At 69.6% G+C, this 56,286-nt stretch carries 54 protein-coding genes and 3 tRNA genes (1 of these 57 cut by a window edge); 24 read left to right on the forward strand and 33 right to left on the reverse strand.

What is annotated here, in order from left to right; all coding sequences use genetic code 11:
* Nucleotides 1-93: 93 nt before the first annotated feature.
* Nucleotides 94-1,230 carry an acyl-CoA dehydrogenase family protein gene (locus ASF68_RS05040; protein WP_369796476.1) on the forward strand — a complete coding sequence of 379 codons (1,137 nt, stop codon included), beginning with the start codon at nt 94-96 and terminating at the stop codon, nt 1,228-1,230.
* A gap of 15 nt (nt 1,231-1,245) precedes the next feature.
* On the opposite strand, the gene ASF68_RS05045 is transcribed toward ASF68_RS05040, so the two are convergent.
* Entirely contained in the window at nt 1,246-1,524 is a 279-nt protein-coding gene (locus ASF68_RS05045) for a metal-sensitive transcriptional regulator (RefSeq protein ID WP_056007632.1), read from the reverse strand.
* 82 nt (nt 1,525-1,606) lie between these two features.
* Here ASF68_RS05045 and ASF68_RS05050 point away from each other — a divergent pair, with 82 nt between their 5' ends.
* Nucleotides 1,607-2,884: a DUF445 domain-containing protein gene (locus ASF68_RS05050; RefSeq protein WP_056007635.1), complete on the forward strand. Its 1,278-nt coding sequence runs from the start codon at nt 1,607-1,609 to the stop codon at nt 2,882-2,884.
* A gap of 12 nt (nt 2,885-2,896) precedes the next feature.
* Here the strand turns inward: ASF68_RS05050 and ASF68_RS18655 are convergent, their stop codons facing one another.
* Nucleotides 2,897-3,973 carry a hypothetical protein gene (locus ASF68_RS18655; RefSeq protein WP_056007638.1) on the reverse strand — a complete coding sequence of 359 codons (1,077 nt, stop codon included), beginning with the start codon at nt 3,971-3,973 and terminating at the stop codon, nt 2,897-2,899.
* A 130-nt stretch (nt 3,974-4,103) separates the two neighbouring features.
* On the opposite strand from ASF68_RS18655, the gene ASF68_RS05060 reads away from it, so the two are divergent.
* From ASF68_RS05060 to ASF68_RS05070, 3 genes are read left to right on the forward strand one after another with little or no spacing between them, the layout of a single operon-like run.
* Nucleotides 4,104-5,450 carry an MFS transporter gene (locus tag ASF68_RS05060; RefSeq protein WP_235526757.1) on the forward strand — a complete coding sequence of 449 codons (1,347 nt, stop codon included), beginning with the start codon at nt 4,104-4,106 and terminating at the stop codon, nt 5,448-5,450.
* 49 nt (nt 5,451-5,499) lie between these two features.
* On the forward strand, nt 5,500-6,468 hold the full coding sequence (locus ASF68_RS05065; protein WP_056007641.1) for an aldose 1-epimerase family protein: 969 nt from the start codon (nt 5,500-5,502) through the stop codon (nt 6,466-6,468).
* Between the two features lie 25 nt (nt 6,469-6,493).
* Nucleotides 6,494-6,745, forward strand: coding sequence for a hypothetical protein (locus ASF68_RS05070; protein WP_056007644.1), 252 nt, complete (start codon nt 6,494-6,496; stop codon nt 6,743-6,745).
* 35 nt (nt 6,746-6,780) lie between these two features.
* Here the strand turns inward: ASF68_RS05070 and ASF68_RS05075 are convergent, their stop codons facing one another.
* Complete coding sequence (locus ASF68_RS05075; protein WP_162239340.1) at nt 6,781-8,277, reverse strand: serine hydrolase; 1,497 nt, start codon at nt 8,275-8,277, stop codon at nt 6,781-6,783.
* A gap of 229 nt (nt 8,278-8,506) precedes the next feature.
* Between ASF68_RS05075 and ASF68_RS05080 the strand changes: the two genes are divergently transcribed.
* Nucleotides 8,507-9,970: an MFS transporter gene (locus ASF68_RS05080; RefSeq protein WP_056007650.1), complete on the forward strand. Its 1,464-nt coding sequence runs from the start codon at nt 8,507-8,509 to the stop codon at nt 9,968-9,970.
* Between the two features lie 13 nt (nt 9,971-9,983).
* Here the strand turns inward: ASF68_RS05080 and ASF68_RS05085 are convergent, their stop codons facing one another.
* From ASF68_RS05085 to galU, 8 genes are all read right to left on the reverse strand, one after another.
* Entirely contained in the window at nt 9,984-10,646 is a 663-nt protein-coding gene (locus ASF68_RS05085) for a MurR/RpiR family transcriptional regulator (protein WP_200921026.1), read from the reverse strand.
* Between the two features lie 185 nt (nt 10,647-10,831).
* Complete coding sequence (locus ASF68_RS05090; protein WP_056007653.1) at nt 10,832-12,007, reverse strand: mechanosensitive ion channel family protein; 1,176 nt, start codon at nt 12,005-12,007, stop codon at nt 10,832-10,834.
* Between the two features lie 123 nt (nt 12,008-12,130).
* A complete protein-coding gene (locus ASF68_RS05095; protein WP_056007655.1) occupies nt 12,131-13,306 on the reverse strand; it encodes a N(5)-(carboxyethyl)ornithine synthase in 1,176 nt (391 codons plus the stop codon).
* Between the two features lie 162 nt (nt 13,307-13,468).
* Nucleotides 13,469-13,545, reverse strand: a tRNA-Ala gene (locus ASF68_RS05100).
* A 51-nt stretch (nt 13,546-13,596) separates the two neighbouring features.
* A complete protein-coding gene (locus ASF68_RS05105) occupies nt 13,597-14,211 on the reverse strand; it encodes a hypothetical protein (protein WP_056007658.1) in 615 nt (204 codons plus the stop codon).
* 146 nt (nt 14,212-14,357) lie between these two features.
* The gene (locus tag ASF68_RS05110) at nt 14,358-15,383 is read right to left on the reverse strand and encodes a hypothetical protein (protein ID WP_056007661.1); all 1,026 of its coding nucleotides are present in this window, start codon (nt 15,381-15,383) and stop codon (nt 14,358-14,360) included.
* Between the two features lie 97 nt (nt 15,384-15,480).
* Nucleotides 15,481-16,134 (reverse strand): GNAT family N-acetyltransferase, encoded by a 654-nt coding sequence (locus tag ASF68_RS05115; protein ID WP_157579817.1) that lies wholly within the window; start codon nt 16,132-16,134, stop codon nt 15,481-15,483.
* A gap of 121 nt (nt 16,135-16,255) precedes the next feature.
* Entirely contained in the window at nt 16,256-17,149 is an 894-nt protein-coding gene (gene galU / locus ASF68_RS05120; protein WP_056007664.1) for a UTP--glucose-1-phosphate uridylyltransferase GalU, read from the reverse strand.
* A 153-nt stretch (nt 17,150-17,302) separates the two neighbouring features.
* On the opposite strand from galU, the gene ASF68_RS05125 reads away from it, so the two are divergent.
* From ASF68_RS05125 to mscL, 3 genes are read left to right on the forward strand one after another with little or no spacing between them, the layout of a single operon-like run.
* A complete protein-coding gene (locus tag ASF68_RS05125; RefSeq protein ID WP_056011416.1) occupies nt 17,303-17,902 on the forward strand; it encodes a 5-formyltetrahydrofolate cyclo-ligase in 600 nt (199 codons plus the stop codon).
* Between the two features lie 32 nt (nt 17,903-17,934).
* Nucleotides 17,935-18,261: an FmdB family zinc ribbon protein gene (locus ASF68_RS05130; protein ID WP_056007667.1), complete on the forward strand. Its 327-nt coding sequence runs from the start codon at nt 17,935-17,937 to the stop codon at nt 18,259-18,261.
* A 51-nt stretch (nt 18,262-18,312) separates the two neighbouring features.
* Entirely contained in the window at nt 18,313-18,759 is a 447-nt protein-coding gene (gene mscL, locus ASF68_RS05135) for a large conductance mechanosensitive channel protein MscL (RefSeq protein ID WP_056007670.1), read from the forward strand.
* A gap of 37 nt (nt 18,760-18,796) precedes the next feature.
* Here mscL and ASF68_RS05140 read toward each other — a convergent pair whose 3' ends face one another.
* The 3 genes from ASF68_RS05140 to ASF68_RS05150 form a co-directional block, all read right to left on the reverse strand.
* Nucleotides 18,797-19,012, reverse strand: a complete 216-nt coding sequence (locus tag ASF68_RS05140; RefSeq protein ID WP_056007672.1) for a hypothetical protein — start codon at nt 19,010-19,012, stop codon at nt 18,797-18,799.
* Nucleotides 19,013-19,028: 16 nt separating this feature from the next.
* Nucleotides 19,029-22,730: an AAA family ATPase gene (locus ASF68_RS05145; protein WP_235522565.1), complete on the reverse strand. Its 3,702-nt coding sequence runs from the start codon at nt 22,728-22,730 to the stop codon at nt 19,029-19,031.
* A gap of 135 nt (nt 22,731-22,865) precedes the next feature.
* Nucleotides 22,866-24,080, reverse strand: a complete 1,215-nt coding sequence (locus ASF68_RS05150) for an ROK family transcriptional regulator (RefSeq protein ID WP_082498492.1) — start codon at nt 24,078-24,080, stop codon at nt 22,866-22,868.
* 116 nt (nt 24,081-24,196) lie between these two features.
* Here ASF68_RS05150 and ASF68_RS05155 point away from each other — a divergent pair, with 116 nt between their 5' ends.
* Complete coding sequence (locus ASF68_RS05155; protein ID WP_082498493.1) at nt 24,197-25,399, forward strand: glycosyltransferase family 1 protein; 1,203 nt, start codon at nt 24,197-24,199, stop codon at nt 25,397-25,399.
* On the opposite strand, the gene ASF68_RS05160 is transcribed toward ASF68_RS05155, so the two are convergent.
* On the reverse strand, nt 25,362-26,396 hold the full coding sequence (locus ASF68_RS05160; protein WP_056007678.1) for a Gfo/Idh/MocA family protein: 1,035 nt from the start codon (nt 26,394-26,396) through the stop codon (nt 25,362-25,364). The genes ASF68_RS05155 and ASF68_RS05160 overlap by 38 nt on opposite strands.
* 165 nt (nt 26,397-26,561) lie before the next feature.
* Here ASF68_RS05160 and ASF68_RS05165 point away from each other — a divergent pair, with 165 nt between their 5' ends.
* Nucleotides 26,562-27,059 carry a LysM domain-containing protein gene (locus ASF68_RS05165; protein ID WP_056007681.1) on the forward strand — a complete coding sequence of 166 codons (498 nt, stop codon included), beginning with the start codon at nt 26,562-26,564 and terminating at the stop codon, nt 27,057-27,059.
* 36 nt (nt 27,060-27,095) lie between these two features.
* On the opposite strand, the gene ASF68_RS05170 is transcribed toward ASF68_RS05165, so the two are convergent.
* Nucleotides 27,096-28,520: a CitMHS family transporter gene (locus ASF68_RS05170; RefSeq protein WP_056011421.1), complete on the reverse strand. Its 1,425-nt coding sequence runs from the start codon at nt 28,518-28,520 to the stop codon at nt 27,096-27,098.
* Nucleotides 28,521-28,748: 228 nt separating this feature from the next.
* On the opposite strand from ASF68_RS05170, the gene ASF68_RS05175 reads away from it, so the two are divergent.
* Together ASF68_RS05175 and ASF68_RS05180 are read left to right on the forward strand one after the other, a co-directional pair.
* Entirely contained in the window at nt 28,749-30,488 is a 1,740-nt protein-coding gene (locus ASF68_RS05175; protein ID WP_056007683.1) for an ATP-binding protein, read from the forward strand.
* Nucleotides 30,488-31,159 (forward strand): response regulator, encoded by a 672-nt coding sequence (locus tag ASF68_RS05180; RefSeq protein WP_056007686.1) that lies wholly within the window; start codon nt 30,488-30,490, stop codon nt 31,157-31,159. The genes ASF68_RS05175 and ASF68_RS05180 overlap by 1 nt, the downstream gene beginning before the upstream one ends.
* A gap of 208 nt (nt 31,160-31,367) precedes the next feature.
* Here the strand turns inward: ASF68_RS05180 and ASF68_RS05185 are convergent, their stop codons facing one another.
* From ASF68_RS05185 to ASF68_RS05210, 6 genes are all read right to left on the reverse strand, one after another.
* Entirely contained in the window at nt 31,368-32,027 is a 660-nt protein-coding gene (locus tag ASF68_RS05185; protein WP_056007689.1) for a ScbR family autoregulator-binding transcription factor, read from the reverse strand.
* A gap of 219 nt (nt 32,028-32,246) precedes the next feature.
* Nucleotides 32,247-33,089, reverse strand: a complete 843-nt coding sequence (locus tag ASF68_RS05190) for a LysR family transcriptional regulator (protein WP_056007693.1) — start codon at nt 33,087-33,089, stop codon at nt 32,247-32,249.
* 115 nt (nt 33,090-33,204) lie between these two features.
* Nucleotides 33,205-33,279, reverse strand: a tRNA-Arg gene (locus ASF68_RS05195).
* A 26-nt stretch (nt 33,280-33,305) separates the two neighbouring features.
* Complete coding sequence (locus ASF68_RS05200) at nt 33,306-33,803, reverse strand: HNH endonuclease (RefSeq protein WP_056007696.1); 498 nt, start codon at nt 33,801-33,803, stop codon at nt 33,306-33,308.
* A gap of 429 nt (nt 33,804-34,232) precedes the next feature.
* Nucleotides 34,233-35,396 (reverse strand): CHAP domain-containing protein, encoded by a 1,164-nt coding sequence (locus tag ASF68_RS05205; RefSeq protein ID WP_157580204.1) that lies wholly within the window; start codon nt 35,394-35,396, stop codon nt 34,233-34,235.
* Nucleotides 35,397-35,646: 250 nt separating this feature from the next.
* Nucleotides 35,647-36,348, reverse strand: a complete 702-nt coding sequence (locus ASF68_RS05210) for a metal-dependent transcriptional regulator (protein ID WP_056007700.1) — start codon at nt 36,346-36,348, stop codon at nt 35,647-35,649.
* A gap of 144 nt (nt 36,349-36,492) precedes the next feature.
* Between ASF68_RS05210 and serC the strand changes: the two genes are divergently transcribed.
* Nucleotides 36,493-37,605, forward strand: coding sequence for a phosphoserine transaminase (serC, locus tag ASF68_RS05215; protein ID WP_056007703.1), 1,113 nt, complete (start codon nt 36,493-36,495; stop codon nt 37,603-37,605).
* 81 nt (nt 37,606-37,686) lie between these two features.
* Here serC and ASF68_RS05220 read toward each other — a convergent pair whose 3' ends face one another.
* Both ASF68_RS05220 and ASF68_RS05225 read right to left on the reverse strand, forming a co-directional pair.
* Nucleotides 37,687-38,430, reverse strand: a complete 744-nt coding sequence (locus ASF68_RS05220) for a DUF3027 domain-containing protein (protein WP_082498495.1) — start codon at nt 38,428-38,430, stop codon at nt 37,687-37,689.
* The gene (locus tag ASF68_RS05225; RefSeq protein ID WP_056007705.1) at nt 38,423-38,806 is read right to left on the reverse strand and encodes a cold-shock protein; all 384 of its coding nucleotides are present in this window, start codon (nt 38,804-38,806) and stop codon (nt 38,423-38,425) included. The genes ASF68_RS05220 and ASF68_RS05225 overlap by 8 nt, the downstream gene beginning before the upstream one ends.
* Before the next feature lie 135 nt (nt 38,807-38,941).
* Here ASF68_RS05225 and ASF68_RS05230 point away from each other — a divergent pair, with 135 nt between their 5' ends.
* The 6 genes from ASF68_RS05230 (at nt 38,942) to ASF68_RS05255 (ending at nt 45,601) form a co-directional block, all read left to right on the forward strand.
* Nucleotides 38,942-39,217, forward strand: a complete 276-nt coding sequence (locus ASF68_RS05230) for a hypothetical protein (protein WP_056007708.1) — start codon at nt 38,942-38,944, stop codon at nt 39,215-39,217.
* 5 nt (nt 39,218-39,222) lie between these two features.
* On the forward strand, nt 39,223-41,058 hold the full coding sequence (locus tag ASF68_RS05235; protein WP_056007710.1) for a helicase-associated domain-containing protein: 1,836 nt from the start codon (nt 39,223-39,225) through the stop codon (nt 41,056-41,058).
* Nucleotides 41,059-41,108: 50 nt separating this feature from the next.
* Nucleotides 41,109-42,752, forward strand: a complete 1,644-nt coding sequence (locus ASF68_RS05240; protein WP_056007713.1) for a DNA repair helicase XPB — start codon at nt 41,109-41,111, stop codon at nt 42,750-42,752.
* Between the two features lie 46 nt (nt 42,753-42,798).
* Nucleotides 42,799-43,488 (forward strand): response regulator transcription factor, encoded by a 690-nt coding sequence (locus ASF68_RS05245; protein WP_056007716.1) that lies wholly within the window; start codon nt 42,799-42,801, stop codon nt 43,486-43,488.
* A gap of 10 nt (nt 43,489-43,498) precedes the next feature.
* Nucleotides 43,499-45,160 carry a HAMP domain-containing sensor histidine kinase gene (locus ASF68_RS05250; RefSeq protein WP_056007719.1) on the forward strand — a complete coding sequence of 554 codons (1,662 nt, stop codon included), beginning with the start codon at nt 43,499-43,501 and terminating at the stop codon, nt 45,158-45,160.
* Between the two features lie 150 nt (nt 45,161-45,310).
* A complete protein-coding gene (locus ASF68_RS05255; protein ID WP_056007722.1) occupies nt 45,311-45,601 on the forward strand; it encodes a WXG100 family type VII secretion target in 291 nt (96 codons plus the stop codon).
* 112 nt (nt 45,602-45,713) lie between these two features.
* Here the strand turns inward: ASF68_RS05255 and groL are convergent, their stop codons facing one another.
* The 4 genes from groL to ASF68_RS05275 all read right to left on the reverse strand — a co-directional run bounded on the left by groL (nt 45,714) and on the right by ASF68_RS05275 (nt 48,925).
* Nucleotides 45,714-47,333 carry a chaperonin GroEL gene (groL, locus tag ASF68_RS05260; protein WP_056007724.1) on the reverse strand — a complete coding sequence of 540 codons (1,620 nt, stop codon included), beginning with the start codon at nt 47,331-47,333 and terminating at the stop codon, nt 45,714-45,716.
* Between the two features lie 204 nt (nt 47,334-47,537).
* Entirely contained in the window at nt 47,538-47,741 is a 204-nt protein-coding gene (locus ASF68_RS05265) for a cold-shock protein (RefSeq protein ID WP_056007727.1), read from the reverse strand.
* Between the two features lie 287 nt (nt 47,742-48,028).
* A complete protein-coding gene (locus ASF68_RS05270; RefSeq protein ID WP_056007730.1) occupies nt 48,029-48,601 on the reverse strand; it encodes a LytR C-terminal domain-containing protein in 573 nt (190 codons plus the stop codon).
* Between the two features lie 21 nt (nt 48,602-48,622).
* Nucleotides 48,623-48,925 (reverse strand): DUF3263 domain-containing protein, encoded by a 303-nt coding sequence (locus ASF68_RS05275; RefSeq protein ID WP_056007733.1) that lies wholly within the window; start codon nt 48,923-48,925, stop codon nt 48,623-48,625.
* Nucleotides 48,926-49,147: 222 nt separating this feature from the next.
* On the opposite strand from ASF68_RS05275, the gene msrB reads away from it, so the two are divergent.
* Both msrB and ASF68_RS05285 read left to right on the forward strand, forming a co-directional pair.
* A complete protein-coding gene (gene msrB, locus ASF68_RS05280) occupies nt 49,148-49,567 on the forward strand; it encodes a peptide-methionine (R)-S-oxide reductase MsrB (protein WP_056011427.1) in 420 nt (139 codons plus the stop codon).
* Nucleotides 49,564-50,112: a nitroreductase family protein gene (locus tag ASF68_RS05285; RefSeq protein ID WP_056007736.1), complete on the forward strand. Its 549-nt coding sequence runs from the start codon at nt 49,564-49,566 to the stop codon at nt 50,110-50,112. The genes msrB and ASF68_RS05285 overlap by 4 nt, the downstream gene beginning before the upstream one ends.
* Before the next feature lie 10 nt (nt 50,113-50,122).
* Here the strand turns inward: ASF68_RS05285 and ASF68_RS05290 are convergent, their stop codons facing one another.
* The 3 genes from ASF68_RS05290 to ASF68_RS05300 all read right to left on the reverse strand — a co-directional run bounded on the left by ASF68_RS05290 (nt 50,123) and on the right by ASF68_RS05300 (nt 52,215).
* Entirely contained in the window at nt 50,123-51,076 is a 954-nt protein-coding gene (locus ASF68_RS05290) for a DMT family transporter (RefSeq protein WP_056011429.1), read from the reverse strand.
* 57 nt (nt 51,077-51,133) lie between these two features.
* Nucleotides 51,134-51,209 (reverse strand) — tRNA-Thr (locus ASF68_RS05295).
* Between the two features lie 46 nt (nt 51,210-51,255).
* A complete protein-coding gene (locus ASF68_RS05300) occupies nt 51,256-52,215 on the reverse strand; it encodes a thioredoxin domain-containing protein (protein WP_056007739.1) in 960 nt (319 codons plus the stop codon).
* A 256-nt stretch (nt 52,216-52,471) separates the two neighbouring features.
* Between ASF68_RS05300 and ASF68_RS05305 the strand changes: the two genes are divergently transcribed.
* Together ASF68_RS05305 and ASF68_RS05310 are read left to right on the forward strand one after the other, a co-directional pair.
* Complete coding sequence (locus ASF68_RS05305; RefSeq protein ID WP_056007742.1) at nt 52,472-53,581, forward strand: ABC transporter ATP-binding protein; 1,110 nt, start codon at nt 52,472-52,474, stop codon at nt 53,579-53,581.
* A 105-nt stretch (nt 53,582-53,686) separates the two neighbouring features.
* The gene (locus ASF68_RS05310; RefSeq protein WP_056007745.1) at nt 53,687-54,967 is read left to right on the forward strand and encodes a DUF4032 domain-containing protein; all 1,281 of its coding nucleotides are present in this window, start codon (nt 53,687-53,689) and stop codon (nt 54,965-54,967) included.
* Nucleotides 54,968-55,058: 91 nt separating this feature from the next.
* Here ASF68_RS05310 and rlmB read toward each other — a convergent pair whose 3' ends face one another.
* Both rlmB and cysS read right to left on the reverse strand, forming a co-directional pair.
* A complete protein-coding gene (rlmB, locus tag ASF68_RS05315; RefSeq protein ID WP_056007749.1) occupies nt 55,059-56,069 on the reverse strand; it encodes a 23S rRNA (guanosine(2251)-2'-O)-methyltransferase RlmB in 1,011 nt (336 codons plus the stop codon).
* On the reverse strand, nt 56,059-56,286 hold the end of the coding sequence (gene cysS, locus ASF68_RS05320) for a cysteine--tRNA ligase (protein WP_056007753.1). 1,227 nt of this gene lie beyond the right edge of the window; only the last 228 of its 1,455 coding nucleotides appear in the window; its start codon lies off the right edge, out of view; its stop codon occupies nt 56,059-56,061. Before cysS ends, rlmB begins: the two co-directional genes overlap by 11 nt.

The raw sequence follows: 56,286 nt of genomic DNA on the forward strand, positions 1-56,286 counted from the left end.
ACCCGTGTCATCGTCGGACCCCGGTGCGACAATGGTCCCGTGACCGTTCCCACGCAGTCAGACCCCACCGCTCGCGCGTTCGATCCCAGCTCCGTGCTCGGCGACCAATTCATCGAGCGCATCCGTGAACGCGCGGCCGTGGCCGACCGCGAGAACGCCTTCTTCGACGAGGACCTCGTCGAACTGCGGGCGTGCGGGTACCTGCGCGCGCTCGTCCCCGTGGATCTCGGTGGTCTGGGCCTCGGGCTGAGCGAGGTCACGCAGCTGCAATCGCGGCTCGCCACCGCAGCCCCCGCGACCGCGCTCGCGGTCAACATGCACCTGGTGTGGACGGGTGTCGCGCGGCTGCTGCACGAACGGGGCGACGACTCGCTCCGGTTCGTCCTCGACGGCGCGGCGGGCGACGAACTCTACGCGTTCGGGGTGAGCGAGGCCGGGAACGACCTCGTGCTGTTCGGGTCCGACACCGAGGCCCGGCCGGGTCCCGACGGTTCGTACCGATTCCACGGTCGCAAGATCTTCACCTCCCTGTCCCCGGCCTGGACCTGGCTCGGGACGACCGGCCTCGACTCGACCTCGGCCGACGGCCCGAAGGTGGTCTACGGGTTCGTCGAGCGCTCTCGGGGCGGCTTCGAGATCCTCGACGACTGGGACACCGTCGGGATGCGCGCCAGCCAGAGCCGGACGACCCTGCTCCAGGGCGCCGAGGCGAGCGCCGAACACGTCGTCCGCCGTCTCGACCCCGGGCCGAACCCGGATCCCATCGTGTTCGGCATCTTCGCCTGTTTCGAGACCCTGATCGCCGCGGTCTACACGGGTGTCGCGGAGCGTGCGCTCCGGCTCGCCGTCGAGACCGCGCACCGCAAGACCTCGAAGAAGGCCGGTGGCGCGAGCTACGCCTCGGACCCGGACATCCGTCGCCGGATCGCCGCTGCCGCCATCGCCTACGACGGCATGCTGCCGCAGCTGGCGAGCGTGGCTCGAGACCTCGACGACGGCGTCGACCACGGGTCCCTCTGGTTCCCGAAGCTCGTCGGGCTCAAGGTGCGCGCGACGGAGACCGCCCGCGAGGTCGTCGACCAGGCGATCAGGGTGGCCGGCGGCGGGAGCTACTTCGCTGCCAGCGAGCTCGGCCGTCTCTACCGCGATGTCCTCGCCGGGATGTTCCACCCCTCCGACGACGAGTCAGCGCACGCGACCGTCGCGAACGCCTGGCTCGGCCCCGCCTGACGTCCTGCGCCGGGGTCAGCCCCGGTTGTTGCTGAGCTCGAAGACACGCAGGAGCTCGGCGACCGCAGCGTCCTTGCTGTCGCCACCCTCCTCGAACATCTGCGTGACGTGCGTCAGCAGGTGGTTCTCGACGAGGAGCTTGTTGAGCGAGCCGAGCGACTTCTGGATGGCGAGCGACTGCGTGATGATGTCCATGCAGTAGTCCTCGTTCTCGATCATCTTCTCGAGCCCGCGCATCTGTCCTTCGAGGATCTTCGTGCGGTGGAGGGCGCGCTTCTTGATGTCTTCGATCACCGGCTCAGGGTACCACCAGGGGGTACATCAGCGGCCTCGCGAGGGGACGCTCTCCCACACCGCGCGAGCCTAGGATGGGCGGATGACGAGCTCCCCCGCCCTCGAACTCACCGCCGCCGACGCGGACCGCGCCAGAGCCCTGCGCTCGATGAAGCGCCTGGCCACCGGGCTGCTCCTCGTCATGGCGGTCATCTTCGCCGTCGCGTTCGCGCTCGAGGGTCGCTACCCGTGGCTGGCGTACGTCCGGGCCGCTTCGGAGGGCGGCATGGTCGGCGCCCTCGCCGACTGGTTCGCGGTCACCGCCCTCTTCCGCCACCCCCTCGGCATCCCCATCCCGCACACCGCGATCATCCCGAAGCGCAAGGACGAGATCGGGGTCAGCCTCGGTGAATTCGTCGAGGACAACTTCCTCTCCGAGGAGGTCGTGCGACAGAAGCTCGCCACCGTCAGCCTCTCGGAGAAGCTCGGTGGGTGGCTGTCCGAGCCGGCCAACGCCGAACGCGTCACCGCCGAGGCGTCGGTCGCGGTCCGTGGGCTCCTCGAGACCCTGTCCGACGACGACGTCCGCGAGGTCATCGAGGCGCTCGCATCGAAGCACCTCATCGACCCGCAGTGGGCGCCGAACATCGGCCGGTGGGTCGAACACATCGTCGGTGCCGGAGCGCACCACGACGCGGTCGACCTCCTGCTCGACCGGACGGGCGAGTGGTTGGGCAGCAACCCGAAGGCGTTCGAGCGCCTGGTGTCGAGCCGGCTGCCCACGTGGGTGCCGTCGTTCGTCGACCGGCTGGTCGACGACAAGCTCTACCGCGAGGCCGTGTCGTTCGTGCACGCGGTCCGGGCCGATCCCGACCACCAGCTCCGTCACGCGCTCGACGGCTACCTGGCCGAGCTCGCCGAGCAGCTGCAGACCGACGAATCGACGATCGCGCGCTTCGAGAACGCGAAGCACGAGGTCATCGACAGTCCGCGGGTCCGCGAGGTCGCCGGGAAGACGTGGACCGCCGCGAAGACGGCCTTCCTCGAGGCGCTGGACGCCCCCGACAGCGAGCTGCGCAAGCGTGTCGCCGGCACCATCGCGGACGTCGGTCGACGACTCTCCACCGACGAGGCGTTCGCGACCCGGGTCGACACGCGCGTCGCCGACGCCCTGTCCTATGTGGTCACCCGGTACCGGCACGACATCGCCAGCATCATCACCGAGACGGTCGAACGCTGGGACGCCCGCGAGACGACGCAGAAGATCGAACTGCTCGTCGGACGCGACCTGCAGTTCATCCGCCTGAACGGGACGATCGTCGGCGCCCTGGCCGGCCTCGCCATCTTCACGATCGCGCAGGCCGTCCTCCGGGCGTTCTGACGGCCCGTCCCGTCAGCGCTTCGGGAGGAGCTCGACGGAGATGAGGTTGACGACGTCGCTCGCGAGCTGGTCGAGTGCGGCCTGATCACGGCAGGTGAAGGTGAAGACCACGAGCGTCCCCATCTTCGTGAGTGAACGGACACCCCAGTAGGTGCGCTCCCCCGACGCCTGCGTCCACGACAGCACGCGGAACTCGATGAGCCCACCGCCGCTGTTGTAGTTGAGCTGTTCCGTCGTGCCGTCGGCCTTCACGTAGTCGGCGCCGACGTACTTCGCCAGGTAGGCGTCGCTCGAGCGCTCGTCGTCTCCGACGGCGATCTCGTCCTGCGTCAGCGCGATGTTGCCGAGCCGGACCTCGCACGAGGTCGAGGCGTTGGTGTAGATGTCGATGCCGTTCTTGTCCTTGCCACCGGCCGCCCACGACGAGTCGAAGTCGTTCGTCAGGTACGCCGTCCACTCGGTGGGGACCTCCTGTCCCGCAGCGAAGTCGAGATCCGGCGGGATGGAGACGTAGGTCTTCGACGGCTCGGGCGTGGCGTCGGTCTCCGACGGCGTCGGCGACGCGGTCTTCGTCGGCGTCGCCGAGCGGGTCGGGCTCGGGTCAGCCACCGGCGCGCCGCCCTGCGCGAGCACGAGGGAGACGACGGTGATGATGGCGGCGATCACCACGACGGGGACGCCGACGGCGAGCGCGATGATGAGGCCGGTGCGCTTGCGCTTCGGCGGTCCGTAGGGCGGCTGTTGCGGCGGCTGCTGGCCGTACGGGTTCTGCTGCTGCGGCTGCTGGCCATACGGGTTCTGCTGCTGCCAAGGCTGCTGCGGCTGCTGTTGGCCGGCCGGATTCTGCGGCTGCCAAGGCTGCTGCGGCTGCTGCTGCGGGGTCGGCTGCTGCTGCCAGGTGGGCTGCTGGCCGTTCGGCTGCTGCTGCCAGTTCTGCTGCGGGTTCGGGTTCGGCTGCTGCTGCCAGGTGGGCTGCTGGCCGTTCGGCTGCTGTCCCCAGTTCTGCTGCGGCGGCTGCCGGGGCGGGTTCGGCTGCTGCGGCGGCCGGCCGTCGGGGTACTGCGGGTCGGGCGGCGGGACATCGGTCACGGCAGTGGCCTTTCGACGGAACGGCGGGCGGAGCGGCTGAACTGCCCGGCCGCACGCCTGCAGTTCGTTGCCGTCAGCCTATCTGCGACAGAGCGGCCCCGGTGGGTGCATCCTGCACCAGAATGGTGACGTGTCCACCGCGCCCACCACCCCTCGCAGCCGCAGCGAGCGCCTCGATGCGCTCCCGTTCACGAAGGCGCACGGACGACTCCTCGTCGGTTCCGGTGTCGGATGGGCGCTCGACGCCATGGACGTCGGACTCGTCTCCTTCGTCCTCGCCCAGCTCGCCGTCCAATGGCAGCTCGGGAAGACCGAGCTGTCCTGGATCGCCTCGGCCGGGTTCCTCGGGATGGCCATCGGAGCGACCCTCGGCGGGCTCCTCGCCGACCGCGTCGGCCGCCGCCACGTCTTCGCCATCACGCTGCTCGTCTTCGGCATCGCGACGGGCGCCTCGGCGCTGGCGTGGGGGCTCGGGGTCCTGATCGTGCTGCGCTTCGTCGTCGGCCTCGGGCTCGGCGCGGAACTCCCCGTCGCCTCGACCCTCATGAGCGAGTTCGCCCCGCCACGGATCCGCGGTCGGATCATCGTCTTCCTCGAGGCGTTCTGGGCCGTCGGGTGGATCGCCGCCGCGCTCATCGGCTACCTCGTCGTGCCGACGAGCGACGACGGCTGGCGGTGGGCGCTCGCCATCGGCGCGCTCCCCGCGGTCTACGCCGCCATCGTGAGGACGCGCCTGCCGGAGTCGGTGCGCTTCCTCGAATCGCGCGGCCGCCACCGCGAGGCGGAAGTCGTCGTCCGCGAGTTCGAGGCCTCCGCCGGTGTCGACCACGTCGAGGTTCCCGGCGGCACCGGGGGCGACACCGCCGCGAGCGCCGGCCTCTCCGCGGGGCAGCGGCTGCGCGGCCTCTGGGTGCGGGAGCACCGCCGAGACACCGCATCGCTCTGGATCGTGTGGTTCTGCGTGAACTTCTCCTACTACGGAGCGTTCATCTGGATCCCGACGATCCTCGTCGACTCGGGCTTCTCGCTCGTCCGATCCTTCGGCTTCACGCTCATCATCACGCTGGCCCAGCTCCCCGGTTACGCGGTGTCGGCCTGGCTCATCGAGGCATGGGGTCGGAAGCAGACCCTCGCCACCTTCCTCGCCGGTTCGGCCGTGTCCGCGGTCCTCTTCGGCACGGCGACGACCGAGCCGATGATCATCGCGTTCGGCATGTGTCTCTCCTTCTGCAACCTGGGTGCCTGGGGCGCGCTGTACGCGACGACGCCGGAACTGTATCCGACCCAGCTGCGCGCGACCGGCGCCGGGTGGGCGGCCGGGATCGGGCGCATCGCGTCGATCATCGCCCCGCTCTCGGTCCCCGTCCTGCTCGTGGCCGGCCACGCGCTGCTCTTCTCGGTGTTCGCGGCGTTCTTCGTCGTCGCCGCGGTGGCCGCGCTGTTCCTCTCCGACCGGCGCGGGCGCTCCCTCGACTGAGCCGCCGGACGACGCGCTCGGAGCGGCCGCCATACGACAGAATGGGGCCGTGATCGAATCCACCCCCGCCGCGTCCCCCTCCGCCACCGTCGACCGCCGACCGATCTCGGGACGACGTGTCGACCTCACCCATGGGGCGTACACCGCGTCGATCGCGTCGGTCGGCGCCTCCCTGCGGTTCCTGCGGCACGAGGGACGCGACCTGGTGGTCCCGTTCGACGCCGACGAGGTCCGTCCGGCCTTCCGGGGTGCGATGCTCGCCCCGTGGCCGAACCGTGTGGTCGACGGCCGGTACACCTTCGCGGGGGTCGAGTACCAACTCGCCCTGACGGAGCCCTCGCGCGGGCACGCGCTCCACGGCCTCGCCGCCTGGTCCGATTGGGAGCTCGTGGCCTCGTCGACCGCGTCCGCGACGTTCCGCGTCGTCATCGAGGCGCAGGACGGCTACCCCTTCCGCGTGCAGGTGGCTGCGACGTACACGCTCGACGACGACGGGCTGCGCACCGAGGTCGAAGCGGTGAACCTGGGCGACACCGACGCCCCGTACGGCACGGGACCGCACCCCTATCTCGTCGCCGGCGAGGGCCGGGTCGACGACTGGACCCTGGAGCTCCCGGCATCGAAGGTGCTGACGGTCACCCCCGACCGCCTGAGCCCCGTCGCCGTGGAGGACGTGGACGGCGCCGACACCCGGCACTTCGACTTCCGGACGCCGCGCAGCATCGGCGACACCTTCATCGACCACGCGTTCACGGACCTCGCGACGGACGCCGACGCCGGTCAGGTCGTGGTCCGGGTGACCTCGCCTGCCGGCACCGGCGTCACCATGCACTGGGGCGACGGGCTGCCGTGGGTGCAGGTCCACACGGCCGACCAGCCCGTCCCGGAGCTCGACCGGCTGGGCCTCGCCGTCGAGCCGATGACCTGCCCGCCCGACGCCTTCTCGACCGGCACGGACCTCGTCGTGCTGGCCCCCAATACACCACACCGGGTGTCCTGGACCATCGCAGCACTCTGACAGCGGTCGGCGTTAGGCTGACGACATGTCACAGACGCTTGCGAAACTCATCGGTGGTCCGCTCGACAGCGAGATCATCCCGCTCGAAGACGGCCAGGACGGCGAACTCGTCCTCCCCTACGGCGAAGGCCAGCTCATCTACCGCCCCGCCGGCGAGGCGACGAACACCGGCGACCACGACGGCCCGACGACGACCGCCTACGAATACGTCGAGGCCACCGAGGAGATCTCTCCGACCAACCGCAACGGGAACGGCGACGACGACTCGATCGGCTGACCCGAACCGACCATCCGGACGCCGGCGACTGATCCTCAGTCGTCGGCGTCCGTCGTCTCCGGCGCCTCGTGATCGACCGTCACGGTGAAGGTCTGGACGCGCAGCGGCAGCACCGGGGTCATGCGGACCTCGAGTCGGAGCCGGCCCCGCTCGCCCTCGACGAACCAGACGAGATGGTCCGGCGAGTCGCAGACGGGTGTGGCACGGCCGGACGCCACCTCGGCGATGCCGCCGACCGCCGCGACGGCAGCCTCGGCCGCGGTGCGTCGTTCGTCCAGCGGGACGTCAAGTGTGACGTTCTCGGCGAACAACGACGCGGCGACCCGGTCGTCCCAGTGCGACAGCAGCCCGGTCGCGGTCATCGACGCCACCAGGGTCTCCGGCCACGGACGGATCGCGGGTTCGGCGAGTTCGCCGGATGTCTGCGCTTCGGCGATCGCCAACCGGAGCACCTGTTCGGCGGGCTTCGCCACGGCCGCGTATCCCGCGTTCTCGAACGCGACGACGCCGATGCCGGAAGCCGGGTGCCAGCGCATGTGCGCGCTGTAGCCCGGGTATCCACCGGAGTGCGACACGAGCGGCCCGAGCGTGGCGTCCTCCTCCACGAAGAGTCCGAAGCCGTAGCCGAGCGCGAGGCGCGGCGGGAGGCCGTCGAGCGAGGGGCGCGGCGGGGCGAGGCGGTGCAGCTGCTGCATCTCGCGGCGACTCGCGCTCGACAGCGGACCGCTCTCGTCACCCGTCCAGGCGGCGTCGAGCCAACGGACCCAGCCCATCAGCGTGGTCGCCGAAGCGAAGAGCCCGCCGATCGCGGAGAAGACCCCAGGCCCCGAGAACGGGACCTCGACGAACCGGTCGTCCGCGTCGACGGCTCGGTCCCGTCGGACGCGGTGACCGATCGCCGTGACCGCTCCGCCGTCCTCCGGGTGCTCGCGGTCGGGTCGCTCGAACACGGCACCGAGCCCGAGCGGCTCCAGCAGGAGTGACGTCACCGCGTCCACGAACCGCCCGCCCGTCACCCGCTCGACCACCTGACCGAGGAGCGCGTAGCCGAGGTTCGAGTAGGCGAACGCCGTCCCCGGCACGGTGACGCACCGCACGCCGCGCGCCAGCAGCCGACGGAACTCCGCAGGGGTGATCGACTCCTGGCGGTCGGCCCACGGATCGTCCGTCCCGAGCCCACCCGACATCGTGAGCAGCATCCGGACCGTCGGCCGGACGGCCGTCCCACCGGGCGTGGCCGGGGCGAACTCCGGGACGAACGCGTCCACCGGGGTGTCGAGGTCGAGCCGACCGGTGTCGCGGAGGATGAGGAGGACGGCAGCGGTGAAACTCTTCGTGCAGGACGCGATGCGGAAGAGCGTGTCCTCGTCGGGCACGTCGCCACCTCGGGTGCTCTCGCCGAAGCCGTGCGAGAAGCGGATCCGATCGCGATCGAACACCGCGACGTACGATCCGGGAGCGACGCCGCCGGCGATCCGGTCCTCGAACACGCGGGCGATACCCGTCTCCGTGCCGTCCTCCACCAGGTGCATCTCGTCTCCTCCTCGGCGGCGGCGCACCGCCGTCCGCGGTCCACTCGCCGTTCGAGCGTACGACCATTCCGCGACGACGATCACCATCGGCCGGGGTGCCGGGCGTACTGTGCTCCTCCGTTCAGATGAAGTCAAGGGGGCGAGATCCGCTGCGTCGGATCCGCGCCTCGGGAGTAGCGTCATCTCCCGGATCGACCGTCGAGGGGACGGCCGTGGAAGGAGTCGTTCCATGTCGAGCACGTCGACCTCCGGGCAGCCGGGTCCCGTCAAGAGTCTCGTCCCCGCCAGGATGGACCGATTGCCCTGGACCAGGTTCCATTGGATGATCGTCGTCGGTCTCGGGTTCTCCTGGGTGCTCGACGGACTCGAGATCCAGATCGTCGCCTCGGCCGGCTTCCAGAAGTCCCTGGGGCTCTCGGCTGCCGAGGTCGGGCTGCTCGGGACGATCTACCTGCTCGGCCAGGTCACCGGCGCCCTCGTCTTCGGGCGGATGGCGGACCGACTCGGGCGGAAGAAGCTCTTCATCCTCACGCTCGCGATCTACCTGGTCGCGAGCGGGATTGCCGGCCTGTCGCCGACGTTCTGGTTCCTCGCGATCTTCCGTTTCTTCGCCGGGATGGGCATCGGCGGTGAGTACGCCGCGATCAACTCGGCCATCGACGAACTCATCCCGTCGAAGTACCGAGGCCACGTCGACATCGCCATCAACGGCACGTACTGGGGCGGTGCCGCACTCGGATCGGCCGCGAACCTGTTCCTGTTGAACACCGACTACTTCGCCGAGGACGTCGGCTGGCGGATCGGCTTCTTCATCGGCCCGGTCCTCGGCCTCATGATCATCTTCCTCCGGCGGCACATCCCCGAGAGCCCGCGCTGGCTCATGACGCATGGCCGGGAGCAGGAGGCGGAGGCCACGGTCGACGACATCGAGGACACGGTCCGCAAGCAGGGCGGCACGATCGACCCCGTCGACGACTCGAAGGCGCTCACGGTGCAGGCACAGGGGCACATCCCGATCCGCACGATCTTCGGCGTGCTCTTCCGGACCTACCCCAAGCGCACCTTCGTCGGGCTCGCGATGATGATCACGCAGTCGTTCCTGTACAACGCGATCTTCTTCACCTACGCGCTCGTCCTCCAGAACTTCTACGGCACGAGCCCGTCGTCGACCCAGTACTACTTCTTCCCGTTCGCCATCGGGAACCTGCTCGGACCGCTCCTCCTCGGACGACTCTTCGACACCTGGGGTCGTCGCCAGATGATCTTCCTGACGTACGGGGTCTCGGGCGTGGTGCTCGCCGTCTCGGCCGTCCTCTTCAACGCCGGCGTCCTCGATGCGACGACGCAGACGATCTTCTGGTGCGTGTCGTTCTTCTTCGCCTCGGCAGGAGCGTCCAGCGCCTACCTCACGGTGAGCGAGATCTTCCCGCTCGAACTCCGCAGCCAGGTCATCGGGTACTTCTTCGCGATCGGTCAGATCGCCGGCTCGGTCGCGCCACTGCTGTACGGGATCCTCATCGGCGACGGCACGGACCGGGGCCCGCTGACGGTCGGCTACTTCATCGGAGCCGGGGTGATGATCCTCGGCGGTCTCATCGCCCTCATCTTCGGCGTCGACGCGGCCCGGAAATCGCTCGAGGACATCACCGAACCGCTGTCGATCGTCCGGGACGGCAAGCGCCCCGGGAACTGACCGTGGCCGCGGTTCAGCCCTCCTCGTCCACGTAGACCCCGAGGGTCTCAGCCAACCGCTCCCGCTCCACCGCACGTCGGCCGGCGCCCTTGGCGCTGGCCGTCGTGAGCGTCGCGAGGAGATGCAGGGTGAGCGCGATCCCGATCGAGGAGCTCGGGTGACCGTCGTCGGCTCGCCCGACCACGATCGTCTCGTCCGCGTAGGGGGTCAGCGGGGAGTCCGGGGCGTCGGTGATGAGGACGAGGCTGCCGCCCGCCTGCGCGAAGGGGACGGCGGAGGCGATCGTGTACTTGCGGTACCGCCGCAACGACACGGCGATCATCACATCGCTCGATCGGACGTCGCTGAGGACGTCGAGGGGACGGACGATGGTGCCGTCGATGAGGGTGACGTTCGCCAGACCGTAACTCAGGTCGGCGGCGAGCAGGGACGCGTAGGTGAACGACTTCGACGCCCCGATGAGGAACCGTCGGCGGGCCGACACGATGAGTGCAGCCGCACGTTCGAGTGCGCCGTCCGTCTTCGCCCAGGCGAGCGAGTCCTCGAACTGCTTGCGCTCCTGGTCGAGCAGCCGGTGCTTCAGCACGGAGGCGGACCGTCGTTCGAGTCGCTGCTCCGGCCGCTCACCCGGGACGGCCGTGTCCTCCTCGGTGAGGAAGCGGATGTCGTGGTTCACGCGGGGTCTCCTTCGCCTGCAGACACCGTCGTGCGATCAGGCGTCGTCCGTCCAGGTCGGCAGGGGCACCGACGGCCCGCCGGCAGGTCGCCCGGCGAGGTTCCCTCGATGGTAGCGAGCGGAAGCGCATACAAGATCGCCGGAACGACAACGATTCGGTGCAGACCGACGCGGCCGGTCCGCGATCAGCGTCCGCCCTGCTCGTCCGCCTCGGGCAGCGTGATCGAGGAGGTGAAGAGGCTCGCGCGCTGCTCGGCCTCCACGCTGCCGCTGAACAGCCCGACCGGTTCCGTCACCGGACCGCCGCGCTTCGGGACCGGGCGCGGTTCCTGCTCCACCATCTGCACGCGGTTGCGCGGGATCGCCGACGGGTTCTGCGCGAGGATCCACTCCACCATCTGCTCGCGCACGAGGCAGCGCAGGTCGAAGAGTGTCGGTGCGTCCACCGCCGTGACGAGGATGCGGATCCGCACGTACCCGCCGACGGCGTCGGTGACCTGCAGCACCTGGGCCCGGCCGTCCCAGAGGTCGGTGCGGTCGAGGATGCGCTCCAGCTCGGTGCGCATGACGGCGGGACTCACCCACCAGTCGAGGTCGAACTCCACCGAACCGAGCAGCTCGCTGGTGTTGCGGGTCCAGTTCTGGAACGGCGTCGACGTGAAGTAGGTGGAGGGCAGCACCATCCGCCGGTCGTCCCAGATGCCGACGACGACGTAGGTGAGCGTGATCTCCTCGATCCGCCCCCACTCCCCCTCGACGATCACGACGTCGTCGACGCGGATGGCGTCGCTGAAGGCGAGCTGGATCCCCGCGAAGACGTTGCCCAGGACGGACTGCGCGGCGAGGCCGGCGACGATGCTGACGACACCGGCCGAGGCGAGCACACTCGCTCCGACGCCCTGCACGCCGGGGAACGTCAGCAGGATCGAGGCGACGCCGACGATGACGACGACCGCGATCGCGAGCCGCCGGACGAGCGCGAGCTGCGTCTGCATGCGTCGGGCGACCTTGTTGTTCGGGACGTCGATGCGGTACCGCGCCTGTCCGAGCCCGATGACGAAGGCGAGGAGCGCGGCGACCAACCAGGTGGCAGCGGCGATCACGGCGATCCGGAAGCCCTGATCGATGAGCCCGCGGACGTTCTCGTCGGGCAGCGTCGCCGCCACCGCCAGCCACACCGCCACGAGGATCACGAGCGCGCGGAACGGGTGCCGTGCGCTCCCCGCGAGCGCGGCCGGCCAGTCGCGCCGTCTTGCCGCCAAGCGGAACGACACCGAGACGACGGCGAGCACGACGAGTGCTGCGACGGTGGCGATCCCCGCCGCTGCGGCGACACCCCACCAGCTCTCCCAAACGAACATCCGTGCCTCCTCGAGCTGGTCCTGCAGTCCTTGGTCGCGCCCTGCTCCTGCAGCGCGCAAGCGTCAAGCGTAGGGGCGCTCGTCCGCCGGGATCGACCGCTTGTGCGGCCTGCCACGAACCTCTCAGGCCGAGATGATCGGGTGCGGGTACTCCATCGTCCGATGCTGGAACTCGGCGATGGCCTCGTTGCGGAGGACACCGTCCTGGATCTCGACGGCGCGGTCGACGGTCAGGTTGTCGGCCCACGCCGCCGGCCCGGCGAGCACGACGGGCAGGAACGGCAGGAGGGCTTCGCTGTTCTCCCAGCTGGACGAGTTCCAGAGAAGCGAGGGACTGTGGTCGACGGCGTAGTAGTTGATCTCGCCCCGCCCGACGGTGAACATCGGGTCGTCGAAGCCGGTCGTCCGCGCCCACTCGAAGGCCATCCCCTCGTCGCAGGAGACGTCCACGATGAGGCTGCCGGGGCGGAAGGCACCCAGGTCGTCCTCTCGCAGGTACAGCAGCGGGGCGTTCGGGTCCTGCAGGGTGCAGTTCACGACGATGTCGCTCTCCGCGAGGAACGGAGCGAGCGGGACGCGCCCCTCGTCGGTGATCACCTCGCTGAGGTAGGGGCCGTCGTCGTGGTCGAACTGGATCATGCGGGCGGAGTGGATGGGTGACGCCACCGCCGCCACCCGACGGTTGGTGAGCACCCTCACATCGTGGATGCCGTGGGCGTTGAGCGCGGTCACCGCGCCTCGGGCGGTCGCGCCGAAGCCGATGACGACGGCAGTCAGGCGACGACCGTAGCTGCCGGTGGAGCCGCAGAGCTCCAGGGCGTGGATCACCGAGCTGTAGCCCGCGAGTTCGTTGTTCTTGTGGAAGACGTGCAGCCCGAAGCTGCCGTCGGCGGCCCAGTGGTTCATCGCCTCGAAGGCGATGAGGGTGAGCCGTTTGTCGATCGCGAGCTGGGTGAGCGGGGTGTCCTGGACGCAGTGCGGCCAGCCCCACAGCGTCTGCCCGTCGCGGAGTTGCTGGACGTCCTCGAGCTGCGGCTTCGGGAGGAGGACGACGTCGGCCTGCGCGATGACCTCGGCGCGCGTCGCGAACGAGCGGACGTACGGTGCGATCTCCTCGCCGGAGACGCCGAATCGGGTGCCATACCCATGCTCGACGACGATGCGGGACCGGAACTCCTCCGGGATGCGTTCGAAGTGCGCCGGGTGGATCGGGACGCGCCGTTCGTCGGGTTTCAGCGAGGTGCCGACCACCCCGAGGACGCTGTCGTGCTGCACGGTCGGTTCGGATCCTGCTGGCATGACTGCTCGTCCCGTTCACGGGTGCCGAGGCGGCGCCGTGCCCCTGACCGTACAGGACGCGGCGCGGAGCCGACACGCGGGGGCACGCGCACGGCCCTGGGAACACGACAGCCCCTCCAACACGACAGCCCCACACCGTGAGGTGCGGGGCTGTCGTCGTGTTGGTGGACCCAAGGGGATTCGAACCCCTGACCCCCTCGATGCGAACGAGGTGCGCTACCGGACTGCGCCATGGGCCCAACTACTCGTCCAGGCTAGCAGACCGCGCGACCCGTTTCGAACCGGCGGAGCTAGTCCTCGTAGGGGTTCGGGCCGTCGTCGACCGGCATCCCGCCATCCTGTGGATTCGCCGCGATGAGCGCCGCGAGGTCCAGGTCGCGGAACCACCGGAGCCGCTGACTCCTGGCGCGCCGGTAGTGCTCGTCGACGACCGGTTCGTCGAGTACCCGGTCGAGTTTCGCCTGGATGGCGCGCTCCAGATCTCCCCAGGCGCGCTCGCGAGCGGACTCCGCGATCGCCGCGACGAAGGCCTCGTCCTGGCTCACGCGCCGCAGTTCAGCGGCGAGCCCCGAGTACACCTCGCGACGACGCGACAGCGCGCTGAGATCCCCTGCGCGGTAGTCGTGCTGGTGGCGAGCGCTCCCTCGCCGCTGGAACGCCGTCTGGCGGGCCTCCCGCGCCAGGTCGGCGTACTCCTCCTGTTCGTCCGCCATGCGCCCGAGCTCGCGGCGGACGGCGGCCTGCGTGGCCTCAGCGTCGTACGAGGCACCATCGCGGAGGGCTCGCTCGATGATCCAGTTCGTGACCTCGACCACCGTCCACGAGCGGGCGATCAGCAGGCCTTCCTCGACCGCGTGCTCGACCGGCGGCGGAGCGACCTCGGGAGGCGCGACGTAGGGCTTCATCGGCTTCCGCCGGCCTTTGCGCCACACGCCCATCGGTCACCTTTCGCGTTCCAGGGCGCCGACGAGACTGGATCGACGAACCCCCTCCACGAGTCTATCCGGAGCGGGTGACCGCTTCATGAACGACCGGAGCGGAGGGCCGTCGGTCAGCCTGCGGCGCGGCGACGCTGCAGGAGCGTGGAGCCGCCGGCGGCGATCTCGCCCTCGTCGACGACGCCCATGGCGGCGAACCGGCTCGGAGCCGGCTGTGGTTCGACCCGCTCGGGCTGCGGAGCGGCGACCGGCTCCGGGCGACGGACGATCGTCGGCATGGCCGGAGCGAGTCGCTCGGCGCGCGAGGCGATGGCCTCCTGCATGGCGGCCTGGCGGAGCCGGTCGTACGCGTCGGCCTTCGCCAGCTCGGCTGCGGCGGACGAGCCCTCTGAGAGGTGCAGCGGCTTGGGGATGGCCGTCGGGGTCCACGTCTGCGCCTGGGAGGCCGCCTTGACGGGCTCGTTGTACTCGAAGAGCGCCGACTCGACCCGCCTGGTCGTCACCGCGACCGCGGGCACCGGCGCGACGGCACGGTGGGCGATGCGCGACATGCGTGAGAGGGCGGACAGGGCGAGCAGCCCGACGACGGTGGACGTGACACCGAGGACGAGGCCGCCGCCGACCAGGAAGGTGGTGACACCGGAGCAGAAGCCGATGATCGAGGCGACGAGCACCGTGGTGGCGAGCAGCCTCGAGCGTCGTCGGCTCCTCGCGAGTTTCGCGGCCCGAGCGTTGCGCTGGACGGCTCGGGCTGCGGCGGCGGCTGCACGACGAGCGTCCTCCGCGGCACGAGCGGCGGCCTCGGCCTGCACGGCCTTCGCCTCCTCCTCGCGCCGGATGCGGTCGGCTTCGGCGAGTTCGACGCGCGCTGCGGCTTCCGCCGTCGCCTTCGTCCTGGCTTCCAGCTGCTTCAGCAGCTTCCGCTGGGCTGCGACCTCGCGCGAGGTGGCCTCGAGGCGGACGGCCTCCGGCACCTCGGCGGTCTCCGCGAGCACGCGGAGCGTCTGCTGGAGTCGGATCGCGTTCCGCTCACTGGCGGAGAACTGACTGTCGCGCACCCATGAGGGCACCAGGTACACCAGCCACAGCATCGCCGCGACCAGAATGATCACCCCACCGCTCAGGAATCCGCCGTCCATGTTCATGACCGTAGCGGGTGGACGCCCGCGGACCGATCACCGGCGGGGTGTGTCCGCGGATGGATCTCCAAACCGACCACCGTGCCGGCCCGCGGGGTCAACGCCCGGGGAAGGGTGCCGAAGCGGCGATGCGGTCCGTCTCGGGGATCACGCAGGCGTCCTTCGGGACCTGGCCGTCCAACCACCGGTTCAGGACCCCACCGGGGACCTCCTCGCGCACGAGCGCGAAGCAGAAGTGGTCGCGCCAGTCGCCGTCGATGTGGATGAACCGACGCCGGAGTCCCTCGTAGCGGAAGCCGAGCTTCTCGACCACGCGCAGGCTCGGTGCGTTCTCCGGGCGGATACAGATCTCCAGGCGGTGGAGCTGCAGAGCGGTGAAGCAGTGGTCCGTCGCCAGGGCCGTGGCGATCGGCGTGGCACCGAGGCCCGCGAAGCGCTGCGAGACCCAGTACCCGATCGACGCGGACGCCAGGGAGCCGTAGGTGATGCCGGAGACGTTGAGCTGGCCGGCGAACTCGCCGTCGACCTCGATGACGAACGGGAGACCGGCACCGGAACGGGCGTGGTTCTGCAGCGACCGGATCGCCGCACGACTGTCGGCCGGAACGGGGCCGTAGGGGCTGGTGGCCTCCCACCGGCGCAGCCAGGCGCGGTTCTCCGCGAGCTCGCGCTCGAGGGGCCTCGCATCGCGGACCTTGATGGGCCGGATGCTGACTCGTCCGCTCCTCAGAACGGGTACGACCTGCACCACCTTGCCACCCCTCTCGCGTCCTGTGGCGAGCCTAGCGGAGCACTCCCCGGGTCACCGACGCAGCCGCGCCCCGACGCCCGCTTTCGCGGGCCCGGGGCGCGTCGTGCGTCGTCGGCCGTCCTCAGTCGAGGTCTCCGGCGAAGTCCTTGAGCCACGGCCGCAGCTCGGGACCGAGGTCTTCGCGGTCGACCGCGAGCTGCACGATCGCCTTGATGTAGTCGAGGCGGTCACCCGTGTCGTAGCGACGGCCTCGGAAGATGACCCCGTAGACACCGCCGGTGCCCTCGACGTCGGCGGCCATCTCCTGCAGCGCGTCGGTCAGCTGGATCTCGCCACCCTTGCCCGGCTCGGTGCGCTCGAGGATCTCGAACACCTCGGGCTTCAGCACGTAGCGGCCAATGATCGCGAGGTTGGACGGGGCGTCCTCCTTCGCGGGCTTCTCGACGAGGCCCGTGACCCGCACGACGTCGGCGTCGTCGGTCGCCTCGACGGCTGCCGCACCGTAGAGGTGGATGGAGTCGGGGTCGACCTCCATGAGGGCGATGATCGTCGCGTTCCGCTTGTCCTGCTCGTCGAGCATGCGCTCCAGCAGGACGTCGCGGGCGTCGATCAGGTCGTCACCCAGGAGCACGGCGAAGGGCTCGTTGCCGACGTGGCGCTTGGCGCGGAGGACGGCGTGGCCGAGGCCCTTCGGGTCGCCCTGGCGCAGGAAGTGGATGTCGGCGAGCTCGTTCGACTCGTTGACCTTCTCGAGGCGCTGGGTGTCGCCCTTCTTCGCGAGGTTGAGCTCGAGCTCCGTCACACGGTCGAAGTGGTTGGCGAGCGCGTTCTTGTTCCGGCCGATGATCATGAGGACGTCGGCCAGGCCGGCACTGACAGCCTCCTCGACGACGTACTGGATGGCCGGCTTGTCGACGACGGGGAGCATCTCCTTGGGCAGCGCCTTCGTGGCCGGGAGGAACCGGGTGCCGAGACCTGCTGCGGGGATGACTGCTTTGGTAACTCGAGTGGTCATAGGGGAAAACCTATCGTGTGGAGCCGGTGAAGTCGCCGAAGAGGGCCTCGAACGGGGGTGAAATCCCCTCAACCCCTGGACGAGGCGGCAGTTGTCGGGTAGGTCGCCGCGCAACGAGCCGACGCCGACGCCGAGCCGTTTAGAATGGGACCCATGACGAGCCCCGCAGAGCACGAGAAACGAGCGCTCCGCGCCGAGCTCCGCGAGCGGCGTGAGCTGCTCACCTCGCTCGAGAAGGAGCGGTCGACGACCGGGCTGACCGACAACCTCAGAGCCCTCGTCTCCCGACTCGGAGCGACCTCCCTGGCCTGCTACCTCGCCTCACCGAGCGAACCGGACACGCGTCCGTTCCTCCAGTGGGCCCAGGAGGCCGGCATCCGCATCCTCTTCCCCGTCACCCGCACCGACGGACTCCTCGACTGGACGATCGGCGAGGACGGCATCGAGACGGTCGGCTTCGCCGGCACGCCTGAGGTCGTCGGCACCACGCTCGGTCCCATCGCCATCAACAACGTCGATCTGATCCTCGTGCCGGCGGCGGCCGTCGACGGCAGTGGCATGCGGATGGGCTGGGGTCGCGGCTACTTCGACAAGACGCTCGGTTCGATGGAGCGCTGCCCACCCGTCTACGCGGTCCTCTACGACACCGAGATCCTCGACGAGGTCCCGAGCGAGATCCACGACGAGCCCGTCGGCGGCGCGGTCACCCCGAGCCGCATCATCGACTTCGACCAGGTCCGACCGCGCCGCTGAGCGCGCCGACCCGCCACATCCCAGGAGACCCCGTGCCCACCTACGCGTACCGCTGCACCGAGTGCGGCAATGCCTTCGACATCCAGCAGGCGTTCACCGACGACTCGCTCACCGAGTGCCCGGCCTGCTCCGGCAAGCTGCGGAAGCTCTTCAGCGCGGTCGGCGTGACCTTCAACGGGTCCGGCTTCTACCGCACGGACTCCCGCGCCGGTGCCGGCAAGGGGTCGAGTTCCATCCCCGCGTCCTCGGGCAGCTCGGAGAGCTCGTCGAAGTCCTCCTCGTCCGACGCCAAGGGCTCCTCCGGTGCGTCCTCGTCGTCGAGCCCGGCTCCCGCGTCGACTGGGAGCAGCTCGTCCTGAGCCGGTAGCGTAGCGAGGGTCCGTTCCATCCCCGATCATCAGGGAGACCCCATGCTCAAAGGTTTCAAGGAGTTCATCCTCCGAGGCAACGTGATCGACCTGGCCGTGGCCGTCGTGATCGGGGCTGCGTTCACCGCGATCGTCAACTCGCTCGTCGAGAACATCTTCAACCCGCTGCTCGGCGCGCTCTTCAAGGCGGAGAGCCTGAAGGACGCCTTCATCGTCAAGATCCCGACGCTCGACGGGCAGACGGCCGACTTGCAGTTCGGCGCCTTCCTCGGTGCCGCGATCCAGTTCGTGCTCATCGCAGCCGTCGTCTACTTCGTCATCGTGCTGCCGATGAACCACTTCAAGCGCGTCACGACCAAGCCGACGATCGCGGACGAAGCGGCGGCTCCGAGCGAGTTGTCCCTGCTCACCGAGATCCGCGACGTCCTGAAGACCGGCACGAGCGCACCCCTGCCGCCCGCACGCGACGACACGACCGACGGCCGCTAGCCTGCAGCCTGGCAGTCCTGTCGACGTCCCGTCCCACTCACCAGTGGGGCGGGACGTTGCGTTGCAGCTCGGCGTCGTTGCCACCGCCGCCGGCGGGTTTCGCCGGACCGCCCCAGGCCTCGTCGGTGTCCTCGGTGGCCTTCACCGGGCCGGCCGGGAGCTGCGGCGCCGGATCCGTCCCGGGAGCGCCGGGACGGATCGCCCGCCTCGACCCTCGCGGGCGGACGATTCGCGGCTCCTGATCGTCCTGCATGATCAGCGTCCGATCATCAGTGGCGTGGGACCTGCACGGCGATCGGCGCGGTGTCGAGGTGTTCGGTCGTCGTGAGCCCGAGCACGCCGGCGACGCGCTGGGCGACCGCCTCCGCGTCGGCGAACAGGTCGAAACTGTGCACGCGGACGTAGTGCCAACCGAGACGGCGGAGGACGTCGGGGCGGAGCCGCAACGACTCACGAAGGCTCGCGTCACCGAGTTCCTCGTCGCACTCGACGACGACGGCCCGGCCACCCCATGAGGCGACGAGGGCGAGCTTGCCGCGGTAACCCATGTCGACCCGCATCCCGAGCGTCTCCAGACGCGTGGCGAGGTCGACGAGCATCGGCTCGGCCTCGTGCGTCGCCTGGTCCTCGGAGGCACGGCGGGACGTGTCCGTGAGGATGCGGGCGAGCGCGAGGATGCCGTGCTGGATCCGGTTCTGATCGAGGTCCTCAGGACGCACGCAGGAGACGATCACCATGGACCGTCGGGCGCGCGTCATCCCGACCGCGAGCAACCGGTCGCCACCGGGCTGGCCCAGCGCACCGAAGTCCGACAGGACGCGACCGTGCGGCGTCAGTCCGTATCCGATCGAGAAGATGACCCGATCGCGGCTCTCGGCCACGGACTGCTCGAGCGTCAGGACGGTGAACGGTTCCGCGCGCTCGCGGAGGAGGAAGTCGGAGAGGTCGGCACGACGCGCGAAGGCGGCGAGGACGGCCTGCTGGACGCGCACCGCGTGCTTGTCGCTCGCCGTGACCACCATGAGCGACTCGCGCGGACGGTTCGACGCGTGCTCGAGGACGAGTTCGACGACCCGTTCGACCTCGACGTCGACGCTCTCGACGGCGCCGGTGACGGGGTCGGGCATGCCGAGTCCACCGGGCACGTAGTCGAGGCTCAGGCTGCCGTGCCCCAGGAACGAGCCCGCCCACGGGAGGGAGTCGATCTGGCCGCCGTAGAAGCGCTCGTTGACGAGCTCGGCGAGGTCCTCGCCGCCGGCGCGGTAGGACCGCGTCAGCATGAGGGTCGGGAGGACGGAGCTCAGCTGCTCCAGCGCGGATTCGCGGTGCAACTCGGCGAGGTCGGCGTGCGGCTCCGACGTCGCCTCCTGATCCGTCAGGCGGATCTCGAACGGGGACGGGCTCTGCGTGACCGGGTCGCCGAACGCGACGACCTGACGAGCGCGGCGGATGGCGTCCACGTTCTCGGCGAGCAGGGTGGCCCCGGCGTCGACGAGGAAGACGGCGTCGAAGGACGCGCTCTCGGGGATCCGCGGCACCTCGTACGGCGACACGAGCCAGACCGGCGCGAGGACGCGTGAGAGCGTGGGAGCCGCCTGCTCGAGCTCGGCGGCTCGGAGCGGTCGGTCGCGCTTCAGGAGCGACCGGAGGGCCATGCCCTCGGTCGCGTGGTCGACGAGGCCGATCTTCCAGGTGTCGGCGAGCAGCGAGGCGAGCAGCTGACCGGAGGCGGAGGCGTGCGCTTCGTCCACGAGTCGGAAGTCGGACTCGAGGCGCTCGACGACACTCGTGTTCGCACCGAGCAGACCGCGGTCCTCCGTGAGGACGAGTTCGAGCAAGGACTGCCACCAGGCGAGTTCGAGCTCGTCGGCCAGGCGCGTCCGCGGCACGTGCCGCTGGGACAGGTCGATGATGAGTTCGCCGAGCCCCTGCTCACGCAGACCCGCGAGGATCGCGGTGCGCTCCTGGAGGTTGTGCAGCACCTCGGATTCGGCGGCGAGCTCGGAGATCGTCCGGACGAGGCTCGGGATGGCGAGGCGTCCGAGGCGGTCCGGGGTGTCGGCGATGCCGAGCGGCTGGTCGACGAGCTCGAGCTTCCCCGCGACCATGGTGTACGTCTGCTCGACGTCCGCGATGCCGAGCGGCACCTCCGGGGGCGCGCCGGTCGTCACGTAGCGCTGCCAGAGGGTGCGCTGCTGCTGGATCCTGCGGAGCGCGGCGTTCATGTCCGGCACGTGCGCGCCGGGTCGCAGGTACTCCTTGGCGAGCGCCTTGAGACGACGACGGCTGGCCGAGGACATGGCCGTCGAGTCCTTCCGTGGGCTCGTCGCGACGATGAGGTCGGCGAGCGAACGGTCGAAGACGTCGGGCTGGAAGCGGTCGAGCGTCTCGCGGATGTCGGCGAGGAGTCGGAGGTAGATGCCGAGTTCGTCGATCGACTCGAAGGGACGCATCTGCGTCTGGCCGATGAGTCCGTAGGCGCGCTCGAGCAGCTGCGGCAGATCCTTGCGGTGCAGACGCTTGGCGAGCTCGTGGGTCTCCTGCGCCTCGGCGGTCGTGTCGAACGAGGCGCCGTACCACGGCGAGTCGCCAGGACCGTATCGGAACTCACCGAGGGCGGCTGCGCCTTCGAGCGCCTCGGCCGCGCGAGAACGACCGGCGGCGAGCCCCACGAGCGTCTGGCGGTCGAGGCGGACGAGGGTTCCGGGCGGGTTCGGCAGCTTGGAGAGCTTGGAGAGCGCCTCGAGGGCGTCGATGACGGAGACCCGGAGGTCCGGGTCCTTCGCCTGCAGCGAGGTGCGGTAGTCGATGAGGACCCGACGCAACCGCACGAGGGCGTCGTCGACCTCCCCCACCTGCGGCGGGATCGCGCGCTCGTTCCGCGTGATCGCCTGGATCAGGTCGCGGCGGAGGGTCGACGGCGACGCGCACAGGCCGGGAAGTCCGACCTTCGTCAGCCGGTGGCGGATGCCCTCGAGGGTGGAGCGGCGAGGGCTCACCACGAGGACGCGCTTGTGCTGGGACGCGAGCACGCCGATGGCGTTCACGATCGTCTGGGTGCCGCCGGTGCCCGGGAGCGTGGTGACGACGAGCGAGTTGCCGGCGCCGATCTGCGCGATGACGTTCTCCTGCTCCACGTCCGCGTCGAGCAGCAGGGTGTCGGTCGACGGCGGGCGGTCGTCCTGTCCGGGCGCGTCCACCGGGGTGAAGCTGCTGCGAACGAGACCGACGGCGCCCTCGTCGCCGGCGACGGCGTCGAGGATCGGGTGGTCGAGCTTGGCGGCGTCGTCCAGCAGCGAGTGCCCGACCGCGGCGAAGGACGAGACGAGCAACCGGGGCTGGACCGTGAACCATTCGAGCCCTGCGGCGAGCGAGCGGAGGCGGTCGATCACGGGCTGCGGCTTGAAGACGCCGCCGGACTCGCTCAGGGCGACGAACTCGTCCGGGTCGAGGACGATGCCGAACTGCTCACGGAGCGCACGGACGAGCTCAGGGTTCGCCGTCGTGGTGCCGCGGAGTTTGACCTCGAAGTCGCGGCCGTATCGACGGATGGCGAGCGGCCGCAGGAGGACCGGGGCGCTGAAGTCCTCACCCTGGTGCGTCCACTGGGCCAGCCCGACGGCGAGGTGCACGGCGTCGATGCCGCGGACGGTCGCAAGCTCGATGCCCTTGGTGGTGATGCGGTCGGCGGCACGCTTCGCTCCGCGGAGGGCGATCTCGTCGCGGATGAGGTTCGACAACAGCGTCGACTTCCCCGAGATGAACTGCGGCAGGCCGCCGGGGTGGGTGGAACTCAGTTCGACCCGGGTCGTCGGAGCATCGACGAAGTGCAGCAGGGGCGAGGGTCCGCCGACCGTGCTGAGCTGCTGACGCCACGCGTTCAGCGCCGTGTCGACCACGCCCGCCGATGCCGCGACGGGACCCTCGCGGAGTTGCGACTCCGCTGCTTCCCGTTCGACTCCGGACGTCACGTCGCCGTCATCCCGTCTCTTCTCTAGCCGCCACACCCTTGCACCATACGTGCCAGGTAGGCGAAACGCCGGGAAGCAGTACGGTTTTTCGTCGAGTCGGTCCAGGAATTGTGCGACGCGCGCGGCCGGCGTCCGTCAGGAGACGCCGAGGAGGCCGGAGAGCACCATCACCGCGGTCCCGCGCAGGACGATGTCCGAGCCCTGCTCGCTCATCCGGATGCGGACACCGCTGTGGAACTCGGTCATGGTCCGCGCCCGGACGGTCTCGATCGCCGCGTCCAACAGCACGCCGCCGAGCAGCTCCTCCGGACCGCTCACGACGATCTCCGAGAGGTTCAGGGCACCGACGATGGCGGCGAGCGAGATGCCGAGGCGTTCCCCGGCCGCCCGGAGGATCTCGTCGCGGCGACGTTCGACCTCGGTGATCGGCAGGCCACTCCCGTCGACCTCGTCGAGCAGTTGCCGGAGGTGCGGGACGGCCAGCCAGGCCTCGAGGCACCCGCGCTTTCCGCAGGCGCAGAGGGGGCCACCATCGGTACCGACGACCACGTGGCCGATCTCGCCGGCCGCGAACCGACTGCCGAACAGCGGGTGGCCGCCGACGAGCAACCCGGCGCCGACGCCGTTGCCGACGCTCACGAGCATGAGGTCGCCGTCCGCCCCACCGAAGCTGTACTCCGCGAGCACCGCCGCGTTGGCGTCGTTCGCGACGAGCACCGGGACCTGGGCGACCTGTTCGATCGCGCCCTGGAGGTCGACGTCCGTCCAACCGAGGTTCGGGGCGCTGCGCACCGTGCCGGTCATGTCCACGACGCCCGGCGAACCGACGCCGAGGCCGAGCACCTCCACCGTCGCCTCGTCGACGAGGTCGGCGGCGAGCGCCACCGCCTTCGCGATCGCGGCCTCCCCCGTCGCCCCGTCGAGCGGCACCTGGAGCATCGTCACGATGTCGCCGTCGAGCGTGAGGACGGCACCGCGGAACAGCTCGGTGTCGGAGAGGTCGAGGCCGACGATCTGGAACTCGGCGCGGTTGATGTCGATGAGGGTGGCGGGTTTGCCCGGGCGCGCGGTCTCCCGCAAGCCGACCTCGACGATGAGGTTGTCGGCGATGAGCGAGGCGACCAGATCGGAGATGCTCACCCGGGTGAGCCCGGTGGCACGCGCGATGTCGGCACGGCTCATGGCGCCGCTCGCGAAGAGCGTCTGCAGGACGAGCGCTCGGTTGTGGCCGCGGGCGTGCTCCGGCAGGACCTTGGCGTTCGGCCGCAGCCGCCGGGCCGGGGTGTACGGGAAGGACTCGATGCGCTCCGACGCGATCCCGCCGCCGTGTCCGAATCCGCCTGCAGTCATGCGATAAGTAAAGCAGGCTGCGCTTCATCGTGCGGCACCGCGATGTCACCCGATGGTCACCGTCGCGTCTCCTCTCGGGCACCTCCGGGACCCGTCCGGAGCGGAGCATCGTGGGTGTGAGGATCGCAATCGTGACCGAGTCGTTCCTGCCGCAGATGAACGGCGTCACCCACTCCCTGCTCCGCATCATGGAGCATTTCGCGGACCGCGGTGACGAGGTGCTCGTCATCGCCCCGGGTGCCGGCGCCTCGACGCCGAGCCACCACGAGGGGTTCCGGGTCGACGGCGTGCCGTCGATCCCGCTCCCCCGGTACCGCAACGTGCGGGTGGCCGCGGGTGGTGTCGGCCGTATCACCGAGCTGCTGCGCGGCTTCCGGCCGGACGTCGTCCACCTGGCCTCCCCGTTCGTGCTGGGGTGGCGCGGGGTGCAGGCGGCCGAGCGACTCGGCGTCCCGACCGTCGCGGTCTACCAGACCGACATCCCCGCGTACGCCGGACGCTACGGGTTCCCGGTGGCGGAGTCACTGCTCTGGCAGCACGTCGAACGCCTCCACGGCAAGGCGACGATCACCCTCGCACCCTCGCGACAGTCGATCGCGCAGCTGGAGGCGCACGCGATCCCCCGCGTCCGCCTCTGGGTCCGCGGTGTCGACGCGGCCCGGTTCTCACCGGAGCGGCGCAGCGAGGCCTGGCGTCGGTCCATCGCGCCGAACGGTGAGCGGATCGTCGGATACGTCGGGCGTCTCGCCGCGGAGAAGCAGGTCGCCGATCTGGCGGTCCTCGGCGGCCTCCCTGGCGTGAAACTCGTCGTCGTCGGCGAGGGACCGCTCCGCGCCGCACTCGAACAGCGGCTCCCCGACGCGGTCTTCACCGGGTTCCTCGGCGGCGAGGAGCTCGCGGTCGCGATGGCGGGACTCGACGTCTTCGTCCACCCCGGGGAGTCGGAGACGTTCTGCCAGACGATCCAGGAGGCGATGGCGTCAGGCGTGCCCGTGGTCGCGACCGGGCGCGGTGGTCCCGTAGACCTCGTCGACTCCAGCCGGACCGGGTGGCTGTACGAGCCCGGCAGGCTCGAACAGCTGCGCGGCTTCGTCCAGGACCTCGTCGGCGACGAGGTGAAGCGTGCGGCGTTCGGAGCTGCGGCCCGAGCCGGCGTCCTCCCGCGCAGTTGGAAGAGCGTCAGCAGCGCGCTCATCGGCCACTACAGCGATGCCATCGAACTCCACCAGGGAGCGCGGGCACAGCGCGGTGGACTCGACCCTCGGTCGCCGGTCCCCCGCGTCATTCGTCCGGGTAGCGGACGCCGATCTGACGCCTGACCTCGTCGAGCGTCTCCATGATCGCGACCGTCTCGGCCAGCGGCATGATCTCACCGGAGAGACGACCCTCGGAGACGAGCCGTTCGAGCTCCCAGGCCTGGAAATGCATGCCGCGACCCTCGACCTCGGAGCGGTAGGTCTCGACGACCTCCCCGCTCGTGTCGAACACCCGGAACGTGGTCGCCGTGTACCAGACCCGATCGAACTCGATCCATCCCTCGGTGCCGACGATGGCGGCGCGGTTCGGCCCGACGGTGTTGCTCGCGGAGAGGGTGTTCGCCACTTGACCGTCCGCGTAGCCGAAGAGCGTCGCGACCTGCATGTCGGCGCCCGTGTCGCGCAAGGCGGCGGTCGCCTGGATCGACGTCGGGGTGCCGAAGACCGCCGAGGCGAAGGAGACGGGGTACACGCCGAGGTCGAGCAGGGCACCGCCGCCCAGTTCGAGGTTGTTCATCCGGTGCTGCGGGTCGTCGGAGAGCAGCTGTGTGTGATCGGCGACGAGGCTGCGCGGCTGACCGATCACACCGTCCGCGAGCAACTCGCGGAGACGGACCATGTGCGGGAGGAACCGGGTCCACATCGCCTCGAGGACGACGAGGCCGCGCTCTGCGGCGAGCGCGACGACCGCCTGCGCCTCGGCGGCGTTGAGGGTGAAGGGCTTCTCGATGAGGACGTGCTTCCCGGCGTCGAGGGCGAGGACCGCCTGCTCGGCGTGGAACGGGTGCGGGGTCGCGATGTAGACGACGTCCACCTCGGGATCGGCGACGAGGGCCTCGTACCCGACGTGGACGTTCGGGATGTCGAACTCGGCGGCGAACGCGGCCGCGGTCTCGGCGGACCGCGAGGCGACGGCCCTGACGTCGAATCCGTGTCGGCGGAGGTCGGCGGTGAAGCTCTTCGCGACGCCCGCGGGGCCGAGGATGCCCCATCGCAGGCCGGCTGAGGAACCCGCGGCTGCACTCCCCGGGGATGGCTGGTCGGTGTGCTGATCCGTCATGGCTCTCCTTCGATGCGCGTTCCAGCAGCCTACTGGAGGGCGTCGATCAGGCCTCCGGGTTCGGGGATAGCCCTGCTCGCTCCAGCCGTGCTGCGCCGTAGGCTGAAGACTCGACCACGTCCGCCATCCCGCCGCGGACCAGGTCCGGCTGTTGGGGGAAGCACTGTGGGGGCAATCGAATCGAGCGGACGCCGACGCGCCGTCCGCAGCGCCCGGGCCGTCTCGCTCGGTGTCGCCGGGCTCCTCGCGCTGAGCGCCTGCGTCGCAGCGCCTGCAGCACCGCCGGTCACCGTCGTCGTCACCGAGCGGCCCGACCCGTCGCCGTCCGTCGCTCCCGTGCCGACCCAGACGGCACGCGACGCCCTGCCGCCCGAGCCGGCACCCATCGTCCCGAACGCCCCCGCGGAACCGGCGGAACCGATCCCGGAGGGTCCGGCGTACGACCTCGGACCGCGCGACGGGGCGCTCGGTCCGGTCGTCTCGGACGCCGACGGCAATCCCGTCAGCTACACCGTGGTCGCGGGTGACGTGTTCTTCGACATCGCCCAGCGCTTCGACCTGCCGCAGCAGCAGTTGCTCCGGATGAACCCGTCGATCCCGGGGTTCGGTCTCGACATCTACATCGGCGACATCGTCAACCTCGATTGGACGACCACGCGCTGAGTGCCCGGCCGGCCACCGCCCGTCAGCCCCTGCCGCTCAGCCGAACGGGATCGTGCCGACGAGCACGCCCACCACGAGCATCACGAGGGACACGATCGCCGCCCGCCAGAGGACCTTCTTGTGGTGGTCGCCCAGGTTCACACTCGCGAGCGAGACGAGCAGGAGGATCGCCGGGACGAGGGGGCTCTGCAGGTGGACCGGCTGCCCGGTGATCGACGCCCGCGCCATCTCGACCGGTTCGATGCCGAACGTCGACGCGCTCTCCGCGAGGACCGGCAGGATGCCGAAGTAGAACGCGTCGTTGCTCATGAAGAAGGTCATCGGGATGCTGAGCACGCCGGTGATGACGGCGAGGAACGGCCCGAGCTCGTTCGGGATGATGTCGACGATCCAGTCGGCCATCGCCGTGACCATGCCCGTCCCGTTGAGCACGCCGATGAGCACGCCGGCCGCGAGCACCATGGAGACGACGCCGACGATGCTCGGCGCGTGGGCGACGATCTCCTTCGACTGCTGGGCCAGCCGCGGGAAGTTCACCAGCAGTGCCACCGCGGTGCCCACCATGAACACGTAGGGCAGCGGCATCAGGTCGACGACCAGCAGGGTCATGACGGCGATGGTCAGGACGAGGTTCACCCAGATGAGCCGCGGTCGGAGCGTGTCGCGATCGGGGTCGAGCATGGTGTCGGCCATCGCGGTGTCGTCGGGCCGCACCAGGGTGGCGAGGCGCCCGCGGGCACTGGTCGAGAAGGTGGTCGCCATCCCACCGGTGAGCGGGTGGTCGGCGGGTCCCGAGCCGGAGCCCGGTGCTGCGACGCCCCTCGGGTCCGCTCCGAGGAGGTCGACGCCGGCGAGTCGTTTCCGCTCGCCGAGCCCGAGGAACCAGGCGAAGACGAAGACGAGGACCAGACCTGCGGCCAGGGACGGCAGCATCGGCACGAAGATCTCCGTCGGCGAGACGCCCAGTGCGGAGGCGGCACGGACGGTCGGCCCGCCCCACGGGACGATGTTGAGGGTGCCGTTCGCGAGCCCGGCGACACAGGTGAGCACGACGGGGTTCATCCCGAGGCGCAGGTAGATCGGCAGCATCGCCGCCGTGGTCACGATGAAGGTCGTGGATCCGTCGCCGTCGAGGGAGACCGCGCCGGCCAGGAGTGCCGTGCCGACGACGATCTTGGCCGGGTCGTTGCCGAGGGCGCGGACGATGAACCGGACGAGCGGGTCGAAGAGACCGACGTCGATCATGATCCCGAAGTACATGATCGCGAACATGAGCAGGGCGGCGGTGGGCGCGAGGCTCCCGATGGCCTCGATGACCATGTCGCCGAGACCGAGGCCGGCACCCGCGAAGAGTCCGAAGACCGTGGGGACGATGATGAGCGCCACCATCGGGGTGAGGCGCTTCGTCATGATCAGCACCATGAAGGTGAGGATCATCGCGAATCCGAGAATGACCAGCATGTCGACTCCTTCGTCTGCGTGCACCGCGGTGTGCACGACGTGACCCGTCGCGGTGGCGCGCACGAGGCGCCGGCTGCTGCGGGTGTTCACGGAACCGTACGGGAGCGGCGCCGAGCTGTCTCGCTTGTGGGCGTTCGGCGCGGATCTGCCAGTTCCGTCGACTTCTGCGCGTTCTGCTCATCCGGTCGCCTTCGGCACCGTCACCGCGAGCGCCGTACCATCGGAGCCATGATCGGCGATGGAGCGGCGAGGCCGGAACGGCGGCGTGCCCGACGCTCGAGCTTCGCGGCGCAGGTCCTCGTCCTCCAACTCATCGTGGTCACGGCCGTCGTCGTGGTGTGCACCGGGGTCTACGCCTGGATGAGCAGCGAACGCCTCGTGCAGGAGGCCCAGTCGACGGCCTTGGCGATCGCCCAGAGCGTCGCGAGCGACCCGGACGTCCGATCGGCCGTGACCCTCGAGGCGCGCACCCCCGGGACGCCCGAGACCGCCGAGCTGCGGACCTCCACCCTGCAGGCGCTCGCTGCCGAGGTCCGTGCACGGACCGGCGCGCTCTTCGTGGTCGTCACCGACGAACGCGGGATCCGTCTGGCGCATCCCGATCCCGACGAACTCGGACGCCAGGTGAGCACGAGCGCCGAAGCGGCGCTGTCCGGCCGGGAGTCCGTGTCGTGGGAGACCGGGACCCTCGGTCCTTCCGCGCGGGCCAAGGTGCCCGTGTTCGCGGCCGAGTCGACGGACACCGCGGGTGCCGTCGTCGGCGCAGGCGCCGGGGAGGTCGTCGGAGAGGTCAGCGTGGGGTTCGCCCCGCAGCGGGTCTTCGCCGACGTCGCGCGGGAGACGACGCTGGTCGCGGGGGCAGCCCTCCTGGCGTTGACCATCGGCCTGGTCGCGTCCATGCTCATCCGGCGCCGACTGCGGCGATTGACCCTCGGCCTCGGCCCGGAGGAGCTCGCCGCCCTGGTGCAGAACCAGGCCGCTGTGCTCGGCGGCGTCGGCGAGGGGGTCGTCGGGGTCTCCCCGCGCGGGATCGTGACGGTGTGCACCGATCAGGCGGCCCGCCTGCTCGGCGTCGACGCGACCGTCGGACGCCCCTTCGCCGAGCTCGATCTGCCCGAGCGACTCATCGCCCTCGTGGCGGACGACGCACCCGCTCAGGTCCCGACCCAACTCGTCGTCGGCTCCCGGGTCCTCTTCATCGACGTCCGGACGGTGTCGCAGGACGGCGTGGACCTCGGCCGGGTCGTCGTCGTGCGCGACCGCACCGACGTCGAGGCGCTGACCCGCCGACTCGACGCCGTCGCGACGATGACCACCGCCCTCCGCGCGCAGCGGCACGAGTTCGCGAACCGTCTGCACGCGATCTCCGGCCTGCTCGAGACCGGTCAGGACGACGAGGCCCGTGGGTACCTCGCGAACGTGCTCGACCACGGCCCACTGCGATACCCCGTCCAGCACGCCGATCGACTCACGGAACCGTACCTGCAGGCGTTCCTCGGCGCGAAGGGGGTCGAGGCCGCGGAACGCGGGGTGCTCCTGACCATCGGATCGGAGACCCTCGTCACCGGATCGCTGTGCGATCCTGAGGACGTGACCACCGTGCTCGGGAACCTGCTCGACAACGCCGTCCGGGCCGCCGTCGCCGGTTCGGCACGACCGGCCTGGGTCGAAGTCGAGGTCCTCGACCACGGCTCCGAGCTCCACTGCTCCGTCATGGACTCGGGCGACGGCATCGTCCCGACCCTCGAGATCGGCGAGCGACGCCCACCCGAGGAACCCACCGTCGAGGATCCGGACGCGATCCACGGACAGGGGTTCGGTCTCCCCCTCTCCCGGGACATCGCGCGCCGACGCGGCGGCGAGGTGTGGCTCGCATCGCCTGGCGCCCCAGGCAGCCACGGCGCGGTGTTCTGCGCGCGCCTGCCGGGGACCGTGGATCCGATCTCGCCCGAGAAGAACGACGACTGATGCCCACCGAACTCACCGTCCTCGTCGTCGACGACGACTTCCACGTCGCCCGTCTGCACTGCCGGATCGTCGACGAACTGGACGGGTTCCGTGCCCTCCCGCCCGTGGGGTCCGCCGCGGAGGCCGCGCGGACCGTCGCGACGGAGCGTCCGGACCTCGTCCTGCTCGACGGGTACCTGCCCGACCGGAACGGCCTCGACCTCCTCGTCGACCTCCCGGTCGACACCATCGTCGTCTCGGCCGCATCGGACGGCGCATCGATCCGGAGGGCATTGCGATCCGGAGCGCTGGGATACCTCGTGAAGCCGTTCGCCCCGCAACTGTTGCAGGACCGACTCGCGGCGTACGCCCGCTTCCGGAACGTCCTCGGCGAGGCCGTCAACGCCGACCAGGAGACCATCGAACGGGCTCTGAGGATCCTCCACTCCGGGGACACCGCAGCACCGACGCGGTCGCGGTCCGCGACGGAGACGGCCGTCCTCGAGGCGGTGTCGGCCGTGGACGGCGAGCGCTCGGCAGCCGAGGTCGCGGAACTGGTGGGCGTCTCCCGCGCGACCGCCCAGCGGTACCTGTCGGCCCTGGCGGGCCGGGGCCTGCTCACGACGCAGCTGCGGTACGGAACGACCGGTCGGCCGGAACACCGCTACGCCCTCACCGACCGTTCGCGCTGACGCGGATCATGCCGGCGGCTGGGCGATCCCCCCACGACATCGCCCAGCCCGGCACGTGAACCAACTCTCCGCCGATGGATGACGACATGCCCCCGCACGTCCGTGATCCATCCGTCGTCACACGACGATCAGCAAAGTGAGTTAATCACCCTACTGATTCTAGAGTCGCGCTCCGACGAGGGCGTCAGGGCTATCCCCTAACGTGCGTTCAGGCTTCGGTGGCCTGCGGGTCGAAGGCCGCATCCAGGACGGCGAGCACCTCCGGCTGTCGGTCCACGACGATGACCGCCGTGATGAGCAGGCGCCACATGGCGTCGACGGCGTTCAGCAGATCGCTCCGACCCGTCAGCATGCTCGAGATCAACTGGGTTCCCGTGAAGAACGCCACGAACGACCGGGCGAGATCCGAGGGGTCCAGCGAGGAGCGCAGCTCTCCCAGCTCGATCGACGCCTGCACCTGCTGCTCGACGTTCGCGATCCACCGCTCGTGGAAGTCGGAGGTGGGAGCCTGAATCACGCCCTGCTCCAGCGACAGGCGGAGCCCCGCCCGTGCGATGGGGTCGGTGAGCAACAGTTCGGTGATCATCCGCGAGGCCTGCACGAGCGCACCGAACGGCGACGACGCCGTGGTCGGGGCGGTCAGGGCAGCGATGGAGCGCTGGCTCTGCTCGTTGATGACGGCGAGCGCCAACTCCTCCTTCGAGGGGAAGTAGAAGTAGAGCGAGCCCTGCGTCGTCCCCGCTTCGCGGGCGATGTCCGACAGGCTCGCCTGTCCATAGCCGACCCGGTCGAACATGCGCGCGGCACCTTCGACGACGGTCTGGCGTCGTTCATGACCTCGCTGCTGCTGTGGTCGTCGTTCGGGCATGTGCGTATCCTGCTTCTGTCATCCCCCGATTCAGACACCAGCGTAGCGACTCCGAGCTGGGAAGTCGGTGACGAATGCGCCGGAACGCAGGAACAAGTCGACCGACTTGTGTCCAGAGAACGCCCGGTCCCAGAGGGAAAGGACGCGCCAGGATGCCGACCGGGCCCGGCGGGCGCCACCGTCGCACCGACGCCCGACCCGCTCGTCAGCCCGTCGGGATCACTCGCGGCGGGTGACGAGTGCGAACCGCTCCCGAAGCTCGGGGGCGTCGGCGAACGGGCGCCAACAGAGGCCGTCGCCCTCGCGCATGGCCGCGACCGGCCGGAGTGCGACGAGTCGCTCGCCGAAGCGGAGCGCGTCGAGGAACAGGGTGTCGTTGCCGGCGTCGATGGTCAACGAGCGCGGGTACCAGCCGCGGGCGGCGAGTGCTCCGGCCAGCCACGCCGAGTACTCGGGGTCCTTGCCGGGCTCCGGGCGCAGTAGCTCCTGATCGGCGAGGTCGGACCAGTCGATGGCGTCCTTCTTGGACAGCGGGTGCGCGGCACGCATGACGACCCCGAGCGGCAGCGCCGCGATCTCCTCGGCAGCGAGCGCCTCGGGCAGATCGATGGGCAGGCGCACGATGGTGGCGTCGAGGCGCCCCGTGGTGACGAGGTGGAGCTGTTCGACCGGCTCGATCGCCACGGCGACGGCCGGCACGTCGATACGACGTCCGGCCTCGGACACGACGGCGTCCCAGGTCGTGGGTGGACGACCGACCCGGATGTGTCGCGCGGGGGACGCCGGGTCCATGTCGGCGACCACGTCGATGAAGGTGCGGGCCTTCAACAGGAAGCGCTGCCCCTCGCGGGTCGGACGGTACTCCTCGCCGAGCACACTGAAGAGCTCGACGCCGAGCGCGGCCTCGAGCCGCCGCAACTGCTGGGCGAGACTCGGTTGTGCGACGCCGAGCAAGTTGGCCGCCGCCCCCAGGGTCCGCGTGTCCGCGACGACGACCGCTGACCGCAGCTGGCGGAGCGTGATGGCGTCGCGTTCGAGTTGGCGGTTGAGGTCGTGCGTCATGCTTCGAGCCTACGGCGTGCTCGACGCCCTATCCGACAGCCGCCCCCCGACGTGAGACCGCCTGAGTGACCCCAGCGCTCCGGGAGGGTGTCGCCGTTCGCGGGCCGTGCCCTGATGGTGCCCCTGGAGGGACTCGAACCCCCAACCCTTTCCTTAGGACGGAACTGCTCTTCCATTGAGCTACAGAGGCTGACCCCGTCGAGTGTAGCCGGTCGCTCAAGCAGCCGGCGCCAGGTACTGCTCCCAGTCGGGCTCCGAACGCTCGACACCGCGCACCATCCACTGGGACCCGTGCGGCGTCCCGGGCGACACACCCAGGCTCCAGTTCATCTCCGCCAGGGTGCGGTCACCCTTCACGTTGTTGCACCGCAGACAGCAGGCGACGAGGTTCTCCCAGCTGTCGACGCCTCCGCGCGACCGCGGCTGCACGTGGTCGATCGTGGTCGCCGCCTTCCCGCAGTACGCACAGCGATGACCGTCGCGCCGCAGCACGCCCCGTCGGGTGACCGGCACACGACGGGCGTGCGGGATCCGGACGTATCTGGTGAGGAGGATGACCGACGGCCGATCGTACGAGCCGCTCGCCGCCACGACGGGGTGCGAGGAGTCGATCTCGACGACGCTCGCCTTGTGGCTCATGACGAGCACGAGCGCCCGCTTGAACGAGACGATCGCGAGCGGCTCGTAGCCCGCGTTCAACACCAGTGTGCGCATACACGTTCCCTTCCGAAGGGCCGCGACGGCTGCCGCGACCGGTCGACGATCAAGACCTGCAGAACCACTGCGACATCGGATCGGGTCGTTTCCGGGCGACAAAAAAGGGCACCGTCGTCATGACGGCACCCTCTTGACCCACGGCGGAGCCGCGGCACGCTTGGCTGGAATGACGCAGCACGTAGAGGTCGCGACCGTTCGCGACCACCTGGCGGCATCTAGCGTGCATCAGCTCCTGAACCTCTCCGAGTTGCAGAGCACCAGATTAACCCACGAGGCCGGGATTTCCGCGGGTTCGGAGAGATTTCCTCTGCGCGCCATGTCGCCGTCGCCTTCGGGCGGTGTCCGCCATCCGTCGACGGTCGGTCCGTGGACGACGAAGGACCGCACCCTCCGATGGAGGATGCGGTCCAGGTCGAGCGCTCAGGATCAGCCGACACCCGGTGGGTAGAGGTAGAGCGCCACGGCGCTCGCGGCGATGGTCCGCGTGTTGTAGCTGTGGCGGGCCGAACCCCAGTTGTACTCCTCCAGGGTGACCGTTCCGTCGGCATTGACCGACTGGACGTACGCGACGTGGTTGTAGTTGAACCAGGCGACGGAACCGGCGATGGCGTTCGTCCCCTTGTTGTACTGCCAGGAGTCCGCCCAGCCGTACGCGCTGCTCGGGGGCAGGCCGTTCCCCCAGGTGAAGGCCCAGTTGCCGCTCGGCGTGCCCGCGTCGCGGTTCAGGCGCCAGGCGACGAAGTCCACGCACTCGCGGTAGTAGTACCGCAGGGGCGACAGTCCGCCGCCCTCGTCGTCGGTCGCCTGGTCGAACCAGGGGTAGTCGTCGCCGGACTGGCGCGCGCCGACCGTGATCGAATAGGTGGCGTCGCTGGCGGCGGCTGCGGCGTCGAGCTTCCGCTGACGCTCGGCCAGTTCGTCCGGGGTGGTCGCGGTGTACAGGTCGCGGGAGATCGGTGCGTCGGCGACCTTGTCGGAGGCGACGACACTCTGGGCACCGGAGGTCTTGAGCTGCTCCGACGCGGATGTGCCGTACTCCGTCTGGGCGCTGCTGCTCGCCGCGTACGCGGGCAGCGCGACCGTTGCGAGCAACGCGGGCACCAGGAACGCCATCGTGGCGACTCCTCGGACCGAGCCGGGGCGGGCTCCGGTCGGCTTGGGCTTGCGGACGGCGATCGCCGGGGACACTGCCGTGTTCGGCTTCGGCTTGCGCGCGACGCGCTCGGCGCCGGTGCGCAGCGGTGCGACGGTCGCGAGCGGGGAGCCAGACGTGGTGGAGACGGTGAACGACTGCTGGGCCGTCACCGCTGGAGCTGACGGCTTCGTCAGCGGTCGGTCGTCGAGGACGATCTCTCCGGTCGCCGCCGCGTCGTCGGTCTCCTCGACGAGTGCGTCGTCCAGGACGATCTCCGGGTGCTCTTCGACCACTGCCTGCTCGGCATCGACGGGAGTGGTGGCGGGCTCGGACGAGGCGGGGGACGCCTCCGCCTGCTGCGCGGCCTGCTCCTGGAGTCGGAGTTGCTTCCGGGTGAGGGGGACGTCCGGGGTCGTCTCGGCCTGTTCGGGGCCGCTCGCACCAGCTGCTGTCACGTGGATTCCTCCGGCACCCCGCATGAGCGACACTGACCACCGCAAGGCGATCGGCATGGCGCAGCCCCATCCGACGATTGATGTCGGTTCGTGTGGCCGAGGGACGGGCTAGGGGGTGCCTCGGTCGTCTTCCTCCGGCCAGATCATGGCCTGCAGGACGAGTGACAGCCTACGGGTTACCCCTCGGAAAGTCACGTTTCCATCACGGGAAACACGGCACATGAAGGGAATCCTCATGCACGTCTCATGCTCACGCCGCGGGGGTCTCCACGAAGATGTGGGTGGCGAGTTCGTTCGGCAGTTCGAGGCCGCCGTCGACACCGTCGATGGTGACGAGCACGTAGCCCCCGGCAGCGGCGAAGGTGCCGGTGCGCCCCGGCATGACGCCGGCCTGCTTCAGCTGGAGCAGGAGTTCGGGGTCCACCTGCGCGGGTTCGCCCAATCGGCGCACGGTCGCCGTGACCGGCTCCGAGCGTCCGTCGACGAGACCGACGATGTTGATGACACCCTGCGAGAACGCGACCGCAGGGCTGTCACCGAACTCGTCCAGGCCGGGGATCGGCGTGCCGTACGGGGACTCCGTCGGGTGGTTCAGCATGTCGAGGAGCTTGCGCTCGACCTGCTCGCTCATGACGTGCTCCCAGCGGCAGGCCTCTTCGTGGACGAACTCCCACTCGAGGCCGATGACGTCGCTCAACAGTCGCTCCGCCAGGCGGTGCTTGCGCATCACGTGCACGGCCTTGCGCCGCCCGGGCTCGGTGAGCTCGAGATGGCGATCGCCTGAGACGACGACGAGTCCGTCGCGCTCCATCCGACCGACCGTCTGGGACACCGTCGGCCCGGAATGCCCGAGGCGCTCGGAGATCCGCGCACGAAGCGGGATGATGTTCTCCTCCTCGAGCTCCAGGATGGTGCGGAGATACATCTCTGTGGTGTCAATCAAATCGGTCATCGACGCCCTCCCTGCCCGATTGCACGTTCCCGGTAAGCCTAGTGCGCGGTGACGCCGTTCCAGCGCCAAGCCACTCCGCCCCGTGTGGACGTCTCCGCGCGGGGTCGCACGACGCCGCACGGCCTCCGCCTCTAGAATCGGCCTATGCCGGAGATCACGATTCCCACGTCCCTGCTGCCCGCCGACGGTCGATTCGGGTGCGGCCCGTCGAAGATCCGCCCCGAGCAGATCGCGGCCCTGGCCGATGCGGGCCGGTCCCTCCTCGGGACCTCTCACCGCCAGGCTCCCGTCAAGCAGCTCGTCGGCCGCGTCCGCACCGGCCTGTCCGAACTGTTCCGCGCGCCGGACGGCTACGAGATCATCGTCGGCAACGGCGGCTCGACCGCGTTCTGGGACGCGGCCGCCTTCGGATTGATCGAGCAGCGCAGCCAGAACCTCGTCTTCGGCGAGTTCGGCGGCAAGTTCGCCAAGTCGGCTGCGGCGCCGTGGCTCACCGCGCCGGACGTCCGCGAGGTCGCCGGCGGCTCCCGCGTCGACCCCGAGGCCGTCGAGGGCGTCGACGTCTACGCCTGGCCGCACAACGAGACCTCCACCGGCGTGATGGCACCGGTCCGCCGCGTCGCCGGCGATGCGGGCGCACTCACCGTGATCGACGCGACGAGCGCCGCCGGCGGCGTCGACTTCGACGCCGCTCAGGCGGACGTCTACTACTTCGCACCGCAGAAGAACTTCGCATCCGACGGTGGACTCTGGTTCGCCCTCTGCTCCCCCGCAGCGATCGAACGCATCGAGCGCATCGCGGCCAGCGGACGGTACATCCCCGAGTTCCTGAGCCTCAAGAACGCGGTCGACAACTCCCGACTCGAGCAGACGCTGAACACCCCGGCGCTGTCGACGCTCGTCCTCCTCGACGAGCAGATCTCCTGGATCAACGGGAACGGCGGGCTCGCCTGGGCGTCGGCGCGCACGGCGGAGTCCTCCGGTGCGCTCTACGACTGGGCGGAGCGGACCTCGTACACCACCCCGTTCGTCACCGACCCCTCGCACCGTTCGCAGGTCGTCGTCACCATCGACTTCGACGAGGCCATCGACGCTGCACTCGTCGCGAAGACCCTCCGGGCGAACGGCATCGTCGACACCGAGCCCTACCGGAAGCTCGGTCGGAACCAGCTGCGCGTCGCGACGTTCACGGCCATCGACCCGGCGGACGTACGGCAGCTCATCGCCAGCATCGAACACGTCGTCGGCGCGCTCTGAGCCGTCCAGCCTGAACGCCGAACGGGCGGTCGCCCCCACTGGGGTCGACCGCCCGTTCGTCTGTCGGGATGTGGGTGTGGACTACTCGTCCTCGAAGCGATCGTCGTCGTCGTCGTCGGACTCGTCGTCGTCGTCGGAATCGTCGTCGTCGTCGGAATCGTCGTCGTCGTCATCATCGTCGGAGTCGTCGTCCGACTCGTCCTCGTCGGAATCGTCGTCCTCGTCCGTGTCGTCCGACTCGTCGTCGTACTCGAGTTCGATGCCGTCACGATCCCGATCGCGCGGATCTCCGGACAGGGCGACGTCGTCCTCGTCGTCGAACTCGTCCGCCTCATCGCCGTCGTCGAGCGCCTCATCGGCAGCCGCCGCGGCCGCCGCCTCCTGAGCCGCCCGGTAGTCCGCGAGTCGCTCCGACCACGGGACCCACTGCGGCGCGAGCAACGCGCCGTCGCCAGGCATGAGCTCCGTCTCGAGGACGTTCGGCTCGGCGTCGTCGGACGTCCGCGACAGGGTGACCGTCCAGAACCAACCGGGGTACCCGGGCATCGTGTTCGCGAACAGCAGCGAGACCACGTGGTCGTCGACCACGACATGGCCGGCGGGTTCGCCGACCGTGCTCGCCGGCGTGATCGACTGCAGCGCCTCGCGAGCCAACGCGACGGCCGCGATCAGCGTCTCGTCGGGCACCGGCGGCGGCGCCGTTCCGTCGTCCTCGGACGCCGTCGGCCCATCCTCCACGGATGCCACGGTGCGCTCGGACTCCCCGATCGTCTCGTCGGAGACCGTCACCTCGTCGCCTGAGACCTGGTCCTCCGCGTCACGCATCCAGTTCGTCCGCGACCTTGCGCAGGACGGCAGCGATCTTCTTGCTGTGTCCGCTGTTCGGGTACTTGCCGCGTCGCAGGTCGCCGCCGATGCCGTCGAGGAGCTTCACGAGGTCCTCGACGATGATCGCCATGTCGTCGGCCGGCTTGCGCTTCAGCTTGACGAGGCTGGGCGGTGCCTCGAGGACGCGGACGGAGAGCGCCTGGGCGCCACGCTTCCCGTCGGCGATGCCGAACTCGAGCCGCGTCCCCGGCTTCACGCCGGCCGTGCCCGCGGGCAGTGCGGAAGCGTGCAGGAAGACCTCCTGGCCGTCATCGGAGCTGATGAAGCCGAAGCCCTTCTCCTCGTCGTAGAACTTGACCTTGCCGGTGGGCATGGGAACCTCGCTGTGTGTCGTGCGCAGAAATGCAGCGCCGTGCGGTGATCGCGCAGGAAGCACGATCGAGAGGACCATCGGTCCTCGGTCCCCAGCCTATTCGGTGCAGCAGCCGCGTGCCTCTATCCTGGGATCGTGACTGATGAGCAGACGCCGAGCATCTCGCGTCCCGAACGGATCCTGGCCTTCATGGTCGTGACGATCGTCGCCGTCTCGATCGCCGCCTTCGTCGCGGTCATGATCGGTACCGCCACCGGACTCGAGCAGGGCGATTTCGCCGTCGGTGCGTGGCCGGTCGTCACGATCCTGCCGCTCGTCGGGCTCCCGATCGCGTTCCTCATGCTGATCACGCTCATCATCGTGGGAGCCGTGCGCCGGTCCCGCGAGTCGCGCGGACCGTCGACGCGCTGACCACCATGGGCGAGGCCTTCGCGATCGCGCGCCGCCTCCGGGACCTCCCGGACGACGCGTTGCGCGGTCTGCTGGCCGACCGCAAGACCTCCACGGCACGCATCGGCGATTTCTTCGACCTCGCCGAAGCCTTGCTGGACGATGCGAGCGTCGCGCGACGGATGGCCCTCCTCGATCGCGACACCCTCGCGGTCCTCGCCGCGGCATCGGACGGATCGGATCGCCGGTCGCTCGCAGCACGGCTCGACCGCTCCGCACCGGAGGTGGAGGCCGCCGTCGCGCGACTGGAGGACGCCGTCCTGGTCGTGATCGACGAAGACGACTCGGTCCGACCCGTCCGCGCCGTCGAGCCGGTGTTCGAGGGATGGGCGGCGGAGGGCCGGCCGTCCCGAGCCCAGCTGCAGCAGGTGTCCGCCCCACCCCCACCGGCACGGACTCCGACGTCGACCGACACCGATGCCTTGGCGAGCGAACGGGCGGCCGGGACCGTCGGCATCATCGGCGAGAGCCTCCACGAACTCGACCGGGAACCTGCGCGCCTGCTCGGCCGAGGTGCACCGTCCATGCCCGACCTCAAGCGACTCGCCGCCGCTGCGGTGAGCACCCCGGAACAGATCGAACTCGCCCTGTCCGTGGCATCGGAGGCCGGGCTGACCGTCGCCGCAGGCGCCGCGATCCGATTGAGTCAGGGGGGCGAGGACTGGCTCGCGTCGACGACGTCGGCGCGGTGGTCGCGACTCGCCACGGCCTGGCTGGAGGCGATCCCGGCCGCCCTCCGCGAGCGCATCCTCGCAGCCTACGGACGCGACGCCACCGACCTCGTCGAGGAGCTCAGCTGGTGGTATCCCCTGGCCGGAGAGGCCGTCACCACCCCGACCCGCGCGGTCGAGGCGGCGGCCGACCTCCTCGGTATCACCGCCGGGGGCGCGACCAGCGGGTTCGGTCGACTCCTCATCGCGGGCGACCCGGACGGCGCTGCGGCACTGCTCGCGTCGACGCTGCCGGCCGAGGTGTCGCAAGTCGTGCTCCAGGACGACCTCACCGTCATCGCGCTCGGCCCCCCGATCGCCGAACTCGACGTGCGCCTCAGGGCGCTCGCCGAGCCCGAAGGCCGAGCCCAGGCGTCGAGATACCGCATCACCCCCGAGAGCGTCTCCCGTGCCCTCGCCGACGGCGACACGGCTGCCGGCCTCCTCGAGTACCTCGAGTCCATCTCGCTGACTGGCGTCCCGCAACCGTTGCGCTACCTCGTCTCCGAGGCCGAATCACGGTTCGGCCTCGTCCGGGTCGGCACGATCCGAGCGTCCGCGGACGCCTCGGCCGATCCCGGGCGCAGCAGCTATGTCCGCTCCGACGACACCGGACTGATCGCGGCGGTGTCCGTCGACCAGAGCCTCGTCGCCCTCGGACTCCGTCCGAGCGACGCCAACCGACTCACCAGCCGGAGCGACGCCGCCACCGTCTACTGGGCGCTCCACGACGCCCGCTATCCGGTCGTGGCCGAGGACGACCACGGCGCTCCGCTCCGCATCCGTCGACAGCCACTCATCCGGACAGCCTCGACCAGCGCCAGCCCGGAACCGGGGCCGGATCTCGTGTCCCGGCTGCGAGCCGACGACCTCGGCGACACGAGCACCGCGTGGCTGGCGAAGCAACTGGAGGTCGCCGTCCGCGACCACACCCCGGTGACCGTCCAGCTCCAGCACGGCGAGCGCCGGTCGACCTTCACGATCGAGCCGGTGAGTCTCGCCGGAGGCCGCCTCCGAGGGCTCGACCGGGCTGCGGACGTCGAGCGGACCCTGCCGTTGGCCATGATCACGGAGGTCCGGGTCGCCGGTTGACGCGCGGTCACGGGGGTTCCACGCCGAATCCGCCGGTAGACTCGACCGTTATGTCTGATGGACCACTGATCGTCCAAAGCGACCGCACCGTCCTGCTGGAGGTCGCCCACCCGCTCGCCGAGGACGCCCGCCACGATCTCTCCGTGTTCGCGGAGCTCGAGCGCGCGCCCGAGCACATCCACACCTACCGGATCACGCGCCTCGGTCTGTGGAACGCGAGGGCGGCCGGGCACGACGCGGATCAGATGATCGAGACGCTGGAGCGCTACTCGAAGTTCTCCATCCCGGCCTCCGTGACCATCGACATGCGGGAGACGGTCAACCGGTACGGCCGCCTCGTGATCGAACGCTCCGAGGACGGCGAACTCGTCCTCCGCTCGACCGACCTCCCGATCCTGACGGAGGTGGCGGGCGCCAAACGCATCGCCCCGCTGCTCATCGGGCACCCGAGCCCCGACACCTTCCTCGTGGAGCCCTGGGCCCGTGGCGCGCTCAAGCAGGAGCTGGTGAAACTCGGGTGGCCTGCCGAGGACCTCGCGGGGTACACCGCCGGGACCCCCCACCAGATCGACCTCGTCGAGGACGGTTGGCACCTGCGCGACTATCAGCAGCAGGCGGTGGACAACTTCTTCTCCGGCGGCTCCGGTGTCGTGGTGCTCCCCTGTGGCGCGGGGAAGACCCTCGTGGGTGCCGGAGCGATGGCGACAGCCTCCACCAACACGCTCATCCTCGTGACGAACACGGTGTCCGCCCGGCAGTGGCGGGACGAGCTGTTGAAGCGCACCTCCCTCACCGCCGAGGAGATCGGCGAGTACTCCGGGCAGGTGAAGGAGGTCAAGCCGGTCACGATCGCGACGTACCAGATCCTCACGGCGAAGCGGAAGGGCGAGTACGCGCACCTCGCGCTGCTCGACGCCATGGACTGGGGGCTCGTGGTCTACGACGAGGTCCATCTGCTGCCGGCTCCGGTCTTCAAACTCACCGCCGAGCTACAGGCCCGACGCCGGCTCGGTCTCACGGCGACCCTCATCCGCGAGGACGGCCGCGAGGGCGACGTGTTCTCCCTCATCGGGCCCAAGCGGTTCGACGCCCCGTGGAAGGAGATCGAGGCACAGGGCTTCATCTCCCCCGCCGCCTGCTTCGAGGTCCGCGTCGACCTCCCGCAGGCCGACCGACTCACCTATGCCGCGTCGGCCGACGACGAGCGGTACCGCCTCGCGGCGACCGCGCCGGCGAAGCTCGACGTCGTCCGGCAATTGGTCGAGCGGCATCGCGGCGAGCAGATCCTGGTCATCGGTCAGTACCTCGACCAGATCGAGGAACTCGCCGAGACCCTCGGAGCACCGAAGCTGACGGGCGCCACCCCGGTCGACGAACGCGAACGGCTCTACCAGGCGTTCCGCGACGGCACCGAGCAGGTCCTCGTGGTGTCGAAGGTCGCGAACTTCTCGGTGGACCTCCCTGAAGCCACGGTCGCCATCCAGGTCTCCGGCTCGTTCGGCTCCCGCCAGGAGGAGGCGCAGCGACTCGGACGCCTGCTCCGCCCGAAGTCCTCCGGACTCACGGCGAGTTTCTACACCCTCGTGTCCCGCGACACGGTCGATCAGGAGTTCGCCCAGAACCGGCAGCGTTTCCTCGCTGAGCAGGGCTACAGCTACACGATCCTCGACGCACACGCCCTGCAGACGGCCTGATCCTCGCTCTCAGAAAAGTCTCAAGAAACGTGCAGATAATGGAGTCATGACCGGACCCCGCATCCTCATCGTCGACGACGAACCGAACATCCGCGACCTCCTCACCACCAGCTTGCGTTTCGCCGGATTCGCCGTGCGAGCCGTGGGCAACGGTGCAGCCGCCATCTCCGCGGTGCTCGAGGAGGAACCCGACCTCATCATCCTGGACGTCATGCTCCCGGACATGAACGGCTTCGGCGTGACCAAGCGTCTCCGCAGCGCGGGCTACACAGCTCCGATCCTGTTCCTCACCGCGAAGGACGACACCGAGGACAAGATCACCGGGCTCACCGTCGGCGGCGACGACTACGTCACCAAGCCGTTCAGCCTCGACGAGATCGTCGCGCGCATCAAGGCCATCCTGCGCCGCACCATGCAGGCCGACGAGGATGCGGTCATCCGCACCGGCGAGCTGACGATGGACCAGGACACCCACGAGGTCCTCGTCGGCGACACCCCGATCGACCTCAGCCCGACGGAGTTCAAGCTCCTCCGGTACCTCATGCTGAACCCCAACCGGGTCCTGTCGAAGGCGCAGATCCTCGACCACGTCTGGGAGTACGACTTCAACGGCGACGCCGGCATCGTCGAGAGCTACATCTCCTACCTGCGGCGCAAGCTCGACCAGTTCTCGAGCGAGCCGCTCATCCAGACGAAGCGCGGATTCGGCTACATGCTCAAGGCCGGGAAGGCGTAGCCCCCACCCGATGGCCGATTCCCTGTCCACCTGGTGGAGCAGCGTCTCCCTCCGGACGAAGATCACCGGGGTGACGGTGCTCGTGCTCGCGTTCGGTCTGCTCGTCGCCGGGATGGGCACCACGCCCCTCCTCAAGGAGGTCCTGACCCAACAGGCGAACGACAGTCTGTTGACGGCGGCCAAGGGCAAGATCGTCGGCGAGATCTCCGAGGACGGTCAGCTCCAGCTGGACGCACCCTCGACGCTCTTCGTCGCGGTCTACGACACGAACGGTGAACTCCGGGCCTCCTCCGGCTGGGACGACAGCATCGCGCCGGAGCACCCGGCGCACCTCAGCGCGAACGATGTCGCGGCGAGCGGCAACCAGGTCTACACGACCACGAACTCGAGTGGCACGATCGTCTACCACGCGGTGTCCGTCCCGGTCACGCTCGACGGGTTCCGGACGGGAGCGGCGTGGGTCGCGATCTCCATGCAGGGCACCGACAACACGATCGCCACCTACCTCACCATCTTCTTCGTGCTCGGCGTCCTCATCATCGTGGTGGGCGCCCTGCTGACGCGGTGGTTGGTCACCGGTACCTTCGAACCGCTCCGGCAGGTGGAACGCACCGCTGCGGCCTTCGCGGACGGCGACTTCAGTCAGCGTCTGGCCGGGTCGACGCCCAACACCGAGGTCGGGCGTCTCAGCCGCTCCCTCAACACCATGCTCGCCCGGATCGACCGCGCCTACTCCGACCGCGGGAAGACCATCGAGCAGATGCGCAACTTCGTCGGCGACGCCAGCCACGAACTCCGCACTCCCCTCGTCTCGGTCCGCGGCTATGCCGAGCTCTACCGGATGGGTGCCCTGCAGACCCCGCAGGACGTCGCCCAGGCGATGGAGCGCATCGAGAAGGAAGCCATCCGGATGGGTGCGCTCGTCGAGGACCTCCTCCAGCTCGCCCGTCTCGACGAGACGCGTCCGCTGAACGTCGCTCCGGTCGACCTCCTGCCGGTCGCCCGCGACGCAGCCCTCGACACCACCGCACAGGCGCCGGGGCGCACGGTCCGGGTCGTCCGCGACGAGCGGATGATGTCCCTCGACCAGTTGACCGTCGAGCAGGGCGGCGAGGCGTCCGCTGCCGCCGAGACCCCTCCTCCGGCCGGTGCGACGGGCCCGATCTTCGGTGCGACCTTCAACCGTTTCCGTCGCCGGCCGAAGCCCTCAGGCGAGGCCGTCGCCCCCGATGCGAAGCCGGCCGTGGAACCCCTCACGTTGGCCGTCCCGCCGATCGTCCTCGGCGAGGAGAACAAGATCCGCCAGGTCGTCACGAACCTGATCGGCAACGCGCTGCGCTTCACGCCCGACGACAGCCCCATCGAGCTCGCCGTCGGCACCGACGCGCGCGCCGGCACGGCCAGCATCGCCATCGTCGATCACGGCGAGGGCATCCCTCCGCAGATCCGCGAGAAGATCTTCCAGCGCTTCTGGCGTGCGGACAGCTCCCGCACGCGGGAGACCGGCGGCAGTGGGCTCGGCCTGGCGATTGTGGCCTCGATCGTCGCCGCGCACGGCGGCACGGTCGACGTGACGGAGACACCGGGAGGTGGGGCGACGTTCCGCGTCATCCTGCCGCTGGCCCCGACCGCCGCGACGGCTCCGGTCGTCATCGCCGGCCCGCCGGCCTGATCCGCCCCACCGCTGCCGACACCGCTCCACAGGGCCAGGCTCAGGGTGCCTGAGCGTCGGAACCGCGGTCGTCGACCCGGTGGCGTGAGCTGAACTCCTAGCGTCTCGGTAACGGCGGTGACCGGCACCGCCCGGACGAACGGAGTTCCCATGGCCACCTTCCAGGTCGACAGCGACGCGGTCGAGCACGCCTCCAACGCGGTCAGAGTGACGATCGAGCAGATCCAGAGCGAGGTCGCCCGCCTCCACGCCCAGCTCGCCGCTCTCGACGGTCAGTGGACCGGTGCCGCAGCGGCGGCCTTCCACGGCGTCGTGGAACGCTGGCGTGGCACGCAGCGGCAGGTCGAGGAGAACCTCGGCGAGATCAGCAGGGCGCTGTCCGTGGCGAGCACGCAGTACGCCGAGATCGAGCGGGCGAACGCGAGCATGTTCAGCGGTTGACCACCGCACGGGTCGTCCGGCCCGGGACTCCGCTCCCGGGCCGGGCCCCGCGGGAACAACGACGCAGGGCGCCTCCCGAAGGAGACGCCCTGCGCGTGTGCTGCTGTCGGACTTAGAAGTCCATGCCACCGGTCGGGTCGCCGGCCGGAGCCGGGTTCTTCTCCGGCTTGTCGGCGACGACGGCCTCGGTGGTGAGGAACAGGCCGGCGATCGACGCTGCGTTGAGCAGCGCGGAGCGCGTGACCTTCACCGGGTCGTTGATGCCGGCTGCGAGCATGTCGACGTACTCGCCGGTCGCGGCGTTGAGGCCGTGTCCGACGGGCAGGTTGCGGACCTTGTCGGCCACGACACCGGGCTCGAGGCCGGCGTTCAGCGCGATCTGCTTGAGCGGAGCGTCGATGGCGACCTTGACGATGTTCGCACCGGTCGCCTCGTCTCCGACGAGCTCGAGCTTCTCGAAGGCGGTCTTGCCGGCCTGGATCAGGGCGACGCCACCACCGGCGACGATGCCCTCTTCGACGGCAGCCTTCGCGTTGCGGACGGCGTCCTCGATGCGGTGCTTGCGCTCCTTGAGCTCGACCTCGGTCGCTGCACCGGCCTTGATGACCGCGACACCGCCCGCGAGCTTGGCGAGACGCTCCTGGAGCTTCTCGCGGTCGTAGTCGCTGTCCGTGTTGTCGATCTCCTTGCGGATCTGGGACACACGACCGGCGATGGCCTCGGCGTCGCCGGCACCTTCGACGATGGTGGTCTCATCCTTGGTGATGACGACCTTGCGGGCGCGGCCGAGGAGGTCGAGGGTGACGGTCTCGAGCTTGAGGCCGACCTCCTCGGAGATGACCTGACCACCGGTGAGGATGGCGATGTCCTGCAGCTGCGCCTTGCGACGGTCGCCGAAGCCCGGAGCCTTGACGGCGACGGACTTGAAGATGCCACGGATCTTGTTCACGACGAGCGTCGCGAGTGCTTCGCCGTCGACGTCCTCGGCGATGATGAGGAGCTGCTTGCCCGACTGGATGACCTGGTCGACGATCGGCAGGAGGTCCTTGATCGCGGAGATCTTCTGGTTGGCGATGAGGATGTAGGGATCCTCGAACACCGCTTCCTGGCGGTCGGGGTCGGTCACGAAGTACTGCGACAGGTAACCCTTGTCGAAGCGCATGCCCTCGGTGAGCTCGAGCTCGGTGCCGAAGGTGTTCGACTCCTCGACGGTGACGACGCCTTCCTTGCCGACCTTGTCGATCGCCTCGGCGATGATCTCGCCGATGGTGGTGTCGCCGGCGGAGATGGAAGCGGTCGCAGCGATCTCCTCCTTGGTCTCCACCTCCTTCGCGTTGGCGATGAGCTCGACCGTGACGGCCTCGACGGCCTTCTCGATGCCGCGCTTGAGGCTGATGGGGTCGGCGCCTGCGGCGACGTTGCGGAGGCCCTCGCGCACGAGCGCCTGAGCCAGCACGGTGGCGGTGGTGGTGCCGTCGCCGGCGACGTCGTCGGTCTTCTTGGCGACCTCCTTGACGAGCTCCGCGCCGATCTTCTCGTACGGGTCGTCGAGTTCGATCTCCTTGGCGATGGACACGCCGTCGTTGGTGATCGTGGGGGCGCCCCACTTCTTCTCGAGGACGACGTTGCGACCGCGCGGCCCAAGGGTGACCTTGACCGTGTCAGCAAGAATGTTCAGTCCACGCTCGAGGCCGCGACGGGCCTCCTCGTCGAAAGCAATGATCTTAGCCATGTGTGTTTTTCGTCCCTCCCGGACGTCATGAACGTTTTTAGCACTCAATGAGTACGAGTGCTAAGTCGATTCTGGCACTCAGGGGGTGGGAGTGCAAGTGAGCGTCAGCGCCCTGAGCGAACTCCCGGGAACGGCCCGGAGACGACGAACGACGCCGCCCACCGGAGTGGGCGGCGTCGCAGGAATCCCGTGTCCGATGGGCGCTTACGCCAATCGGACGGCCTCGGCCTGGGGCCCCTTCGCTCCGGTGCCGACCTCGAAGACGACCGCCTGGCCCTCTTCCAAGGACTTGTAGCCGCTCATGTCGATCGCCGAGTAGTGGACGAAGACGTCCTGTCCACCCTCGTCGACCGTGATGAAGCCGAAGCCCTTCTCAGCGTTGAACCACTTGACGGTTCCGTTCGCCATTTCATACTCCCATTGCTGCGTGCTCACAGGCGTCGGCTGCTGCCGAACCCGGACCTGCCGTCCGGAGTCGGGACCCCGGCGGCCACCCTGCGCCAAAACGGACTCAGGGGCGAGTCGAGACGGGACGGGATGAGCGGCCAATTCCAGATCCTAATCCGGGGCGTTGTCCCGGATCACCCCGAAATCGACAATCGTCGCGGAGTATTACGACAACTCAACATGGAGGAAACACCCCGGAAACACTGGCCGGTCGGACGAGCCGACGAGCTCCGGCGGGGACGCTGCGCTCAGGCGGCCGGCTGGTAGTCGGCGCCGACCACGACGACGATGCGGAGGACGGGAGCCTCGCCCTCCTCGACGGGGATCGCGTACTGGTCCGTGATCTGGATCGGGACGCCTCCGAGCGCGTTCGCGATGGCGCGTGCCACGCCCTCCTGCGAGGGGTCCTGATAGTAGACGCCACTCGCCGTGACGTCCTCCGTGCTCGCGTCGCTCGTCGGGATCTGCTGGGTGAACCCGGCGGCAGCGATCGCGGCCGCCGCCGATGCCGCCAGACCCTCGGTCGGCGTCCCGTTCAAGACGAGGATGCTCGCCGCGGGATCGACCACGGGCGCCACCTCCGTGGGCGTCGGCGTGGGCGTCGGCGTCGCGCTCGGGCTGGTGGCACCGCCGAAGAAGTCGATGCGGTCGTTCAGCCCGAACAGGGCGAAGGTGCCGATCCCGACGAGGACCAACGTCGCCACGACGGCGACCAGGAAAGCGATCCAGCCACGCCCCTTCGGCGCCGGGGCACGGTGCGCGCCGACGCGCTTGAGGTCCGGGACCTCGTCGAAACGGTCGGGCGGGAAGGATTCAGCCATGGTGTGTTCTCCGTGAGCTGCTCAGCCGTCGGTACGTGGAGCTGAAGCTCCTCGCGCCGAGAGTCGGGCGTCGCGGGTGCGCTGCAGCCGCTTGATCAGCATGGGGTCGTGGGCGAGAGCGGACGGCGAGTCGATGAGCGCGCCGAGCAGTTGATAATAGCGGGTCGGCGAGAGTGCGAAGCGGTCGCGGATGGCGGCCTCCTTCGCCCCGACGTGGCGCATCCAGTGGGACTCGAACTCGAGGATCTCGCGTTCGCGTTCGCTGAGGCCCGGGGCGGGGACCGACGCGTCGCCGCCGTCGGGCGTGTGCGATGCAGGCTGCATGCTCGACCCCCTCCTGATCGGTACCGTGCCGCGAGCCCGGGAGGACTCCGCCCGGACGATTCCTCAGTCTATTCAGCGGAGCGTCACCGAGTCGCATCCGGTCCGGCGCGGAGGCACGTTCACCGGGAAGGATCAGCGACTCCCCAGTGTTGAACTGGAAGTCGGAGGCCGCAGGTACGACGCGGCCCCGCGCGTAGGATGACCGAGAACGAATGGAGCAGCATGACGTACGACGTGTCGAAGACCGACGAGCAGTGGCGCGAGGAACTCACGCCCGAGCAGTACCAGGTCCTCCGCGGAGCGGCGACCGAGCGGGCCTGGACGGGTGAACTCCTCGACGAGTCGCGCGCCGGCCTGTACACCTGTGCCGCCTGCAACGCCGAACTCTTCAAGAGCGGGACGAAGTTCGACTCCGGCTGCGGCTGGCCGAGCTTCTACGAGTCCGTGAACCCCGACGCGGTGCAGTTGATCGAAGACCGCACGCTCGGCATGGTCCGGACCGAGGTGCGCTGCGCCTCGTGCGGATCCCACCTGGGGCACGTCTTCGACGACGGCTTCGGTACGCCGACCGGGGATCGCTACTGCATGAACTCCATCGCGCTCAACTTCGCAGCAGCCGACACCGCTGAGCCGAAGGAGTGACGGAGCCCGCCGAGAGCCCCGTCCTGGCCGCCGTCGCCGGGCGGCGTTCGTGGTCGAAGGTCACCGACGTCGCTCCGAGCGACGAGGAGCTGCTGGAGATCATCGGCGCCGCCGGCCGCGTGGCCGATCATGGAGCCCTGCGCCCGTGGCGGGTCATCGCCCTCAGGGGTGACGACCGGGTGAAGCTGGGCCGGGCGCTCGCGAAGGCGGACGGCGATTCCAAGCCGTCGACGAAGCCCCTTCGTGCTCCCCTGCTGCTCGCGGTCGTCGTGAGCGTGAAGAAGTCGAAGGTCGCCTCCTGGGAGCAGGAGGCCGTGGCCTCCGGCGTCGCCCACATGATCAGCCTGCTGCTCGACGACGCCGGATGGGGTGTGTTCTGGCGGACCGGCGGCGCAACCCGCGCGAAGGCCGTCAGGAAGGCGCACGGCCTCCAGAAGGGCGAAGACCTCCTCGGGTGGCTCTACGTCGGCGGCAAGCCGGGGAACGGCCGGACCGGGCGTCGGAAGACGATCAACGCGAAGGCGCATTTCAGCCGGATGCCGTGATCCGCTCCGTTCAGGAGCCGGCCGGCGCTGCGGGTCGACGGCGGAACCGAGCCGATGCGATCGCCACCGCCGCGAACGCGAGCAGCGTGCCGACGACGGTGGACACGTGGACACCGCTGTCGTCGGTCGGCAGGAAGACGTCGAGGGCGAGCGCGCTCAACGTCTGACCGGCGACCGTCCCGAGCCCGAGGATGAGCACCCCGGTGTGCTGGACGAGGAACGCCGCCACGGCGATGAAGACGCAGCCGATCGGTCCACCGAGGTAGAGCCACCACTCCCCCGGTAGCGCTCCGGGCGGTGTGACGAACAGCGCGTGCAGCACCGCGGCCACCACGAGCACGACGGTTCCGACGATGAAGTTGATGAAGGTCGCCGCGAGCGTGCTCTGCGCACGCATCTTCACCCGCCCGTTGACCGCCTGCTGCCAGCCGATCCCGATCCCCGCGAGCAGCGGCAGGACGAGCAGACCGAGCGGGATGCTCCCGCCGAGCTCTCCCGAGACCGCGACGCCGACGGCGACGAGGGCGACGACCGCCCCGAGGACGCGCTGCACGGTGAACCCGACGACGCCTCCCGGGCCGAAGCCGATGCGGTCGAGCACGAGGCCGCTCGCGGTCTGGCCGGCGACGACCGCCACGGTGAACAGGGCCACCCCGAGCGCTGCCGCGGTGAGCCCCTGCGACAGCACGAGGAAGGCGCCTGCGCACCCGCCGAGGACCGTCCACCACGGCATCTCGCGACGACGCACCGCCGTCGCGACCGTCGCCAGGCCCCGCCTCCCGGTTCGGGAGACGGCCAGCCCGATGCTCAGAATGATCAGCCCGCCGCCGAAGGAGATCGCGGCGGCGGTGAAGCCGTCGCCGAGCCGCGCGCCGAGCTCGCCGTTCAAGCGGGCCTGGACGGCGATGAACGCCCCACTGACCACGGCGATCAGGAGTGCGAGCGACGCTGGGATGCGGTTCACGAACGGTTCCTTCCACACGGAACCGCCCGCCAGCAGCGCTGACGGGCGGTTCTGGGTTGGAGCCGACGACGGGACTTGAACCCGTAACCTACGCTTTACAAGAGCGTTGCGCTACCAATTGCGCCACGTCGGCCGACAGGGGCGAACCCCGGTCTGGACCATCCTACGATGGCGGCGGATCAGCCGTTGGTCGCGGGCGACTCGCTCGGGCTCGGCGACGGGGTGTCGGTCGAGTAGCTCTCGCTGGACACGGCGAGCACGAACGCGGCGAACTGCTCCGCGTCGGTCAGCGAGCCGGTGTACTGCTTGCCGTTCACCAGGATGGTGGGCGTCCCCTCGACCTTGGCGACGTCGGTGCCGGGCAGCGGGCCACTCCGGGCGCGGTCGGTCGAGTCCTTCACCCAGGACTTGTAGGTGCCGTCGTCGATGCAGGCGTTGATCTTCTTCTCGCCGCCGGAGATGACGCCCTTCGCGATGGACTTCAGCTCCTTGTCGGTCAGGCCCTCGGTGTTCTCCTTGGGCTGGTTCTCGAACAGCGCGGTGTTGAAGGAGAAGAAGTCGTTCGGCGAGTACTGCGCGACGCAGGCCGCGGCGTTCGAGGCACGCAGTGAGTACTGCGTTCCGAGCGACAGGTTGCTCAGCGTGGCGAGGGGGTGCACCGTGTACGTCGCCGCTCCGGCCTCGAGCCATCCCTTGACCTGCTCGGCGTTCGTGGTCTCGAACTGGCCGCAGTAGGGGCACAGGAAGTCCTGGTAGACGGAGATCTCGACGCCCTCGGCCGTCGGGGTCTCCGTTGCGGCGGGCGTCTCGGCCGGTGCCGGCTCGGCCGCGTCGGTGGCGGTCGACGTGGGCGTCGGCGCGTCGGCGGGCGCGCCGACGAGTTGCAGACCCGCACCGACGGTGAACCCGTCGTTCTGCGCAGCCGTCGGGACGGGGCCGGCGGGCTTGATCGACGTCACGATGATGATCGCCACGGCGGCGACGATCGCGAGCGCGCCGAGCACGATGCCACCCTGCAGCAGCACGCGGTTGCGGCGGTCGCGGCGCTTCTGCTGCTCGCGCAGCACGCGTGCCTTCTCGCGGGCCGCGTCGCGGCGTTCGTTCTTCGTCGGTCGGTTCTGCGATCCAGCGCCAGACATTGATCCTCGTTTCGGGGGGATTGCGCTACGTAGACCCAGCAGCGCCAAACAGAGCAATCGTAGACCTGCCGCCTGGGAGAGGCCCAAACCAGGCAGGGAGGACGCTGTGCGTCCACCGAGAGACCGATCCACCCGGCACCCTTCCATTCCCAGGGGCCCGTGGCATACTGGAACGGCGAGTCGGCCATCGTCGGCGGGCTCGCGTCCATTCACAACGGATCGTCCGGCACGTACCTGCCGGTGAAGGAGAACAACCATGGCGTCTGTGACGTTCGACAATGCAACCCGTTTTTACCCGGGCGGCACCCGCCCCGCGGTCGACAAGCTGAACCTCGAGGTCGCCGACGGCGAATTCCTCGTCCTCGTCGGCCCGTCCGGCTGTGGCAAGTCCACCTCGCTCCGCATGCTCGCCGGCCTCGAAGAGGTCAACGACGGCCACATCTTCATCGGCGACCGCGACGTCACCGACGTGCCGCCGAAGGACCGCGACATCGCGATGGTGTTCCAGAACTACGCGCTGTACCCGCACATGACCGTCGCCGAGAACATGGGCTTCGCGCTCAAGATCGCCGGCGTCGGCAAGGAGGAGCGCGCCACCCGCGTCCTCGAAGCCGCGAAGCTCCTCGACCTCGAGGACTACCTGACCCGCAAGCCGAAGGCACTCTCCGGTGGTCAGCGTCAGCGTGTCGCGATGGGTCGCGCCATCGTCCGCCAGCCGCAGGTCTTCCTCATGGACGAGCCGCTGTCGAACCTCGACGCCAAGCTCCGCGTCCAGACCCGCACCCAGATCGCGTCGCTCCAGCGTCGCCTCGGCGTCACCACGGTCTACGTCACCCACGACCAGACCGAGGCGCTCACCATGGGCGACCGGATCGCGGTCCTGAAGGACGGCATCCTGCAGCAGGTCGGCACGCCTCGCGACCTGTACGAGAAGCCGAACAACGTGTTCGTCGCCGGCTTCATCGGCAGCCCCGCTATGAACCTCTTCGAGGGTGAGATCGCCGACGGCGGTATCAAGCTCGGTGGATTCATCATCCCGGTGGAGCGCGAGATCACCGACGCCGCCCCGTCCAAGAACGTCACGGTCGGCGTGCGCCCGGAGGACATCACCGTCTCCAGCAACTCCGGCTCCGGCATCGAGGTGACCGTCGACCTCGTCGAGGAGCTCGGCGCCGACGGCTACCTCTACGGCCACACCGAGGTCTCCGGCAAGCGCACCGACATCGTCGCTCGCGTCGACGGCCGCAACCACGCCCACATCGGCGACACCGTGTTCCTCGCGCCGACGCCGCACCACGTGCACGCGTTCGACTCGGCTTCGGGTGAGCGCCTCGGCAACAAGCCGGTCGTGTCCTCCTCGATCTAGTAGTTCCGCCGACGATGGTCGAGCGGTCGGTCTCCGATCGCTCGACCATCGTCGTTTTCGTCTGTCCCACGTCAGCTCGATCCCTCCCGAGGAGCGCATCGCACCATGTCCGGCGCATTGAACATCACCGCAGCCACCGTCGACCCGGCGCTGCTCGACCTGCCCTGGGAGCTTCCGCTCGAGAACTGGCCGAACGAGGCCATCGCGTCGCTGCCGAAGGGCATCTCCCGCCACCTGGTGCGGTTCGCGAACCTCTCGGGGTACGTGATCGCCGTCAAGGAGACCACCGCCGAGATGGCGAAGGGTGAGTACGACATGCTGCGCACCCTGCAGCGCCTCGACATCCCCTGCGTCGACCCGCTGGCGGTCATCACCAACCGCTCCGACCGGAAGGGCCGGGAACTCCCGAGCGTGCTCGTCACCCGGCACCTGAAGTTCTCCCTCCCCTACCGCGCGCTCTTCCAGGGGACGCTGCGTCCGGACACCGCGACCCGCCTGGTCGACGCCCTCGCCGTCCTGCTCGTCCGCCTGCACATCGTCGGGTTCTTCTGGGGCGACGTCTCGCTGTCGAACACGCTCTTCCGACGCGATGCGGGAGCCTTCGCCGCCTACCTCGTCGACGCCGAGACCGGCAAGCTCTACGAGGGAGGCCTGTCGAACGGACAACGTGAGAACGACCTCGAGATCGCGCGGGTGAACATCGCCGGCGAACTGCTCGACCTCGAGGCCGGCGGGCGGGCCGACGTCGAGCTCGACCCCGTGACCGTGAGCAACGGCATCGTCGCGGCCTACCGTTCGCTCTGGAAGGAGCTCACGGGGTCCGAGTCCTTCGACGCCTCCGAGCGTTGGCGCATCACGGAACGCGTGCACCGCCTGAACGAGCTGGGCTTCGACATCGAGGAACTCGCGATCAAGACGACCGACGAGGGCTCCACCGTCCGCATCCAGCCGAAGGTCGTCGACGCCGGACACCACCAGCGTCGGCTCCTGCGACTCACGGGCCTCGACGCCGGGGAGAACCAGGCCAGGCGTCTGCTCAACGATCTCGACGCGTACTCGGCGTCGTTCGGGAAGGACGGCTTCGACGAGGAGATGGCCGCACACGAGTGGTTGATCCGCGTGTTCGAGCCCGTCGTGAAGGCGATCCCCCGCGAGCTCCGCGGCAAGCTCGAGCCGGCGGAGATCTTCCACCAGCTCCTCGAGCACCGGTGGTTCCTCGCGCAGAACGAAGGCCGCGACATCCCGCTGGCCGAGGCGGTCGGATCCTACGTGAACACCGTCCTGCGACACCGTCGCGACGAGGCGACGATGATCGTGCCGCCCACCGAGGCGATCAGCATCCCCGCCGCCATGACCGGCCCGGTCGACTGGCGCGACCTCGTCTGACCGACGCCGCTGGCCCCGACGATCGAAGGCCCTGGGACGGTGATCCGTTCCCAGGGCCTTCGGTCGACGCGTTGCAGCGTCGAGGTACTGCCTACTCGGCGCTCCGTCGACGCGCGATCTCGTAGAGCGTCACGCTCGCCGCGATGCCCGCGTTCAGCGACTCCGTCGCAGCGGAGATCGGAATCGAGACCACCGCGTCGCACGTCTCGGTGACGAGGCGAGAGAGCCCCTTGCCCTCGCTGCCGACGACCACCAGGATCGGCTGGTCGGCGAGTTCCAGGCCGGGGAGCGACACGTCGCCGTCGCCGTCGAGGCCGATCACGAAGACGCCGCGCTCCTTGAACGCCTTGAGCGTCTGCGTGAGGTTGGCTGCCATCGCGACGGGCGTGCGTGCTGCCGCACCCGCCGAGGTCTTCCACGCCGAAGCAGTGAGCCCGACGCTCCGACGCTGCGGGAGGATGACGCCGTGCCCGCCGAACGCAGCCGTCGAGCGGATGATCGCACCCAGGTTACGCGGGTCGGTGATGCCGTCGAGGGCGATGAACAGCGGGTTCTCGCCCCGCGCGATGACCTGGTCGAGCAGCTCCATGGGGTGCGCGTACTCGTACGGTGGCACCTTGATCGCGAGCCCCTGGTGGACGCCGTCGAACCCGGCCATGCGGTCGAGTTCCGGCCGCATCACCTCGAGGACGGGGATGCCGCGGCGGGTGGCGAGACTGAGCGCCTCCTTCACGCGGTCGTCCATCTCGATGCGCGTCGCGACGTACAGCGTGGTGGCCGGGATCTTCGCGCGCAGCGCTTCGAGCACGGAGTTGCGGCCCGTCACGACCTCGGACTCGTCGCTCGACTTCTGCTTGGTGCGGCCGTTCGTCGACGGTCGTCCGTTCTGGCCGGCCGGCTGCTTGGGCTTGCCGGTGCCGCCGGAGGCCGCGTAGCGCTCCTGCGCGGCCTTCCGCTTGCCGGCGGGGTGCCAGGCGCGGTCCTCGGCCTTGGGGGTCGGCCCACGACCTTCGAGCGCCTTGCGGCCGAGGCCACCAGTGCCCTTGGTGGGACCCTTCTTCGCTTTCTTCGGCCCGGTCGGGCGGGAAGGCTTACTTGCCACTGATACTCCAATGTGCTCCGGACGGGGTGTCTTCGATGGTGATCCCGGCCGCGGTGAGTTCGTCGCGGATCCGGTCGGCCGCTGCGAAGTCCTTGGCGACCCTGGCGTCAGCGCGATCGACGAGCAGGCGCTCGACGAGTGCGGACAGGGATCGGTGAGTGATGGGGTCGGTGCCCGACGACCACGACGGGTCGGTCGGGTCGATACCGAGGACGCG

It is taken from the genome of Plantibacter sp. Leaf314, assembly GCF_001423185.1.
Lineage (GTDB): Bacteria > Actinomycetota > Actinomycetes > Actinomycetales > Microbacteriaceae > Plantibacter.

Coding starts and splice junctions, on each gene's coding strand:
- ASF68_RS05050 (WP_056007635.1), top strand. CDS start 1,607: ATGACGAGCTCCCCCGCCCTCGAACTCACCGCCGCCGACGCGGACCGC.
- ASF68_RS05070 (WP_056007644.1), top strand. CDS start 6,494: ATGTCACAGACGCTTGCGAAACTCATCGGTGGTCCGCTCGACAGCGAG.
- ASF68_RS05075 (WP_162239340.1), bottom strand. CDS start 8,277: ATGCACCTGGTGGAGGACGGCACGGAGACGGGTATCGCCCGCGTGTTC.
- ASF68_RS05080 (WP_056007650.1), top strand. CDS start 8,507: ATGTCGAGCACGTCGACCTCCGGGCAGCCGGGTCCCGTCAAGAGTCTC.
- ASF68_RS05090 (WP_056007653.1), bottom strand. CDS start 12,007: ATGTTCGTTTGGGAGAGCTGGTGGGGTGTCGCCGCAGCGGCGGGGATC.
- ASF68_RS05095 (WP_056007655.1), bottom strand. CDS start 13,306: ATGCCAGCAGGATCCGAACCGACCGTGCAGCACGACAGCGTCCTCGGG.
- ASF68_RS05105 (WP_056007658.1), bottom strand. CDS start 14,211: ATGAAGCCCTACGTCGCGCCTCCCGAGGTCGCTCCGCCGCCGGTCGAG.
- ASF68_RS05110 (WP_056007661.1), bottom strand. CDS start 15,383: ATGGACGGCGGATTCCTGAGCGGTGGGGTGATCATTCTGGTCGCGGCG.
- galU (WP_056007664.1), bottom strand. CDS start 17,149: ATGACCACTCGAGTTACCAAAGCAGTCATCCCCGCAGCAGGTCTCGGC.
- ASF68_RS05125 (WP_056011416.1), top strand. CDS start 17,303: ATGACGAGCCCCGCAGAGCACGAGAAACGAGCGCTCCGCGCCGAGCTC.
- mscL (WP_056007670.1), top strand. CDS start 18,313: ATGCTCAAAGGTTTCAAGGAGTTCATCCTCCGAGGCAACGTGATCGAC.
- ASF68_RS05140 (WP_056007672.1), bottom strand. CDS start 19,012: ATGCAGGACGATCAGGAGCCGCGAATCGTCCGCCCGCGAGGGTCGAGG.
- ASF68_RS05150 (WP_082498492.1), bottom strand. CDS start 24,080: ATGACTGCAGGCGGATTCGGACACGGCGGCGGGATCGCGTCGGAGCGC.
- ASF68_RS05160 (WP_056007678.1), bottom strand. CDS start 26,396: ATGACGGATCAGCACACCGACCAGCCATCCCCGGGGAGTGCAGCCGCG.
- ASF68_RS05170 (WP_056011421.1), bottom strand. CDS start 28,520: ATGCTGGTCATTCTCGGATTCGCGATGATCCTCACCTTCATGGTGCTG.
- ASF68_RS05175 (WP_056007683.1), top strand. CDS start 28,749: ATGATCGGCGATGGAGCGGCGAGGCCGGAACGGCGGCGTGCCCGACGC.
- ASF68_RS05180 (WP_056007686.1), top strand. CDS start 30,488: ATGCCCACCGAACTCACCGTCCTCGTCGTCGACGACGACTTCCACGTC.
- ASF68_RS05185 (WP_056007689.1), bottom strand. CDS start 32,027: ATGCCCGAACGACGACCACAGCAGCAGCGAGGTCATGAACGACGCCAG.
- ASF68_RS05190 (WP_056007693.1), bottom strand. CDS start 33,089: ATGACGCACGACCTCAACCGCCAACTCGAACGCGACGCCATCACGCTC.
- ASF68_RS05200 (WP_056007696.1), bottom strand. CDS start 33,803: ATGCGCACACTGGTGTTGAACGCGGGCTACGAGCCGCTCGCGATCGTC.
- ASF68_RS05210 (WP_056007700.1), bottom strand. CDS start 36,348: ATGACCGATTTGATTGACACCACAGAGATGTATCTCCGCACCATCCTG.
- serC (WP_056007703.1), top strand. CDS start 36,493: ATGCCGGAGATCACGATTCCCACGTCCCTGCTGCCCGCCGACGGTCGA.
- ASF68_RS05220 (WP_082498495.1), bottom strand. CDS start 38,430: ATGCGTGACGCGGAGGACCAGGTCTCAGGCGACGAGGTGACGGTCTCC.
- ASF68_RS05225 (WP_056007705.1), bottom strand. CDS start 38,806: ATGCCCACCGGCAAGGTCAAGTTCTACGACGAGGAGAAGGGCTTCGGC.
- ASF68_RS05235 (WP_056007710.1), top strand. CDS start 39,223: ATGGGCGAGGCCTTCGCGATCGCGCGCCGCCTCCGGGACCTCCCGGAC.
- ASF68_RS05240 (WP_056007713.1), top strand. CDS start 41,109: ATGTCTGATGGACCACTGATCGTCCAAAGCGACCGCACCGTCCTGCTG.
- ASF68_RS05245 (WP_056007716.1), top strand. CDS start 42,799: ATGACCGGACCCCGCATCCTCATCGTCGACGACGAACCGAACATCCGC.
- ASF68_RS05250 (WP_056007719.1), top strand. CDS start 43,499: ATGGCCGATTCCCTGTCCACCTGGTGGAGCAGCGTCTCCCTCCGGACG.
- ASF68_RS05255 (WP_056007722.1), top strand. CDS start 45,311: ATGGCCACCTTCCAGGTCGACAGCGACGCGGTCGAGCACGCCTCCAAC.
- groL (WP_056007724.1), bottom strand. CDS start 47,333: ATGGCTAAGATCATTGCTTTCGACGAGGAGGCCCGTCGCGGCCTCGAG.
- ASF68_RS05265 (WP_056007727.1), bottom strand. CDS start 47,741: ATGGCGAACGGAACCGTCAAGTGGTTCAACGCTGAGAAGGGCTTCGGC.
- ASF68_RS05270 (WP_056007730.1), bottom strand. CDS start 48,601: ATGGCTGAATCCTTCCCGCCCGACCGTTTCGACGAGGTCCCGGACCTC.
- ASF68_RS05275 (WP_056007733.1), bottom strand. CDS start 48,925: ATGCAGCCTGCATCGCACACGCCCGACGGCGGCGACGCGTCGGTCCCC.
- msrB (WP_056011427.1), top strand. CDS start 49,148: ATGACGTACGACGTGTCGAAGACCGACGAGCAGTGGCGCGAGGAACTC.
- ASF68_RS05300 (WP_056007739.1), bottom strand. CDS start 52,215: ATGTCTGGCGCTGGATCGCAGAACCGACCGACGAAGAACGAACGCCGC.
- ASF68_RS05305 (WP_056007742.1), top strand. CDS start 52,472: ATGGCGTCTGTGACGTTCGACAATGCAACCCGTTTTTACCCGGGCGGC.
- ASF68_RS05310 (WP_056007745.1), top strand. CDS start 53,687: ATGTCCGGCGCATTGAACATCACCGCAGCCACCGTCGACCCGGCGCTG.